The following is a 57671-nucleotide window of genomic DNA, read 5'->3' as shown; positions in this document are numbered from 1 at the left end:
AATACGGACGCTTTTGGGCGTGTTGAGCCGCGCGCCATCGGGGGCATCGTATTGCAGCTTCGCCTCCACCGGCAATGGCAGGCCATTTTCGGCCACGATGAGCAGCGGCGATGACTCAGATACGCGAGTATAAACATTGCCCGGCGGGATGAGGGAGACGGAATCGCGCAGATCCCGCAGCGTATTGGAGTGCATCTCCATGGTGCGGGAAAAGGACTGGCGCGCTGCGGCGTGGGTGCTCAAGCTATCGCGATTATTAAGCGATAAGGAATTGAGGAGATCGCGGCGCAGTGACAGCACGAATTCAGAGCGCGTCATGGTGATATCAGGGTCATCCACCACGATATTCATCAGCTCATCGGTATAGCGCGCCTGTTGCTCAACGCGGGCCAATTCGGGTTCCGAAAAGACGGCCGGATCGATAAAGGGGCTGCCGGTGGGAGCGTTCGGATCGCCCTGCTGCAATTCCACTGTGCTGATCCCGCGGGGACGGGAGTGGCCGGAGTCGAGCAGTTCTTCCGCGGCGTCGAGTGCATGCTCGGCCGCGCTTGGGTCTAAGTAGTTGGGAAGCTTGGCCACGGTATCTTCCCCACCCGCGAGGCTGAGGGCCGCCCCGCCCGTGATGGCGCGAGACAGAGCAGAATCTTTGGCGTAGTCATAGCGCAGCTCCGGGTTGGAATAGCCAACCGTCTGCGGCTTGGAGCCGGTTTGGGATAGCAGGGCGCCAAGGGAGGCATCGAAAGTCGCGGCCTCGCCGGACCAGTTCGAATTATCCGCAACCAGGGATGGCACCGGCAATTTTTGGTCAATATAACCGGAACCTACCGCCAGGATATTGCTGGCCGGTGCCTTGCCCAGGATGCGCTCAATGGTTTGATTGCCGCGCTGCAAACCCTCAAAGAGAAGGGCGGGATTATTGGCCCGTGCCACAGCAGAGGCATTCGCATTGGCCCAGGGCATGGCGATGAAACAATCCAGTTCGCGCAGGCGCTCCAGCCACCGCTCGGCATCATTTTTTGCCTCGCCCGGCTCTCCCTTGTCATCGTCATTGCCCCGCGACCAGGAATCGCGCAGGCGCTTGGGGCGATCGCCTTGCGCGGGGCGGGTGGAATTGACCGTATAGCCTTGCGACATGCGGTTGACGGTATCGAGCAGCGCGGGGTCGATGGCCACGCAGCCCGCTCCCTGCAGGTCATGATCCTCGTAGGTAGAAATCAACCTATCGAGGCGGCCGCCTTTGCGTAGCTCGTGGCCTAAATTATCGGAGGACAAGATGAGCTCTTCTCCCCCAAGCCCGCCGGGGACGATGTCCAGGTTCGCGCTGATGGGATAAACCACCGTGAGATCGTGCGGTTGGGAATCCTCGGCATCGTCGTGTTCTTCTTCTGGTGCCGCTTCTTCCGGTGCCGCGGCCGCAGCGGGATCTGTGGGGCCCTCTTCGGAGAACTGGGCCACGAAGCGCTCTTCTGCCAGGCTCACCGCATCGCCCTCGAGGGTGCCGGTCAGGGTAAAAAGCACCGGATAGGCGCCCGGTTCATTGATGGCCAAGGTGCGCTCGGCATCCAATCCACTGGGTACGGTAAAGCTTAATTCCCGGGTTTCACCTGGTTGCAACGGCGCGGTGGTCATGCCCGGGCCGTAATAGGGAAAATCACCGGTGGCCATTTCCGTCCGCGCTTCTGCCGCATTAGCCACGCTATCGCCGCGCCGGCTAGTTATCTGCAGATCTTCTAAGGGCTGATCGGTGGGGTTGTGCACGCGGAAGCGCAGCCGCAGGTCATTGCCTACGGTAAAGGGCTGGGCATCGATAAGGTCCAGATCGGCGCGCTCCGGGCCGCGCGCGCCCAGCCAAGCCTGGATATCCATCTGCTTGTCCGGAGCAGAGTCCATTTGGGCCGCCGCGTTTGGTAGGAACAATCCCCAACCGGCGAGTACCGCGCAACCGCCAGCCGCGGCGAGTGATTTCAGGCGCTGGTGCATTAGCGTGGGGTCGCTTTCCCTGCGTCGGCTTCCTTTCGTGCGAGATCGGGGAGGAGATCGTGCGCGATGCGCGCGAGCTTGCGTTCGTCCGCGTACGCCAAGTGCTCGATGAGTTCAGAAACGGGGATCCAGGACACCTCGGTCACCTCTGGATCCTCATCGTTCATGATGCCGTCCACAAAACGCAGGAGGTGGTGGTGCACCGTCTTGTGAATGCGCACGCCATCAGAGACGAACCAATAATCGATCACCCCGAGGTCAGCGAAAACCTCGCCGGAAATGCCGGTTTCTTCCCATACCTCGCGCTCCGCGGTGACCTCCTTGGCCTCGCCATTTTCCACATGCCCCTTGGGCATGGACCACAATAAACGCCCGCGACGGTCTAGGCGCCCGATAAGAGCCACGTAGACGCGGGACAGGTCCGCTTTACCGTTGCCGTCGACGCACTCGGCCAGCCCGGAGATTACGAGCCCGCCTGCAGAGGTCTCATCGCGGGTCTCCATTACGGTGGAGGTGCCATGATTATTGCCACCGCGTTGCTGCCTGCGCTGCTGGTTAGTGCGGCGCGTGCGGTTATCCGGCCGCCGCCGGCGCCGGCGCCGATTACGGCTACGGCCGCCTCCTTTGGAGGGGCCTTGCGCGGAGCCTTGTTCTTGGTTAGTCATCCCTGCCAATCGTAGTAGACTCTCACCCGTGAATTTTCAGGACACTCAGTTAATCGGCGTTCTTGCGCGCGCGGAGTCTACCGTGAACTCGCTCAGTGGCTTATTGAGCGGGGTGGTGGAGAAATTCAGCGCGCGCGGACATGCCCTCTACCTCGTGGGCGGCTCGGTGCGCGATGCGCTCCTCGGCCGCTTGGGCAATGATCTGGACTTCACCACCCCAGCGCGCCCGGAGGTGGTCAAGGAAATCCTGGATGAGTGGGCCGAAACGGTATGGGATACCGGCATTGCCTATGGCACCGTGTCCGCCGTGTACAAGGGCCAGCAGATTGAAATCACCACCTTCCGCTCCGATTCCTATGATGGGCAGTCCCGCAACCCCGAGGTCATCTACGGCGATAGCCTGGAGGGCGATCTGGTGCGGCGCGATTTCAAGGTCAACGCCATGGCCATTGAGCTGCTTGCCGATGCCACCTTTGAGTTCCACGATCCCCTCGGCGGCCTCCACGATGTGGCCAATAAGGTGCTCGATACCCCGGATAAACCGGAAATCTCCTTCCACGATGATCCGCTGCGGATGCTGCGCGCCGCGCGCTTTGCATCCCAATTGGAGTTTCACGTGGCAGACCGCGTGGTGGCAGCCATGCGCGATATGGCGGCAGAGATTCAGCGCATCACGGTAGAGCGCGTCCAAGTGGAGCTGGACAAGCTCATGTGCGGCAAAGCCCCGTGGGATGGCATCGACCTGCTGGTTAATACCGGGATTGCGGATTACATCTTCCCGGAGATCCCCGCCCTGCGGATGACCACGGACGAGCACGCCCAGCACAAGGATGTCTATGCGCACTCGCTGAAGGTGCTGCGCCAGGCCATGGATCAAGAAGAAGATGGCCCAGACCTGGTTTTGCGGTGGGCGGCGTTGCTGCATGACATCGGCAAGCCCGATACCTTCGATAACACCGACGGTAAGGTGTCCTTCCACCACCACGAGGTGGTGGGCGCCAAGCTGACGCGCAAGCGCCTGCGGAAGCTGAAATACCCCAAGGCCACGACGGAAGATATTGGCCAGTTGGTCTACCTGCACATGCGTTTCCACGGCTTTGGGGAAAATCAATGGACCGATTCTGCCGTGCGGCGCTACGTCAACGATGCCGGTGACCTCCTCCCCCGCCTGCACAAGCTGGTGCGCGCCGATTGCACTACCCGCAATGCCAAGAAGGCGCGGCGTTTGCAGCGCACCTATGACCAATTGGAGGAGCGAATCGCGGAGATTGGCCGCAAGGAAGACCTCGCGCGGGTGCGCCCGGATCTCGATGGCAACGAGATCATGGAGATCCTAGGCCTCTCCCCTGGCCCCGAAGTGGGACAGGCTTGGTCCTATTTGAAGGAAATGCGCCTGGAGTACGGCCCCCTCGAGCGGGAAGAAGCTATTGCGAAGTTGCGCCAGTGGTGGGAGTCTAAACAGTGATGTTTGCCGATAGATTATTTAATGCCCTCGAGCGCAACGATCCCGCCCCAGGGCAACTACTCGTGTCCGCCCCAGGGATGCTGTCCCCGGAATTCGCCCGCTCCGTTATCTTATTGGTTGAGCACAATGACATGATGACCTTTGGCGTGGACCTCACCAAGCGCTCAGAAGTGGCCATTTTTAACGTGCTTCCAGAGTGGATGTCCGTCGTTGCTAAACCGCAGGCGCTGTATATCGGTGGTCCGCTCAACCAGCAATCCGTCGTGGGCCTGGCGCAGACCAAGCAAGGCGTGGACCCAGATAAAGAAGAACAACTCAACCGCCTCGCACCGCGTCTAGCGCACGTGGATTTGCGCTCCAACCCGGAAGATATCGAGCCACTGGTCACCGGCATGCGCATGTTCGCCGGCTACGCCGAGTGGGGTCCCGGGCAGCTGGAGGAAGAAATCGAGGCCGGTGAATGGTTCGTAGCACCCGCCCTAGCACAGGATGTCGTGGCCCCAGGCCCGGCCGATCTTTGGGCCGATGTCATGAAACGCCAGCCAATGCCCCTGCCGCTGTATTCCACCTATCCCGTGAATGTGGATGATAATTAATTCCTAGCGGCCGGTATGTGATCGGTTACACTGACCCGTATGCGCGAGGAAATCCACAAGGGCATTAAAGACACGTGGGCGGCGGCTCTCGGGCTAATTCCATTGGGCTTGGCTTTTGGCCTCCTGATGGTGCAATCCGGCTTTAGCTGGTGGTGGACGCCCATATTTTCCATCGTTATCTACGCCGGTTCAATGGAGTTTCTCGCCATTTCCATGGTTACCGGTGGTGTCTCCGCGCTGTCCTCGCTCCTTACCGGGTTTATGGTGAATTTCCGCCATATCTTCTATGGGCTAACGTTCCCCCGCAAACGGATTAATTCCCCCGTGGGCAAGGCCTATTCCACCTATGCCCTCACGGATGAAACGTATGCCATCGTCTCGGCGCTCCCGCGCGAGGAGCGGCCTACCGGAACCCGCATTTTGAGCATACAAATCTTTTGCCAAATTCTGTGGGTAGGCGGCGGCATCGTTGGCGCGCTCGCCGGCCAGGTAATCCCCTCTTCCGTCGAGGGAATGGAATTTGCCCTCGTCGCCCTATTCGTCGTTCTAGCGATGGACTCCTTCCGCAATAATCAGGATCTGTCCCTCCCGCTATCGGCCGCGGCCTTGGGCATCCTCGCCGCATTCATTACCCCAGGGCAGCTGCTAATGGTCTCTCTGAGCGCCTATTTCTTATTGCTCATCATTCGTTATCTATCGCCTCGCGTGGATAACGCGCTTACCTGGCGGCTGCAGCCCCTTGCCTCCACTACCGTGAAGGAGGAGAACTAAATGCCAGCTGGAGTCAGTTTAGGCGCGATTGCTGCAGTGCTCATCCCTGTAGGCATCGTAACCGTCTTATTGCGGGAGCTTCCCTTCTCCGCAAAGAAGTGGATGAAGGACAGCGAGTTCTTTTCGTTGCTGGGCTTGATGATGCCCGTAGGCGTCATGACCATCTTGGTGGTCTATGCCGTTGCCGGACAGGCGGATGGCACTGGCGGCCTGTGGCCGGTGCTCCTGGGCGTGCTGGTCACCGCCGGGCTGCACAAGTGGAAGCGGGATTCCGGACTATCCATCTTCGGCGGAACCGCGTTCTACATGATCCTGGTGAACCTGGTGCTGTAGGCCGCGCCTAGCTAAGCCCAAACTTGGTGGTGGCTTCCGTCCACAGCGCTTCAAATTGTTCTTGGTCCATGTACTGGGCGCTAATATCCGGGAACTCATCGTAGGTATCGGGGTGCGGGACGACTTCTTGCGGCTTGTCCACGTTTCCCGTGGAACTATCCGGGGTTGCTACCCCGACGACCGAGTCCGCGGGATCCAGGGCGATCATGCGGTGCATGCGGCAGCGCTGGGCGTCGTGTTCTTCTAATTCTGCGAGGTGGACCGCTGAGCCCACTCCCGGGACGGTCAGTTCGGTGCGCACATAAAGGTAATTAGCCATGGGCACTTAGTGTAGTTGCTCCTCGTCCTCCTGCGCGTACCGGGAGGCCAACACAGAACAGATCATTAGCTGCACCTGGTGGTAAATCATGAGCGGGAGGATCAATAGCCCGAGCGATGTTGACCCTGAGGCAAAGATGACCGAGGCCATGGGAAGGCCAGTGGCCAAGGACTTCTTGGATCCGCAGAATTGGATAGCGATGATATCGGCGCGTGAGAATCCTAGTTTTCTGGAGATAAACCGCGTCAGCCACAACATGAAGATGACGAAGGCTGCGGCGAAAACCACGAGGAACACGATCTCCCAGACAGAGATGGAGGACCAAATTCCATCGACCACGCCCTTAGAAAAGGCCGAATAGACCACCATGGCAATGGAGCCGCGGTCCACCACCTTTGTGGCCTTGCTCTGAGCGAAGTTCGTAATCCAGCGCCGGGTTAATTGCCCCAATATGAATGGAGCGAGAAGCAAGAGGGAGATTTCCCCAAAGACCGAGGTATCGATATGAAGGCCGGAACCAGTACCCATGAGCAACATGACCAGGACGGGCGTGATGAAGACGCCGGCCAAGTTGGAGGTTGAGGCGGAGACGATTGCTCCAGATACGTTTCCCTTAGCAATGGAGGTAAACGCCACCGAGGACTGCACGGTAGACGGGACTAGCGTGAGGAATAGGATCCCCATGTACATATCGTCCGTAATGACTCCAGTCAGCGGCCGCAGGGCCAGGCCGATGAGGGGATAAATCACGAAGGTGAATGCGAGAATGGTGAGGTGGAGCCGCCAGTGCTTAAGGCCATTCAAGGCCTCTTGGGTGGATAAGCGCGCGCCGTAGAGGAAGAACAAGAGCGCGATCGCTACATTCGTCAGATTCCCAAATACGTCAGCAAAGGTGCCGCGGGCCGGTGCAATGATCGCGATTGCCACGGCCGCAAGGATGAGGACGATGAGGGGATCTGGCTTTTTGAGTCTGTGCAGCATGACCCAAAGTGTAAACCGTCGTGCGTGGTTCCACGAAAGGTAGTGGGGATATTTTTCGCCCCTGTGCTCTTCTTAAGCCGCATGGTTTCACGTGAAACCATGAGTATAGAGCGTGATATGCCGGCGTGTATCTATGCGGTGGAGACCTTTGAGCCTTCTTGGCTTACTTCGTACTCTTTGAGCGGGTCTCGGCCTGGGCCTTCGATGACTGAGCCATCCTGCAGGTTGTAGGACGTATGATGCGCCGGGCAGGTGGCAGTCATGCCGTCGATCTCCGTGATGGGATTTTGTTGGTGCGGGCAGGTTTGGGAGTAGGCTTTAAACTCCCCTTCTTTCGGCTGCGTGAAGATAACTCCGTCAACGATGATTCCGGAGCCTACTGGAATGTCCGTTGCCGCGATTTCCGCGGACGGTTCTGAGCCACAGGCCGCGAGGTATGCACCTGCGAAAGTCGTAGCGGATCCGAGCAAAAACATGCGACGCGAACAGATAGTCATAGCCTCTACTCTATCCTGAATGGTTCACGGCCGGAACATGATTTCGGCAACGGTTAATCATATGTCGGGGCAGCTAAAGTGAAATGGTTCTGTGTAGGTTTCACGTGAAACACGAAATTAGGACAGGTTGCCGTTCCAGGTTGCGACCGGCCCGGCCTCGGTGGGCGTGAGTTCATAGGTGCCGGAATCTAGACCTAAGTCATTAACGATGGGATGTGGCCCGTCCCCTCCTGCGGCGTGCGATTCAGGTTCGACGCGGTGGGAGTCGGTGACATAGGAACCAATGCTAAAAGTGGAGACGGCGATTGCGGCGAGGGCTGTGGTTTTCTTCATGCCTCCCATTGTCTACTCTTCCCCGCTCTAGGTGTAGTGGCGGAGCCGAGCTCTGCGGAACCTCTATGCGAGTTCTAGGAATTCCCACAGGAATCCCCGTAGGTTGTGGCACGCCACTATAGATGGAGTCCAACATAGGTAGGTTTCGTTAAATACCCCCTACTTAATTTAGCTGTGACGAAAAGTGTGCGACACCGTGGTTGGAGTAATAACGTCACAGTGTCATAAAAAATCTCCCTGCCCCGTACCTGTGTGACGCGATTGCCGGACAGGAACGGGAGGGAGAAAAACTCGAAAGCTAGTTATTTAATTATCAGAGTGGCGGGCGGCCTGGCGGAGGGCACCCAGATCAACCTCGGGTTGAGCGGCGGAGTCTGTGGCCGCCTCTTCCCCACCGCAGCCGCCGGAGCCACAGTTGCAGCTATCGCCACAACCGTCCTCATCGGCATGCGCTTGCTCATAAAGAAATGCCGCGCGGGAGCCAAGGTTTGAGCCGACGGAAAGCGCGAGGATGGCGATTACGAAAGTCGTGACCGGAATAAGCCACATCCAACCTTCGGCACGAAAAGCTACGACGCCGCCGAAAAGCAGCGAAACTCCGCCAAGGGCCCAGAAGGGCCCCGCAACGGCGTGAGCATTATCCCACGCTTCTCGTGACTTTCGGATCTCTTGTAAGCGCAAGCCGATGTATTTATTGCCGGGTAACCGCTTGGTGGCGGCGAGTGCGCCCACCACGATAAGGAATACGGCAAGGATTAAAAATATGATTCCCACTGCGACCATATCCATAGTCTAATCCTGCAGGGCGAGATTGGAAATTAAGCTACGGGGCTGGTGTCTTAAATATAAGGTGCCTCGGGTAATATTCATTTTGGATCGACCGATAGATATTCGCTCGATTTTGCACCTGCACCACGCTGTCTCTCCTTCCGCTGGACCGCACCCAAGTGAGTCCCCGGACTGGGAACACCTAACCTGATTGTGATTGCATGAACCTCAAGAAAATAGCGGACTCTCTCCTTTTCCGCATCGTTCTCGCCATCGTGCTTGGCATCGTTTTTAGCCTCTTTGCCCCGGAGTGGTTTGGTCGAGCATTTGCCACCTTCAACGGGCTCTTTGGTAACTTCCTCAACTTCTTCATTCCTGTGCTGATTTTCGCCCTTGTCGCCCCGGCGATCGCCGGTCTTGGCAGGGGCGCAGGAAAATGGTTGGGGGTTACGGCGGGCATTGCCTACGGTTCCACCATTCTCTCGGGGTTGATCGCCTATGGCCTGGCACAGTGGCTCTACCCCTCGATGTTGGCAGGCCAGACCCTAGTGACCAATGTTTCGGACGTGGATGAGGGCTCGCTGTCCCCTTATTTCGAAGTGGAGATGGCACCACCGTTTGAAGTGATGACGGCGCTCCTGCTTTCTTTCTGCATTGGCGTCGCCATGACGACGGTCAAGTCCGATACGCTCTATACCGTCACCAAGGAACTGGAAAATGTGGTGGTTAAGGTCATTTGGGGATTCGTTATCCCCATCTTGCCGTTCTACATCTTCGGCATGTTCCTTGGCCTGGGTATGAACGGCAATATTGGCGATGTCCTTTCTGCCTTCGCGAAGGTCCTGATCCTGGCCGTGGTCATGACGCTGGTGTACCTCGTACTCCAGTATGTGGTCGCCGGGGCCATTGCAGGTAAGAATCCGTTTAAGGCGCTGCGGAATATGCTGCCGGCATACTTCACTGCATTGGGTACGTCTTCTTCTGCTGCGACCATCCCGGTGTCCTTGGAATCCAGCTTGCGAAACGGCATCTCGAAGCCGGTTGCGAGCTTTGTGATCCCGCTGTGTGCGACGATTCACCTGTCCGGGTCGATGATGAAGCTGACGCTCTATGCCTTCGCCATCGTCTTCATGGCGAATATGGATATCAGCACTGGCACCGGTCTTGGCTTTATCTTCTTGCTGGGAATCATGATGATCGCCGCTCCAGGTGTTCCGGGTGGTGCCGTTATGGTGGCCGTTGGCCTCTTGGCGGACATGATGGGCTTCGATGACGGAATGGTCGCGCTGATGATCGCCGCTTATATTGCGATTGACTCCGTCGGCACCGCAGCGAACGTGACCGGCGATGGTGCCATTGCGATGGTCGTCGATAAATTCGCCCGCGACAAGGTCGATACCCTGAACGACGAAGAGGCAGAGACCGCAGCCTAGTTTCCCGTGAAACATTTGCGCCCCCTGGCTTCCCCACCCAACAAATGTGGGAGGAAGCCAGGGGGCTCTTTCGTGCGCTGCTACCTTTTAAAAGGCACTATTTCTTGGTCGCTTCCTTCATCGCGGAGATGAATTCGGTCAGCTCAGCGTGCAAGGCATCGGCATCCTCGATCGTCCCAGCGGCACCAGTTTCACGTGAAACATGGCGGTTGATGATCTTGGTGATCGCGGATCCAGTAATGGCGCCCGCGGCGTTTGCGGCGATGGCATCGGCGACGTGCTGCGGTGAGGAGATACCGAAACCGAGTAAGACCGGAGGTCCATCGAACCGCTGAATGCTGGCGACCACCTCGTCGAGGCCGGTGGTCTCGGATTCCTTCTCGGTTCCCGTCACGCCATCGCGGGAGATGGCGTAGATATATCCCTGTGAATGCTCGGCAACGCCGGCGAGCGTGCGTTCCGCGGCGCGCGCAGGGGCGATGAAGATCGGGTTGATACCGGCTTCCTTTGCCGCGGCGATGAATGGGGTGCCTTCGCGCACGGGGACATCGGGAAGCAGAATGCTATCGGCGCCAGCTTCCGCGAACTCAGCATAGAATTTCTCCACCCCACGGGCGAATGCAACGTTGCCATAGATCAACATGCCGATGGGCAAATCGGGGAACTCGGAACGAATCTTTCGGACCTGATCCAAAGCGCTATCCAGGCTCGCTCCCCCATCGAGGGCGCGGATGTGCGAGGCTTGGATGGTAGGACCATCCGCCACCGGGTCCGAGAAGGGGACGCCGAGCTCCAAGGCATCCGCCCCGGCGGCGACTGCGGTGCGGATGATATCCAGGCTCGCCTCAGGAGTTGGATCGCCCAGCATGATGAAAGGGACAAACGCGCCCTCATTCTTCTCACGCAACGCGGCAAAAAGTTTATCGTAACGGCTGCCCATGATTAGTTCTCCTTGAGTTGCAGTTCGGGGTGGGATTCCAGGGTGTGGCGGACATGGTCGATGTCCTTATCGCCGCGGCCGGAAAGTGAGACGAGGATGGTGATGTCTTCGGCCTTGCGCTTGAGGGCGTACGCCAGCGCGTGGGAGGATTCGAGGGCGGGAATGATGCCTTCCTTCTTGGACAAGAGTTGGAATGCCTCTAGGGCTTCGGCATCCGTGATTCCGACATATTTTGCGCGCCCGGTTGCGTGCAGGTGCGCGTGCTGTGGGCCCACGCCGGGGTAATCCAAGCCAGCGGAAATGGAATAGGATTCTTCCACTTGGCCGTCAGAATTGCGCATGAGGTAACTGCGCGCGCCGTGGAGGATGCCCACCGTGCCATTGTTAATGGTGGCGCCGTGTTCCCCGGAATCGAGGCCCGCACCGCCTGGCTCGGCGCCTACCAATTCCACCGCATCCTCATCGATGAAGTCAGCGAACATACCGATGGCGTTGGAACCGCCGCCCACACAGGCGACGACGAGATCGGGAAGGCCACCCGTCTTCTCGAGGAGCTGGGCCTTGGCCTCGGTGGAAATGACGCGGTGGAATTCCCGGACGATCGTGGGAAATGGGTGCGGCCCGGCCGCGGTACCGAGTAGGTAGTGCGATTCATGGAAGGTCGCGGTCCAATCGCGCAGTGCCTCGTTGACGGCATCCTTCAACGTCCCGGATCCGGTATCGACGGGGACGACCTTGGCGCCCATAAGCTCCATGCGGAAGACGTTGGGCTGCTGGCGCTGGACATCCTTGGCACCCATGTAGACCACACACTCGAGATCGAGCAGCGCACAGGCCAAGGCGGTTGCCGTGCCGTGCTGGCCCGCGCCGGTCTCGGCGATGATTCGCTTCTTGCCCATGCGCTTAGCCAAGAGGGCTTGCCCGAGCACCTGGTTGGTCTTATGCGCCCCGCCGTGGACGAGGTCCTCGCGCTTCAAGAAGATCCGCGCCTTTCCGCCGAGCTTCTTTACCTCGGTAACGGGGGTCGGACGACCCAGGTAGTCGCGCAGCAATCCTGAAAGCTCTTCGCGGAAGCTGGGATCATTCTGGGCATCGACAAACGCCTGCTCCAATTGATCCAATGCGGGGATGAGGGATTCTGGCACGTATTGGCCGCCGAATTCCCCGAAGTATGCGGGAAGGAGTGTTTCACGTGAAACGGGCATGGTTAATCTTTCTTGTCAGGTTGGTTGAATAATCGGATGGTGCGGAAGGATTGCGATATCAGGGCGACGTCTTTGCGTCCGGGGCACGTTTCTAATCCCGAATTCAGGTCGAGCCCCGCGGTTCCTACGCGGAGCGCGCCTTCCAGGTTGTCTAGATTGAGACCCCCGGCCAGGAGGCTGTGGGCTTTGATGTCTTCCGGGATCGCCGCCCAATCAAAGCTTTGGCCGGTGCCTCCCCTACCCGAGTCGAGCACGAGGCGGTCCACACTCGCGGCGAGTTCCGGCGCCATCTCTATCCACTGGGGGTTGGTCATGTCGATGGCCCGCCAGACAAACTCCGCGTCGGTGTCCGCGAGCAACGCGCGGGCGCGCTCGATCAGCGCCAGCTCGCCATCCAAGTTGCCCTGGAACGGGGCGTGCAACTGGATTCCGGATAGGCCACGGGTTGCCGCTATCTCCCGCAACTCGGCGGGGTCGTCGCTGCGGGTCACGGCTACGTAGTCCAAGCCGTGTTCGGCGGCGATGATTTTCTCGGCGGTTTCACGTGAAACATTGCGCGGAGAGTCTGGGACAAAGATGAGGCCTCCGTAGCGGGCACCGGCGGCACGAGCGGCTTGGGCCGTGGAGGCGGCGGTGAGCCCGCACACCTTATTCGCGCCGAAGAGCAGATCCCGGGCGGCGCGGTCGATATCCTCGTGGGAGGTCAGCTGGGAGCCGACGAGGAAGGCATTGGCGTGGGCGCTCAAGCGCCGGATGGTGTGGTTATTGCGGATGCCGGATTCGGAGACGACGACCTTATCGTCCGGCACGTACCCGGCGAGCTGCTCGGTGCGGGAGAGGTCGATGCTCAAGTCATGGAGATTGCGGTTATTAATGCCGATGATCTCCACCCCGAAGGACAGCGCGCGGTCCACCTCCTCCTTGGTGATGGCTTCAGTCAGAACATCGAGCCCCAACTCATCCGCCAGGGACTTCAGTTGCGCAAAGGTCTCATCGTCCACGATGGACATCATGAGCAAAATCGCATCCGCGCCGTAGTAGCGCGCGGCATAGACCTGAACCGGATCGACGATGAAGTCCTTGCACAATACCGGCAGGTGCGTGGACTGCGCCACGGTCTGCAGATGATCGTAATCCCCTCCGAATCGTTCTGGCTCGCACAGCACGGAAATGGCACCCGCGTAGCGGGAATAGATGCGCGCGATATCGCCGGGGCGGTAATCCTCGCGGATCATCCCGAGGGATGGCGACGCGGATTTGCACTCCATGATGAAGCGATTGGTGCCATTGAGCGCCGCAAAAAGCGAACGGCGGGACGGTTCAAGCTTGTCCACATTTACGTGGGCGATGCGCTCGCGAATGCCGGCAAGGTGGGTGCGGCGCTTCGCCACAATTCCCTCGAGCACCGTCGGCAGTTTGTGTTCTGTCATTTCTTTTCCCTCGTGTGGCCTTCCTAGTATTCCGCTTGCTCGTGGGTGCGCAGCCAGCGGTCCACTTCCCCGCTATCGACGAGCCCCTTGGCGTGGGCGACGCCCTCTGCAATCGAGGCCGTGGTGCCATCCAGATAAAACATCGCTCCAGCCGATGCCGCGACCGCATCATAGTGCGCCGGCTTGCCCGAACCATTGAAGATGGCGCGTACGTGCTCGGCGTTATCTTGCCCGTCGCCGCCGGCGAGCTCACTGAGCTCATGCTTGGCGATGCCCAACTCCTCCGGCGTAAACTCATAGTGCGAAATCTCGCCATCTTTCAGCTCCCAAACCTGCGTGGTGCCGTGGGTAGCGATCTCATCGGTACCGGCGCCGTGGACGACGAGCGCCCGCCTGCGCCCCAGCTCCCGGAAAACCTCCGCGATCATGGGGCCCTGGGCGGGGTTGGCGATGCCCATGATCTGTAGCTCGGGGCGGCCCGGGGAGAGCAAGGGTCCCAAGGTATTGAAGATGGTGGAGACCCCGAGCGCCTTGCGCACCGGTTGCACGTGGGCCACCGCTGGGTTGTAGGCCGGAGCGAAGAGGAAGGTGAAGTTGGAGGCCTCGAATTGGCGGACGGCGCGGTCCACGTCGAGGTCCAGTGGAATATTTAGTGCTTCGAGCACATCGGCGGAACCGGACTTGGAGGAAACGGACCGGTTGCCGTGCTTAACCATCCTTACTCCCCCAGCGGCGGCAACCAAGGAGGCCGCCGTAGTGATATTGATGGTATTCGCGCCATCGCCACCGGTCCCCGCGGAGTCCATGAGGCCCTCACCAGTAATGGGAAATGGGTGGCCCACTTTCAGGAATGCCTTGGCGGCACCCGTGATATCCGCGAGGGTTTCGCCGCGGGTGCGGATATGGGTCAGCAGCGCGGAGATCTGAATATCGTCATAATCGCCCACGGCGACTGGGGTGAAGACCTCGGTGGCCTCCTCCACGGTGGGCGCGGGATTATCCAAAAAGGCTTGCAGTGTTTTCAGCGGGTTCTGGTTCGTCATTAGTGTTTTAGCTCCGTAGTGGGATGAGTGGATAGTCGGTGGATGCAGCGGTCCAGCATGTCTGGGCCACGAGGCGAGAGGATCGACTCGGGGTGGAATTGCATGCCCAGCGCCATGCCATCGTCTGTCTCGGCGGCCATGGCGATGGTCCCAATCTCTGCCTCGATATCCGCGAGCACCCGCATGCCGGCTGGCACGTGGGTGCACCCCAAGGAGTGGTACCGGGCCACTGGGACTTGGGTGCCGGGAACGCCGGGTTGGGCGGGATCGGCATCGGTGGCTAGGCCGGCGAAGACTGGGTGGGCGGCGCCGGCATCGGTAAGCGTCATGGGCATGGACTTGCCGTGCACGGGGCCGCACGGCCCTACCCCGCCACCGTGGTAGTCCAGCAGCGCCTGGAAGCCCAAGCAGACGCCGAGGATGGGAATGGTGCCTAAGGTGGCATCGATAAGCTTCATCATGCAGCCAGCGTCGCGCGGGTGGCCGGGGCCCGGGGAAAGGACAATAATATCGGGCTCGGCCGCCAGCACCTCCGCGACGGAGACGCTGTTGCGGTAGACGGTGGTGCGGTAACCGGCGAGGGCATCGACGAGGTTATAGACAAAGGAATCGTGGTTATCGAGCAAGACCACGTGCGGTGAATTCATCGCTGTACCTCCAGGGTGGCGTTGTGCGCGAGGGCAATGGCGTGGAGAACGGCATAGGCCTTGTGCAGGGTTTCATCGGCTTCGGATTGGGGGACGGAATCGTGCACCACCCCGGCACCGGCTTGGACGGCGGCCGTACCGCGGTGCACGAAGGCGGAGCGAATGACAATGCAGGTATCCATGGCGCCGTCGCCGCGCAGGTACCCCACCGCGCCGCCGTAGGAGCCACGGCGTTTGTGTTCTGCCTGGCGGATGAGCTCGCTGGCGCGCAGCTTGGGCGCGCCGGTCAACGTACCCATGTTCATGCAGGCGCGGTAGGCATCGAGGGCATCGAAGTCCTCGTGCAACGTGGCGGTCACGCGGGAGACCAGGTGCATGACCCGGGAATAGCGATCCACTTGGAGCAGGTCCGCCACCCGCCGGGTGCCGGGCTCTGCCACGCGGGCGAGGTCATTGCGCGCGAGATCCACCAGCATGGTGTGCTCGGCTAGCTCCTTGGTATCCGTGCGCATTTCTAGCTCATTGCGGATATCCAACTCATCGTTGATCGTGCCATCCGGGTTGAGCCCGCGGGGCCTAGTTCCGGCAATGGGATAGAGCTCCACCTGCCGCGTCGCGGGGTCAAACTTCAGATTGGATTCCGGTGATGCACCGAAAAGCTCGTAATCTTCTCCCCGCAGATAGAACATATACGGCGAAGGATTGGTCTCCCGGAGCTGGCGGTAGGCCGCGAAGGCATCGGGGCAGTCCACCGTGAAGGTGCGGGCGGGGACGACTTGGTAAATATCGCCGGAGTCAATATTGCCCTTGAGCCGCGTTACCTGCTTGCAAAACGCGGCATCGTCAATATCCGCGGTCGCCGTCAGGGTCCCCGCGGTTTGGCCTGGCGCCGGATTCTCTATGGCGGTGATGGGCGTGGCGGCAAGCGCGTCGAGCTTGTCTTCCAAGCGGGCTTGGTCGATATCCCAGCCCTCTACGCGCGCCGTGTGCGTTAGGTGATCCACCGCGAGGACGGTCTGGGCCACGAGGAATTCATAATCGGGAAACTTATTGGGCCCCTCGCCTACCTCGGGCAGGTTTTCAAAGGTGGCCAAATAGTCATAGGCAAAGCCCCCCGCGACGAAGGGCAACAGGGGCGAGGAATAGGAATCATCGCGTTGCAGCGCGCGGAGGATATCGGCCGTCGATTCATCCAGCAGTCGCTGCCGTTCATCGGACTCGCTGGAGGGTGAGAACTCAAAGACAATCTCCGTGGTTTCACGTGAAACAATCCGGTCTGTGAAGCGCGATTGCAGCATGGTGATGAGCTGCTCCCCCGCCGGGCTGAATGCGAGTACGCGAACCCGCTGGCCGGTACAGGTCACTTTGGCCGCGGCATCGAGCACGGCGAGGCAGGTGAGGTTCTTCTTGGTTTCAATATCCGCGCTTTCCAATAATAAGGAATCGCTCGGTTGCGCCAAGCTATGAAATAGCGCGGAGGCATCCCGGCAATAGGCAATATCGCGGGTGGCGGTGTATGTCATTGCAGTGCCCTTTCGGGAGTAACTGAGGTACAGAGTGCGTGGGACCCGGAGTATCCGCGAGCAGAAGGGGCGGATTCTAGGGGTCGTTGCAACGATGACGGTTACTTTGGTTTGATACTACCGGTTTGTGTCAGGGCGTTGGTCATGACTTCGGCTGGGGTGCGCCAGTTGAGTGCTTTGCGTGGTTTGTGGTTGTGAATGTTGGCGATCATCTCCAGGTCCTCGGCGCTGTAGATGGACAGGTCACTGTTTTTGGGAAGGTTTCTCCTGAGCCTGCCGTTGGTGTTTTCGTTGCTGCCTCTCTCCCACGGCGATCCTGGATGGCAGAAGTAGATGGGAATGTCAGTGGCCATGGTAAAGGCTTTATGGCCAGCCATTTCACTTCCTTGGTCCCAGGTAATTGATGACCAGATAGCTTTATCGATTCCAGCAACAGCCTTGTGCAGGGCTGTGAATACTTCTTTGCTGGTATGCCTTCCTGGCAGGTGGCCAAGGACAACAAATCGGCTAACGCGTTCTACTAACGTGATCACCGCTGATTGGTTATTTTTACCAAGGATGAGGTCGCCTTCCCAGTGGCCTGGCAAAATACGTTCAGTAACCTCTTCTGGCCGGTCGTCGATGAGGATCATGTCGTCAACGAAGCGTTGCTGGGCCGGTGTGGTGGTGCGTGTTTGGCGTTTCTTGCGTTTCTTTCTGCCGGTAGGCAAGTCCAGGCCGAGGTCTTTGAGTCTTCCTTTGGACTGTAGATAAAAGGCGTCATAAATCGTTTCGTGACTAATGCGCATGTCCTTATCAGTGGGGTAGTCGATGGGCAGGCGATTGGAAATCTCCTCCGGTGACCATTGTGCCCGCAATTGTGTGCATACATAGTCCCATAACCTTTTGTTGGCTAGCAGTTTCGGTATTTTCGGCCGCAGCCTACGCGCACAAGCCTTTAACTGGGCGGTCTCCGCACGGTACGGGCCTTCAGCGCTGTGGTTTCTGCGTACTTCACGCTGAATTGACGAAGCACTTCGCCCTAAACGGCGCCCGATTTCCCGCAGCGGCACATGCTCACGAAGAAGGTCGGCGATAATAACGCGTTCTTCAAAGCAAATATAGCGATCACTGATGCGTTTATACGGATCCACACCGACAGGCAAGGCAGGGGGCCGAAGCCGTCCAGATTCGATGACGTCATGGCGTTGGCGCAGCGCTTTCATGAGTCTTTTATACGTGGTGGCATCCTCGCCGACAGGTATGAACTCTTTACGTGGCCCTCCGGATTTGATGAGACCTTTTTCGAAGTCTAAAGACAATCGACGATCAATTCCTACTGCAGTCCCAGCATCACAAACAGGCAAGCTCGCCAACCGAAGGCGTAAGTATTCCACCCTTAACTGTGTTTGGCGGACTTTCCGGGCATACCTCGTTAGCCGGATATGGCACCCAGCTTCTGTAGCAACGGCATACGCAGCGGTGGGATGCATCCCACATGTTTTGGCGGCTTGGTGTACCGAAAGTCCGTCTTTAACTAGTTCTACAAGCTGTAAAGCCTGGCTACCGCGACGATCAACTCGTTTGGCTTTATGTATGACTGGCAATCCATGAGCATGACAAAAATTCAAAGCATGCGCGTAATGACAGCCAAGCTCACCAGCAGCCGAACGAACACTACGCCCACTGCCAACCAAGGCGACCAAGCCACGACGATCCGACTCAGACAACGAATGAAACGGGCCAACAACTCCAGGCACAACAACACCCTCCTAAGGGAAAGTGTTGCAACGACCCTCTGAACTCAAGAGGCACTGAAAACGCCGAAAGGCCCGCAGAAAGCGAGCCTAAAAATGGGGTGCGAAGAAAGGCCCGCGAGTTACGCGCGCCACCACCAACGAGTAGTCATTTTCTTCATGCGCACTAGCCTAGCCTAAATTTCTATAGGGCGGAAGAAACAAATGAAAAATATTCAAACCGGTTCTTATGTGTCTTTTATGTGTCGCCCGAAAGCGACCTAAGGAGCTCGACTCTGAACCACGTCGATCCAAGCCGAAATCGGAGTAGTGTGGTGTAAGTCTATATTTTCAAGAAAGGTGATGGTTATGAGCATCAATATCGAAGAGGTAATTGCAAAGGTTCCTACCCAATTGCTCATCGGTGGTGAGTGGCGCGACTCCGCCTCCGGGGAGACCTTCGACGTAGAAAACCCGGCCACGGGTGAGAAGCTCGCGACGCTTGCTTCCGCGAACTCGGAGGATGCCACTGCCGCCCTCGATGCTGCTTGTGCCGTCCAGGATGAGTGGGCCCGCACCACGCCCCGCGAGCGCGCAGAGATCTTGCGCCGGGCCTTCGAGCTCGTGCAGGAGCGCGCGGATGACTTCGCCGCGCTGATGACCCTTGAGATGGGCAAGCCCTTCGCGGAGTCCAAGGGCGAGGTCACCTACGGCGGGGAGTTCCTCCGTTGGTTTAGCGAGGAAGCGGTGCGCGATTATGGCCGCACCGCGACGGTTCCCGAAGGTACGTTGCGGATGATCACCCGCCGCAAGCCGGTGGGCCCCTGCCTGTTGATTACCCCGTGGAACTTCCCGCTGGCGATGGCGACCCGCAAGGTGGCCCCCGCGGTGGCAGCGGGCTGCACGATGGTGCTCAAGCCGGCGAAGCTTACTCCCCTCACCGCGCAGTACTTCGCGCAGACCATGCTCGATGCGGGCCTGCCCAAGGGCGTGCTCAACGTCGTATCCGGCAAGTCCGCTTCCGCTATTTCGGAGCCGCTGCTTGCCGATGCCCGCCTGCGCAAGCTTTCCTTCACCGGTTCCACCCCAGTGGGCAGGACCCTGCTGAAGGGCGCGGCCGATAACGTTTTGCGCACCTCCATGGAGCTCGGCGGAAACGCGCCGTTCATCGTCTTCGAGGATGCAGACATCGATCAGGCGGTCAAGGGCGCGATGGGCGCCAAGATGCGCAATATCGGTGAGGCCTGCACGGCGGCCAACCGCTTCTTGGTCCACGAATCCGTGGCTGAAGAGTTCTCCGAAAAGCTCGTTGCGGAGTTTAAGAAGCTCAAGCTGGGCAACGGCATGGATGAGGGTGTGACCTGTGGCCCGCTCATCGAGCCTAAGGCCCTCGATAGCGTCTCCGGCCTCGTGGACGATGCCGCCGAGAAGGGCGCCACCATCCTTACCGGCGGCAAGCGCGCCGGTGGCGACGGCTACTTCTATGAGCCGACCGTCATTAGCAATGTTTCACGTGAAACACGCGTTTCTCAGGAAGAAATCTTCGGCCCAGTCGCCCCGATTATCACCTTCAGCACGGAGGAAGAAGCGCTCGAGATCGCCAACGACACCGAGTACGGCTTGGCGTCCTATGTCTTTACCGAAGACTCCGATCGCCTCTGGCGCGTCGCCGATGGCTTGGAGTTCGGCCTGATGGGCTTCAACGCCGGCGTTATCTCGAACGCCGCTGCCCCATTCGGTGGCGTCAAGCAGTCGGGTTTGGGCCGCGAGGGCGGCGCGGAAGGCATTGCGGAATACACCACCGTGCAGTACTTGGGTATCCGCGACCCTTATGCGAATGCCTAAGCCTGCTCAGCAATCACTGTTTAGAACGCTCTTATAACCGCGTTTGATTAAACAATTAAGTGCCCGCGGCGTATACTCACTCCCCGCATAATTGTGATTGCTTTCCTTCTCCCCGCACGCGGCCCTTCTGGGGTCGTGCGCGGTTGGGAGGATTTTTATTTTTTATTTGGAGTGAGTCTTGTCAATAACGAATTCAGCGGCAGCTCAGCCGCCATTGATTACACCCACGTTCCTTTTGGCGTGGGTGGCTAATTTTGGCCAGTTTCTTGTCTTTTACCTAACTGTGACGACCATGGCCCTCTATGCCGTCGAGAGCTTCGGGGCATCCGATACCGTCAGTGGTTTTGCCTCTAGCGCCTTCGTTTTGGGCGCGACATTCATGCGCATCGTCTCCGGCTGGTTGGTGGACCGCGTGGGGCAAAAGCGCGCCGCCCTGACCTCGCTGGCCTTCGTCAGCATCGTGACGGTGGGCTATTTCGTGGTGCATAACGTGGCCGTCCTGATCCTGGTGCGCCTGCTTCACGGCGCGGGCTATGCGCTCACCTCTACGGCGCTGATGGCCGTCGCCCAGTCCGTCATCCCCCAGCAGCGCCGCGCGGAAGGCACCGGCTACTTCGCCCTCGGCACGACCCTGGCTACCGCCTTCGGCCCAGCCGTGGGCTTGTTCTTGGCCAATAATATTGGCTATAACACCCTCTTTGCGGTCGCCCTGGGGTCCAGTATCGTCTCCCTCGTGCTGGCGCTCGTATTGCGCTACCCGGCGGAACTCGATGAGGAAAAGCCGGCCTTCAAGCTGCGCAACGCGGTGCACCCCAACGTGTTGCCGATCGGCTTTTTCATGCTCCTGGTGGGCATCGCCTACTCCGGCGTGGTCACCTATCTCAACGCCTATGCGCGCGAAGAGGATCTGGCCACCGGCGCCGGCCTCTTTTTCATCGGCTACGCCGTAGTCATGCTCATCATGCGCTTCTTCTTGGGCCGGATCCAGGACCACAAGGGCGATAACTCGGTCATGTACCTGGGCCTGGTCTCTTTCGCCATCGCCCTTATCATCATGGGTTTTCCCAGCAATGACGTCATGCTCGTGGTCGCGGGTGCGTTTACGGGCATGGGATACGGCACGCTAAGCCCCGCCTGCCAGGCCATCTCGGTGCGCTCTGTATCGGCCGCCCAAATAGGCGCGGGCATCTCCACGATGTTCCTCTTGATGGACTTCGGCATCGGCCTCGCACCCTTCGGGCTTGGCCCCATCGTGAGCGCCACCGGCTTCGATACGATGTACCTCATCCTCGCCGGCCTCATCGCCGTCGCGGCGGTGTATTACTACATGGTGCACGGCCGTTACCCCAAGGCGAAGGCGCCCGTCGTCAGCGCCGCAGAGGGCACGCAGCCGGCCTAAAGTGACACAGATTTTTGGCTCCGGGTTTATACCCGGAGCTTTTTTGCGTGCTGGGGCGGCAAGCACTCGGCATCGACCACGCGCCGGGCCATCGCCCGGTCCCCCATCTTGGCCGCAAACGCCATGCGCATGGTGATATCGTGCGCGGGCGCGGGGCCACAGGTTATGGCATCCCCGGCAGAAATGCGCCCGGGCGTAATGACGCGGAAGTACACGCCGCAATCACCGCGCGCGGTCCACCGCTTGAGCCAGCCCTTCTCCTGCACCCAGCCGGAAAAGGTCGCGCACGGCTGGCGGGGTACGGAGACCTCGAGAGTGGTCGTACCGATGTGGAGGCGTTGATTGATAAGCAGCGCGGACAGATCAATGCCGCGCGTGGTGAGGTTCTCCCCAAAAGACCCCGCAGCAAACGTGCGGCCCAGCGAATCCTCCCAATAATCCAGCTCCTCACGGGCATAGGCATAGACGGCCTTGTCACTTCCACCGTGGTGATCGCTATCGCCGATAGAATCGCCACGCACGCCAGAACCATCGCCGTAATTGGGGCTGGGAGCAGCAACATCGATGAAATCTTGCGGGCGCTTGTCGATGCCCGAAAACTCATGCCGCCCGCTCGGATCCGGCCTGCGTACGGCAACGTTGGTGGAAATAACCTGCATCTTAGTCATTGTAGTCGCGGGTAAGAGCCTCCGCAGTGAGAATATCCCGGTAAAACAGTTCTGGGGCCAGCGAGACCGCCTCCGCGAGCTGCGGGAGGGCGTTATCCAGCGCGGACGCCACGGCCGGATCGGTCAGTTTCCCATTGGCCACCCCACGTGCGGCAATGGCAAAAACATAGGAAATAAATGGCATCCAAGCGGAGCTACCGAGATCCGTGTTTCCATCCCCAAAGGCATCCAGGGCGAGCAGCGTGTGCAATACCGACTTATCAACGTCCAACTGCTGTAGCGTCACCCGCAATTGCAGGGCGGTAGTGCGCAGGTTGGACATGGTTCCTAGGCGGGTCAGCGCCAAGTCATTGGCAAAGCATTCCCGCAGCGCGGCGATGCGGTGGGCGTCATCGCATAGCTGCGCACTGTCCGTGGCGGGCGTTGGGGCCTCGCCGGTGGCGCTCATGAGCAGCATGGGGCGGGTGACATCGTCTACTCCCGTGGTGGCAGTCCGCCAGAGCGAGGGTGAACCGGACTGTTCCACGTGGGCCTGGTTGGCATCGGCAAGCGCAGCAAGCACGGAAGACGGATCCGCAGCCTCTCCCCCATCGCGGCTAAAGGAACGGGTAATCAGGCCCGTGCGCACCAATGCGCGCATGCGCTGGCCACGCTCGAAGTCCACCTGCATAAGCGCATCGAGGCTGGCGCGCGGATCGGCCTCAATGTCCTGGATAACACCCGCGAAGGTTTCCTTGGCCTTGGGAGCAAGGCGGCGCAGGGCGGCATAGGTCTCCCACGTGCCGGCGGTATTCTCGCTCTCGCCATCGTGGAAGATGATGAGCGAGCTTGCCGGCGGGTACTGCGGGGCGGCGAGATCGCTGGCCGGTTCATCCTCGCGGAAGTCCACGATGAGATCGCCCGCTTCGTGCAATTCCTCCGGTAGCTCGAAGCCCTCCTCTACCGGCTCCAAAGGCAGCGGCTCGCTGGCGGGGTTGCCAAGCGGCCATGCCCACGCCAAAAGCTCCACCTCTTCCTCGTGGGTTTGCTCGGGCATAAGAATGCCGTCTTCGATGGTGGCGCGGGCCACCAGTGGCGCCTTGCGCACCGTGGCGATGGCGGCATAGATCAGGTCACTTGCCGCGGTTGCCTCGTATTCCATCACGCGGCGGTCCATGCTGCGCTTGAGGTGCGCCGCGCGCTCCTTATCCGGCAGGCCCTCCAGGTACTCCTCATAAGACAGCGTGGACCACAGGAGGTAGAGCTCCAGCGAGGACTTCTTGGTCAGCGCGGCCTTGAGGGCGCGATTGGGCACGGAGAGGGCCGTCGTCGCCTCCGTTGAGCCATTGGCGGTGACGAGATCCCGGATCTTCTGGTTCTTATCAATGACCACGAATTTCGCCAGCGGCAGCGGCTCCGGCGAGTGCACCGTAAAGAGCGCATCCGCATCCAGCTGATCCGCCAGGATGACCTGCTTATCCATATAATCCACGGGCTCGGCCGCGGTGCGCTTCACGCGCGTGCGGATGGTCGCCGGGATGACATCAAAGGTCAGCTCGTAGCCGGCTTCGCTGCTGATGGTCTCCTCGCGCACCGATTCGTCTTCCCCAAATACGCGCTGGCCCTTTTCCATGTGAATGGGCTTATCGGGGGACGAGGCCAAAGCATAGCTAAACGGTGACAGGTTCCCCAGCGCATCGATGAAGCGGAAGTTGGTTCCGCGGGGCCCCTCGTTCTTGGAGCGCATGTGGAGGGTTTCGGCAAAGTTGAGATAGTGGACATCGACAAGCTCTTCGCCCTTAAACAGGCTAAAGCGGTACCGGCCCACCCAGGGGTCCTCGAAGACGTCGCCGGGTAGAACCTCATGGATTCCCTCCGGCAGCTCATCTTCTAAGATTTCTTCCTCTTCCCCACCGATGGGGACATAGGTCAGCTGCAGGTGCAGTGGGGTATTGACCAAGAGGCGTGGGGATTTCGTGTACACCAGCTCGCCGTCCAACCCGCGCGCGTTGGGCAGGGACTTGACCGCCATATCCCAGGAAAAATCCGCGCCCTCCGCAACGGTGATGGTGGCCTTGTCCTGGCGCGGCACAGCGATGGAGAAGGAATCTTGTGCCGCTACTTCAAAGATGGACCAGCCTTCCCACGCGCCATGCGGGCGCGGCTGGCTATCCGGGGCGGGAGTTAGCTGCGTGCCGGTCGGTGCGATGAAGGTGTACGCGCCCTGCGGGATGGGCTGCGTGCTATCGACGGGCCGGTGCGCGGAATCGAGCAGCAGGCCACCATTGGCAATACCCGCAAACTCCAGCGTCTGCTCCGCAAACGTTACGGCAAGGTGGGTAAAGGGCTGCGGCATGGAAACCCACAAGCCAGGTTCTTCACCGGCGACGTAATAAAACTTGCGGGTGACCTCCGTGCCATCCAATAGCTGCGTGGTCACGGTCCATTGCGGGTCTTCTGGTTCATAGGCCGCGCTTACGGCTGGCAGGTAAAGCTCTAAAGTATCGGTATCCGGCGCGAGGCGAAGATGCGGGACCCCCTGAAAAACCGCCGCGTCTAGAAAAGATGATAGCTGGCTACGAAACTTCTCCTGGCTCATTTACACCAGCCTAGATCATTTTTGAAAAGATGTGGATTCTGCAGGCAGAGGGCAAAAAGAAGGCTTTCACCACCGAGGGTAATGAAAGCCTTTGCGCGCAATTGATCGCGTGGATTAGTGGAAGAAGTTCCGCCACGCATTCGGGTTGATGGTGATGATGCCCAGCTTTTGCGCCAAGAAGGCAATGGCCCCGATGGTCAGCGAGGCGATACCGGCACCGGCGATGCCGGCGAAGAGCCCGCTCTTGGAGGAACCGTCACCGCCGTTGTCATTGTCGCCGGGCTGATCGGATGCCGGATCGTCTGCTTGGTCGTTGCCGCCCTGGTCATCGTGCTTTACCCACCATTCATTCAAGGTGAGCTTGGCCAAGGTGGTGTTATCGATGTAGTCACCGCGCACGGGGTCGGTGTGGGTGGCCTTCGCGCGAAGGGCCTCGGAGCCAGCGCCCTTGAAGAAGAAGGGGACCACCTGATTGGTGTGCTGCGTGGAGTACCACTGGTGGCCAGTGGGCAGGGTATTGCCACCGCCACCGTTCATGGAGTTGAACTTGCCCTCAGAGCGCTCATTGGCGCCGGAGAGGTATCCCGTTTCGTGGTCAGCGGTAACGACCAGCAGGGTCTCGTCCCAGGAGGAGTTTTCTTCTACCCAGTCGATGGCGGCATCGACGGACTTATTGAAGTCCTGTACCTCTTCGATATCGCGGGCGGATTCGTTGCCGTGGCCGCTCCAGTCAATGGCACCGCCTTCAATCATGACGTGGAAGCCCTCGTCATTTTGGCCCAGCGCGTTGAGGGCGCCGGTGGTCATGGTGGGAAGATCCACGACATCGTTAAACGGAATGTCATAAGGCACTGTGGACTCGCCGGAGCGCCCCTGCTGCAAGGTAGAGGCTACAGGCGCCAGGCCGAAGTACTTCTCCCCCGCCGCGACATCGCCTTGGGCCAAGGCCTCAAATTGCTCCTTGGTTTCGGCGTAGTTCCAGTCGGACTCGCCGGAAGACAGCTTGTTGTAGACCTCTTCAGATAGGTACTTGTACTTGGCCTCATCCTTCTTCTTATTGTCATCGTCGTAGAACGGGTGGCCGGCACCCATGATGACATCGAGATCAGAGTTGAACATCTCATCCGCAATCTCCAGGTAGTTATTGCGGGAAATGTTGTGCGCCGCCCAGGAAGCCGGGGTGGCGTGGCTAAACGGCACGGAGGAGACCACACCGGCGGACTTTCCGGCCTTCTTGGCGCGCTCGGAGGTGTTTTCCTGCTCGTGGCCGTAATCGTTCACGCCCAGCTTGCCGTTATCGGTCTTCACGCCGGTGGACATGGCGGTGCCGGCGGCAGAGGAATCGGTGTATCCCTTATCCACGTACTCATGGCTAGCCCACGCCTTTTGTGGGTCATAGGAAGAGTTATTTGGGTAAGTGGTCATGGACAGGCGGTTGAAGTCTTCGAAGCGCTGCACGGATTTGCCGTCGAGTTCTTCTGGTCCTTCGGTGCTAAATGCGCCATCGACCAGGTACTTGGATTGGCCGGTTTCGTAGAGGTTATTAAATGCCACGTGGCCGTAGCCCATGCCATCACCAATCATGTAGATGATGTTCTTTGGGCCCTGGGATTCGGCGGCGGTGGCTGGGGCAATTGCGCCAGCGGTAGCCACGGTTGCGGCTACGGCAGCGGCGCCAATGCGGAGAGAAGTGCGCATGAATTGTCCTTTGTGGAAGTGAGAGACGAAGAGATGGCGGCCTTGCGAGCAAGAGAGAAACGACCCAGACATGGCTGGGCGCAAAGCCTTGAGTTGAAGATAAAGACGCGATTTAACCACGAAAGGAACTGCGCGTTAATAGCTCCTAAACACCGCCGGAACATTCCGTGGCGGGCCTTAGTCCTTGCCCCAGGCCCCCTCCGCCACCGCCGGAGTGCCAGCCCGGTGCCGGATTAGTGAAGCAAAACCCACCTCTGCCTACCCCGCGCCGGGCTGGGGCTATTACACTGTGTGTTTATGACTAAACCGAGCGATTCCACGTCGTACCGCTACACCCCTGAGCTGGCGAACCAGATCGAAAAGACTTGGCAGCAGTATTGGAAGGACCATGAGACCTTTAACGCGCCGAACCCGGTCGGTTCGCTAGCCACGGGTGCGGGCGAGCTGCCCAAGGAAAAGCTCAACGTGCAGGACATGTTCCCCTACCCTTCCGGTGCGGGCCTGCACGTGGGGCACCCGTTTGGTTATATCGCCACCGATACCTATGCCCGCTATAACCGCATGCTGGGCAAGAATGTGCTGCACACCATGGGCTACGATGCCTTCGGTTTGCCGGCCGAGCAGTACGCCATCCAGACCGGTACGCACCCGCGGACCACCACGATGGCCAATATCGACAACATGCGCCGCCAGCTGGGCATGTTGGGCTTGGGCCACGATCCGCGCCGCTCGGTGGAATCCACGGATCCAGAGTTCTTTAAGTGGACCCAGTGGATCTTCTTGCAGATTTATAATTCCTGGTTCGATGAAGAGCAGCAAAAGGCCCGCCCCATTGCTGAGCTCATCAAGGAATTGGAGGCCAATAAGCGCACCACCAAGGATGGGCGCTACTACGAGGACTTGTCCGCGCAGGAGAAGGCCCAGGCCGTCGATGAGTTCCGCCTGGTGTACCTGTCCAACTCCACGGTGAACTGGTGCCCGGGCTTGGGTACCGTCTTGGCCAACGAGGAGGTCACCGCGGAAGGCAAGTCTGAGCGCGGCAACTTCCCGGTATTCCGCAAAAATCTGTCCCAGTGGATGATGCGCATTACCGCGTATTCGGATCGCCTGCTCGATGATCTGGAGCTGCTGGATTGGCCGGAGAAGGTCAAGTCCATGCAGCGCAACTGGATCGGTCGCTCCCGCGGTGCGGAGGTAACCTTCCCTGCGGAAGGCTACGGCATCGACGTGTTTACCACGCGCCCAGATACGCTCTTTGGCGCGGAATACGTGGTCTTGGCACCGGAGCATGAGCTTGTCGATGCCCTCTTGTCCCCCATTCCTTACGACGATGACGTGGATGAGCGCTGGACCTACGGCAACGATGACCCGAAGGAAGCCGTCGAGTCCTACCGCGCGGATATCGCAGCGAAGTCGGACCTGGAGCGCCAGGAAAACAAGGAAAAGACCGGCGTATTCTTGGGCACCTATGCCACCAACCCGGTCTCCGGCAAGCGCATCCCGATCTTCATCGCGGACTACGTGCTGACCGGTTACGGTACCGGCGCCATCATGGCGGTACCCGCGCACGATACGCGCGACTATGAGTTTGCCCAGGCCTTTGGCCTGCCAATTACGGAGGTCGTCTCCGGCGGCAATATCGAGGAAGAAGCCTGGACCGAGGACGGCGCGTTGGTAAACTCCGCCAACGATAAGGGCCTGGACCTCAATGGCCTGAATAAAGCGGAGGCCATCGCCCAGGCCATCGAATGGTTGGAAAAGGACGGCTCCGGCCGCGGCAAGATTCAGTACAAGCTGCGCGACTGGCTCTTCGCCCGCCAGCGCTACTGGGGCGAGCCCTTCCCCATCGTCTACGACAAGGACGGCATGGCCCACCCGCTGCCAGAGTCGATGCTGCCGGTGGAGCTGCCCGAGGTGGAAGACTACAAGCCGGCCTCCTTCGATCCAGAAGATAAGGACTCGGAGCCGCAGCCGCCGCTGGCCAAGGTCCGCGACTGGGTAGAGGTAGAGCTGGACTTGGGCGATGGCCCGCAGACCTACTACCGCGATACCAACGTTATGCCCCAGTGGGCGGGTTCTTCCTGGTACCAGCTGCGCTATATCGATCCCCGCAATAGCGAGGCCTTCTGCGACATCGAAAACGAGCGCTACTGGACCGGCCCGCGCCCAGATGAGCACGGTGAAAACGATCCGGGTGGTGTGGATCTGTACGTCGGCGGCGTCGAGCACGCCGTGCTGCACTTGCTCTACGCCCGCTTCTGGCACAAGGTGCTCTTTGACCTGGGCTTTGTCAGCTCGCAGGAGCCGTATCGCCGCCTGTACAACCAGGGCTATATTCAGGCCTACGCCTATACCGATTCCCGCGGCGTATATGTCCCTGCGGCCGAGGTAGAGGAAAAGGACGGCAAGTTCTACTACAACGGCGAAGAGGTCAACCAGGAATACGGCAAGATGGGCAAGTCCCTGAAAAACGCCGTGGCCCCGGACGATATCTGCCGCGACTTCGGCGCCGATACCCTGCGCGTGTACGAGATGTCCATGGGCCCGCTGGATACCTCCCGCCCGTGGGCGACCAAGGACGTCGTCGGTTCGCAGCGCTTCCTGCAGCGCCTGTGGCGCCTGGCCATCAATGAGGACACCGGTGAAGTGGCTACTACCGATGCCGAGCTCACCCAGGATGATCTGAAGCAGCTGCACCGCACCATCGCGGGCGTGCGCGATGATTATGAGAACCTGCGCCTGAATACGGTGGTGGCCAAGCTCATCGAATACGTCAACTACCTGACCAAGACCTACCGCACCGAGGCTCCGCGCGCGGCGGTGGAGCCCATCGCCCAGCTGGTCTCCCCCATCGCCCCGCACATTGCGGAGGAACTGTGGCAGCGCTTTGGCCACGATGAGACCATCACCTACGAGCCACTCCCCTCTTTTGAGGAGAAATACCTGTTAGATGATGAGATCCAGGTGCCAGTGCAGATCAACGGCAAGGTTAAATCCCGCATCAACGTTGCGGCCGATGCTGACCAAGACACCGTATTCGAGGCCGCTTTTGCCGATGCCAAGGTGGCTGACCTTACCTCCGGCAAGAACGTGGTGAAGAAGATCTACGTTCCCGGCCGGATGGTGAACCTGGTGGTTAAATAACCAATGAGCGTGGACGTCTCGGGCCTCTCGCCGTCCAATCAGGACTACCTCAAGGCCCTGTTTAAGCTGGGCGAATGGCACGACGATCCCGTAACGGTAAAGATGCTCGCCCAGCACATAGGCGTTCGGCTCTCCAGCGCGTCGGATGCGGTGCGGCGGCTAGAGAAAAAGGGTCTCGTCACCCATACGCCGTATGGTGCCATCGGGCTGAGCACCGAGGGGCGTGCCTTTGCCCTCGCCATGGTGCGGCGGCACCGCCTTATTGAAACTTTCCTGGTGGAATCCCTGCACTACCGCTGGGACCAGGTCCACGCGGAGGCTGAGCAATTGGAGCACTGCGTCTCCGATTTCTTTCTGGAGCGCATAGACGCTGAACTGGGTTTTCCGAGCCGCGATCCGCATGGAGACCCCATTCCCAGCGCCGCGGGTGACTACCCCGCAGACTACGCCGCGCCCCCCGCGTCCGAGCCAGGAGATCTGCGCAAACTCAGCGATTTAGAGCCCGGCGAGGGCGGTGTAGTCGACCGCATCAGTGATGCGGATGCCGATCTGCTGCGCTTTTTCAGCGAGAATAACCTGACCATCGGCGCTGCCGTGAGCGTGCGCGAAAGCCAGCCCTATTCCGGCGGGATGGCCGTGCGCGTAGAGGGTAACCAAAACGAGAATGCCCAGAATGAACATTCCGCGGCGTTTTCTTTGAGCTCCCATGCAGCCCGCGCCGTGTGGGTGCGCATGTAACTTTCCTGCCCCTCTCCCCTTCTTTTCTGAAAGAAGGGGAGTATTTGCGCATGTCAACGGTGGTTAGTTGCGGCGTAGTTAAAAGTACGTTAGATCTGTAGTTGAAGCAGAAAGTGCGCTTCGGCGCAGCCACTAAGGAGCGAGATGACTACAGCCTCGACGCCACCCTGCGGCACTAAGACCGCCGCTAATCTTGTGTATTTTTCCTCGGTCAGTGAAAATACCCACCGTTTTGTCCACAAGCTGGGCTTTCCAGCGGCACGCATTCCTTTGCGGCCGAAGCGTGAAGGAATGCTCTATGTCACCGAGCCCTTTGTGCTCATCGTCCCGACCTACGGCGGCGGCAATATCAAGGCGGCGATTCCGGTGCAGGTGCGCCAATTCCTCAACGTTCCGGAAAATCGCGCACTCCTGCGCGGCGTCATCACCTCTGGAAATACCAATTTTGGTGAAGCGTATTGCTGCGCCGGGCCACAGATAGCCCGAAAGTGCGGCGTGCCTGAGCTCTACCGTTTTGAGCTGCTCGGTACCGACCGCGATGTTGCCCGCGTACGGGAGGGGTTGCAGGACTTCTTTGCGCACCACCTCTACCCCACCGCCCACGCGTCCATTGCCTGACGGCTAGGGCCTCGAAGACAAAGAAAAGAGAAAGTACCGATGAAATATCAAGAGCTCATTGAGCGATCCCAAACCCCGCCGCATTTTCGCCACGATGCCTCCACCCCGTTGCGCCCAGTGAACTGGAATCGCATCTGGGATGATAAGGATTTAGAGGTGTGGAACCGCCTGACCTCGAATTTCTGGTTGCCGGAGAAGGTCCCGCTTTCCAATGACCGCAACGATTGGTCGCGCATGGATCCAGCCGAGCGCGATCTCACCATTCGCGTCTTTACCGGCCTGACGCTACTGGATACCGTGCAGGCCACCGTGGGCGAAATCAGCCAGATTCAAGATGCCCGGACGGAACATGAGGAGGCCGTTTATACCAATATAGCCTTCATGCAGGCCGTGCATGCGCGGAGCTATTCCTCCATCTTTTCCACCCTGGCCAGCACCGAAGAGATCGAAAAATCCTATGCGTGGGCCGTGGATAACCCAGTGCTGCAGCAGCGCGCGACCAGTGTGATGGTGCATTACTACGGCGACGACCCACTAAAGCGCAAGGTTGCCTCTACCCTCTTGTCCTCCTTGCTGCTGTACGCCGGCTTCTATCTACCACTGCATTTTAGCGTGCACGGGAAGCTGACCAATACCGCTGACATGATCAGGCTCATCCTGCGGGATAAGGCGGTCCACGGCTACTACTCCGGATACAAGTTCCAGCGGGGACTCGACCACGCCACGGACGCTCGCCGCGAAGAAATGCGCGAATTCACCTTTGACCTGGTGCGCAAGCTCTATGACCTGGAGATGCGCTATTCCGGCGAGCTCTATGAACCATACGGGCTTATGGATGATGTCGCTACATTCGTGCGCTACAACGCTAATAAAGCCCTGATGAATCTGGGCTATCCCAACCTCTTCCCGTACGAGGAGTGCCAGGTCAACCCGAAGATCCTCGCGGCACTCACGCCAGGATCGGATGAAAACCACGACTTCTTTTCGGGGTCGGGGTCCTCTTATATCATCGGCAAAGCCGTAGAGACCTCCGATGCCGACTGGGATTTCTAAAAACCAACAAGTCTCCACACGAAAGGACACCCATCATGAAACTTCTTGTACTCGTTGGCAGCCTGCGGCGGGAAAGCATTGCGAAGAAGATCGCCAACCATGCCATTGAACTCGTTCCCGAGCACGTAGAGTGCCAGCGCTATGACCTGCGCACACTCCCGCTTTATGATTTCGACTACGACGATTCTGGCGTGGAGGATAAACCCACGCCGGGAGAGTACACCGATTTCCGCAACGCAATTAAGGAAGCGGATGCCATTTTGTTCGTCACCAGCGAGAATAACCGGACGATCCCGGCGTGTTTAAAGAATGCCATCGATATTGGGTCCAAGCCCAATTCCGATGTCGCCTGGAAGAATAAGCCAGCTGGCATCATCAGCCACTCCGTCGGCCGCATGGGTGGCTATTCTTCCCACAAGAATGTGCGCCTAGCCTTGTCCTACTTTGACATGCCGATGCCCGGTCAGCCCGAGGTATTCTTGGGCAATTCTCCCCAGCTCATCGGCGAGGATGGAAAGATCGAGCCGCCCAGCACCATCGATTTCGTGCGGGACTACCTCGAGCGCCTTGTAGACCTGGTACCTGCGGCTCCGCAACAGTAGGAGCTACCTCCTCCTAGCAGCGAGGCGGTTAATCCCAGTACTCCGTGGCGCAGAGCGCGATGCCGTGCGCCCGGATTCCCTGGCCCGCCTCAACTGGGGCATCAACGATGAGCGGGAGCCCGTCGATTTCGCATACCCAGAACTCCCCTCCCCCAAATTCATTGGTCTTTTTCTCGACGTTATTCACGGTGCCAGCTAGCTCGACCTGCGGGTTGAGCAGGCTGGGCTTGTAGTTTTGATAAAACCGTTCCGTGGCTGGGGATCGCAGCGAAAACTCCGCCGGTTCCGTTAATTCATAGTCCAGCGCAACGACTGCGGGTCGCACGCGGCCGAGCAGTTTTTCACCGCCTACGGGGTTGCCGGTAGGTAGCGTGAAGGGGGCATCGCTAAGCACTGCCCACCGCAGATCTTCCATTTCTAAGATGCCAATAAATGGCATGGCGCGATATAGCGTTGCCTCTACGTCTTCCCCGCCCCGGAACGACGGCAATACGGTCCACTCGCCCTCGTACTCCATCGCCGTGACGGCGATGCCGGAGGGATCCGCATAGTAGAGCACTTGATCAAAAGCAGGCGCATCCCACAGGGTCCGCTCTGCGGGAAGCTCCGCGATGAGTTCTTCCGTGTCCAGGAAGTCGAATCCGCAGGCGCTAAAAAGTTTATCCATGGCCGCCATCATAGACAGGCGTCTACCCGACGGGGGTCGCAGCCGGCTCGAAATCCGGCCGATAGGTACTTATTAAGTCCTAATGATAGATAGTATCCAGAAAACGTCAGGACCAATAAATAGCTTACGAAAAGCAAAGTATATGTGTTTAAATTGGCAAAAATATGGCACTTATGAATGATTGGAAGTCCAAATCCCGCGCCTTAATAAATGGTGGGGGTTGATGGAACAACCGCTCCGCTCAATTGTCGGTTGAGTAATCAACTGCGCATTATATAATGCTATTTAAGTCAAAGCCTAAGGGGGAATCCTGTGCGCCCAGAAGAAAGTGCAGCGTGGGCGGACTTCGTAGCGATGCAGCGGGCGCTGCATAAGGAGTTGGCCAACGCGCTGCAGGCAACTGCGAATGTGAGCGAGGCCGATTATGCGGTGTTGGCCGTCCTGCAGCGCCGCCGTGGGCAGAGCACCCGGCCGCATGAGTTGGCCGCGGAACTGGGGTGGGAAAAGTCGCGGTTGCACCGACAACTGGTCCGGATGGAGGGGCGCAAGTTGGTGACAAGGCGGCACGCGGAGGAACTAGGACCCCGAGCTATTGAAGTCACAGTGACGAAAATAGGTGAGGGAGCATTCGCCGCAGCATTGGGCAGTCATACCGCGAAGGTGGATGACAAGGTGGTCTCCGTCTTGACGGGAGAGGAATTGCAGCAGTTGGGTTTCATCTCCAGAAAAATCATGCGCAGCTTAACGGGCGATACCTAGAACCCAAGGAGTCGATCGCACAAGAAAGGCACCCCGTCACTGACGGGGTGCCTGCCTATTTGTAGGTCCTAAAGACTAAGGCCTTAGGAAATCTTCAGCACCGTGCGGCCATGGTGGCTGCCGTTGATGAGCGATTGCGCTTCCTTTACCGCATCTTCCAGGGGAAGGGTATTGGTCAAGGACTCCAGGATGGACAGGTCCAGGGTGCGGGCGAGGAGCTGCCAAGCATTCTGGCGGTAGTGCAGCGGGGCATCGACGGAGTTCACGCCGGCTAGGTGCACGTTGCGCAGGATGAAGGGCATGACTGTGGCGGGCAGGTCGGGGCCGCTGGCCATACCGGTGGCGGCAACGGTGCCGCCCCACTTAGTGCGGGCCAGGACATTGGCCAGCTCCTGGGAACCGGAGGTGTCCACGGCGCCAGCGTAGATGGCCTTTTGTAGAGGCTTGCCCGGCTCGGTGAATTCGGAGCGGTCAATGATCTCATGTGCGCCGAGCTCGTGGAGGTAGTTGGCGTAATCGTCCGGGCGGCCGGTCATGGCGTGGACCTCGTAGCCGGCATTGCGCAGGAGGTTGACGGCAATGGAGCCGACGCCGCCGGTGGCGCCGGTGACGAGAACAGGGCCCTCGGGAAGCCCGCGCAGCGAGTTAACGCACAGCGCCGCGGTGTAGCCGGCGGTACCGACGGCAGCGGCCTGCTCCGCGGTGAAATCCGCGGGAAGGGCAACGGTGGCGCGGGAATTGACGCGCTGCTTCGGGGTGTAGCCGCCGTGTCGGAATTCGCCGAGGCCATCGCCAAAGGAGGCAACCAAGGTGCCCACCGGCAGGCGCTGCACATTGGACTCGGATACGGTACCGACCACGTCGATGCCGGGCACCAGTGGGTTGGTGCGGACGACGCCGGGATCGCCGGTGATTGCCATCGCGTCCTTGTAGTTCAGCGAGGAATAAGAGACGTCAACGGTCAGGTCACCCTCGCCGAGGAATTCCCCTTCCTCAAAGGAGGTGGTGACGGATTTGTCTTCGTTACGGGTAACAAGTAGCGTGCTCATGCTCACCATGATACGTGAATTGTGATGCAACCATTTTTGGGCAGCTAAAGGTCGGGGGAGCAGAGCTTGGCGATGTCCCCCGCGGTCTGCTTGGCAAAGGGGCTCACCCCGGTAATGGTTGCAGAACCGGGGCCCGTCCAGGTTCCGTAGCCGACGAGGAAGAGGCCCTCGACGGTGGGGGTGCGGCCATCGAGAAGCGTGCGGAAAGGCCCCAGCGCGGGGCGGAACCCGGTGCACCAGATGAGGTGGTCTGCCTCCACCTCATCGAGGCTGGAGAACATGGGGGAGGCCTTAAGCAGGCCCTCATCGCGGGCGCGCTTGACGGGAGGAACGACGACGATATCGCCCAAGTTGGTATCCGCGCCGGGATCGGGCTCGCCGCGCATCATGGCATTAAGGCGGGCGCGGTTGCGCTGGAAAAGAACGCGGCCATCGACGTCATCGGGCATCCACCGTGGCGGCTTCGCCGTGAACCACGTGGTGTCTACGCCGGAGAGCACGAGCTCTGCGGCTATCTGGGCCCCGGAATTGCCGGCCCCAACAACGGTGACGGACTCGCCGCGGAAGGGATCGGGCCCGGGGTAGACCGCCGAGTGCCATTGCCGCCCGGCAAAGAAACCGGGGTAGTAGGGGATAAACGGCGAGGACCACGTGCCGGTAGCCGCGACCACGGTGCGCGCGGTAAGAAGCTCATCATCGGTGGTGACGTGAAAGCGCTCGCCATCATGGGTGACTTCCTGGACCCGCACCGGCCGGCGTACGGGCAGGTCATAGCGTTGCTCGTAGCGGGTGAAGTAATCGATGACGTGGCTGGCGGGTGGAAATCCGTCGTGGTGGGGCATCGGCAAGCCGGGCAGGTTGGAAGACGCGCTATTGCTAAAGAGCGTGAGCGACGGCCACGCGTGACGCCAGGCCGCGCCGGGGGAGGGCTCGGCATCAAGGATCTGGAAGTCGAGGCCCTTCTTGCGCAGGTAATAACTGGTGGCCAGGCCGGCTTGCCCGCCGCCGATAACGATGCAGTCCAGCATTAAATCAGTTTCCTTTCGCGGGCCACAGTTACCGCGGCAGTGCGGGTGTCTACGCCCAGCTTTTGATAGATGTGAATGAGGTGTGTTTTCACGGTGGCCTCAGAAATGAAGAGTTGATTGGCCAGCTCCTTATTGGAGGAGCCGGTCGCAAGGGCGCGGAGGATCTCCAGCTCGCGCGTGGAGAGGGACTGCTCCGGCTGGCCCACGCGCTGGGCCAAGAGGTTGACCACCTCAGGGGCGAGGGTGCGCCGGCGTGCGGCGGTATTGAGCACCGCTTCGTGTAGCTCTTCCTCGGGCGAATCCTTGAGCAGGTAGCCCATCGCGCCAGCCTCGACCGCGGCCAAGATATCGGCTTGGGTGTCATAGGTGGTGAGTATGAGCACGGGCGGGCCGCCGGCCTCGGACAGCTTCTTGGTGGCGGTGATGCCATCGACGCCCGGCATCTGAATATCGCAGACCACGACGTCGACCTCGGGGGCGTCATCGGTAAAGAGCTTGTCCACGTCCGCGCCGTTATCGCCTTCCATGACCACGCGGACATCGGCAAAGGTATTCAGTATCGCGCGCAGCCCGGCGCGGACGACGGGGTGGTCATCGATAAGCATGACATTAACCATGGGGCTGCTCCTTGAGGGGGATTCTGATGGCAAGGGCGGTGCCGTCGCCGGATTCGAGGCTCAGGGAGCCACCGACGCTCTCCACGCGCTGGGACAATCCTTGCAAGCCAAAGCCGCTATCGCCGCCGTGGCGCGGGGGCTCAATTACACCGTGCCCATTATCCACGACGTCCAGGGTGACCGCATCCTCAAACAGGCCAAGGGTGACCACTGCGCGGGAGGCGTGCGCGTGCTTGATCACGTTATTAAGGCCCTCCTGCGCGGCGCGCACGACCACTTGCTTGATATCGCTGGGCACGCTTCCGCTGCCGGAAACCACAAGGTCAAAGGTGGTGTCCTCGCCCAAAGCCTCCGTGCGTCGGCGCATCTGGGACAGGATGGAATCCAGCTGGGTCTCCAGGCGCTCATCGGGCCCGGCGAGTTCGCGGACGAAGCGACGGGCCTCCGCCAGGTTCTCGCCGGCAGTGTCCTCGATGACGGCGAGCTGTTCGTTCTTGGTCGCTAGGTCATCGGTATTCCGAGCGGCGCGGGATACCAGCAGGATGGAGCTCAACCCTTGGGCCACGGTGTCATGGATATCCCGGGACAGGCGTTCGCGCTCTTCTAGGCGCCCGGCCTGGTGCTCGCTGGCGGCCAGCTCGGCCTGGGTTTCTTGCAGCTGCTTGGCGATGTCCCTGTGGTGCGCCGCCTCCGCCTGCAACCGGCGCTGGATATAAAACACGCCCGCGGCAAAGGTCGTGCCGATAAGCGGGCCGATGGCCGCGGCGATGGACCATCCGTCCGGGTGCAGCCAGGCGGGGATAAAGGCGGCCGCCGCCCATAGCGCCGTGATGGAGATAAGCCCTGGCCACTTGGGCAAGGCACGCAGGAAAACGAAGATAAGCGGGAACTCGAGCCACATGAAATCCTGCGCGTGGACCATGAGCCCCAACCAGAGCAGGCACAGCCCGGTGAGCCAGAGCCAGGTGGGAATCCAGCGCGCGGCCGCGTACACCGCGGCTAGGCCGATGGCCAAAAGGATGGCGCGGGCGTCCAAGCGGTCATCGATATAGGCGCGGGCCACGCCGAAAAGCAGCAGGAACGTGAACATGGCGTGTAAGCCCCAGAGCCATAATTTCTGTCCAGAAAACACAATTTCCTACAGTATCTGCCGGAGGGTGGATGAGGGATCAACCAGTTGGTTGACTGGAGGTTCAACTAGGCCGCCGATTACTTCTGAACTGCGCAAAGGGACTATAGAAGTATGTTCTTAGCTATTCGTGAAATCACCGCCGCGCGCGGCCGCTTCGGGCTCATCGGCGGCACCGTAGCGCTTATCACCCTTCTTTTGGTTATGCTCTCCGGCCTGACGGAGGGCCTATCCAAGCAAAATACCTCGGCGCTTGAGGCCGTGGCGCAGGAGCACCCCTACGTCAGTTTTTCTACCGAAGAGCCCGCCTATAACGAGTCCGAGATCCACGAGAAGGATCTCTCCGGCGATGCGATTGCCTTGGGCACCGCGTAAACCAAGCTGGAGGGCGAGGGCGCGGTAGGCGTGATGGGCCTGCCGGCCGGTACGACCATCCCCAATACCAACGCCACCATCCCGGAAGATGGCGCCGTCCTCTCTGACACGATTGAGGCCTCCGGCACCGTGAATATCGGTGGGGTAGACCTCTCCGTAGAGGGCACCGTTGCCGAAACGCAGTTCTCCCACTCGCCGGTGGTATGGGTATCTACAGAGACCTGGCAGAAGGTAAGCCACGCCCCAGAGGACGTAGTCGGTACGGTTGCCCTGCACTCTGAGGAGGTGCCCGGTTCGGTCGAGATGTCTGATTCCTTCTCCGGCCTGCCCGCGTATCAGTCAGAACGCGGTTCGCTGTTGACCATGCAGGGCTTCCTCTACGGCATCTCTGCCCTGGTTACCGTGGCCTTCCTGACGGTATGGACCCTGCAGCGCACCCGCGATCTCTCCATCCTGCGCGCCCTGGGCGCCTCGGTGCGCTACCTGCTGCGCGATGCCCTGGCCCAAGCCGCGCTGATTTTGGCCGCCGGCACCATCCTCGGCGCTTTCGTCGGCTGGCTGCTTGGCCTGCTGGCCTCCGGCACCGTCCCCTTCGACGTATCCGTGCGCACCATCATCGTTCCCGCGGTCGGCATCTGGATCCTGGGCATGGCCGGTGCCCTGGTCTCTACCCGCCGCGTAGCCAAAGCCAACCCCCTCGATGCATTGGGAGGAAATGCCTAAATGTCCACCATCCTTGATATTCGCAACGCCACCGTCACCTTCCAGGACGGTACGACGACTACTACGGCGCTTGATGATGCCACCTTTAGCGCCGACTCCGATACCCTCACCGCAATCGTGGGCGAGTCCGGTTCCGGTAAGTCCACGATGCTCTCCGTCGGCGCCGGGCTCATCACTCCGGACTCCGGCACCGTAAAGGTCAACGGCACGAATTCCATCATCTTCCAGCAGTCGAACCTGTTGTCCTCGCTCAAGGTGCGCGATCAGCTGCTCATCATGGACCACATGGTCGGGCGCAAGCTGCGCAAGGATCGCGCCGATGAGCTGCTAGAATTCGTTGGCCTTAAGGGCATGGGCAATCGTCGCATCGGCCAGCTTTCCGGCGGCCAGGCCCAGCGCGTCAATATCGCGCGCGCCTTGATGGATGAGCCGAACCTGCTGCTTGCCGATGAACCCACTTCCGCCCTCGACTCCCACCTTTCCCAGGAAATCATCCGCCTGCTGCGCGATATTACCCAGGAGATGCACACCGCCACCGTGCTGGTCACGCACGATCGCTCCTTGCTCACCTTCGCCGACCACGTGGTGGAGGTTAAAGACGGCCGCGTGAGTAAGCGGGACGCTATCGGTGCATAACGAGCAATCGCGCGATGGACTGGGGCATCGCCGCGGCAATCTGGGAAGCGGAACAAATGCCAAAACCATCGGGGGTATGCGCCGCAATGGCTGCGGCGTGCTGGTGTAGGGCGGCGGCGTGGAGGATCTCCATGATGATGTACTCCGCATCGGCTTTTTCGTGGTCTACCTGCGCGATAGTGGCGCCGAGGATGCCGGATAAAACATCGCCGGAGCCTGCGGTGGCCGCATAAGAGTGGCCGGCATTCATCCCGTAGATGGCCTGGCCGGGCGCGGTCACCGTGGTGATGCGGCCCTTGTGCAGGATAAAACAGTCCAAGTCCTCGGCCAGCTCGCGCTGGCGCGGGCCCACGCCCTCGCTGAGATCGAGCTCGCGGCCGAGGGTGGCCTCGTAGAGGCGGCGGAACTCGCCGGCGTGCGGGGTAAGGATGACCCGCGGGTGGGAGCGGACGCGATCGCGCAGATCGGCGCTTTGGGCGAGCAGCGTCAGGGCATCGGCATCCAGGATCGTGGGCAACCCGCGGTCTAGAACGGCGTGGAGCTCGCGGGCTGCTGCTTCATCGGTGCCGCGGCCAGGGCCTACCACCCACGCCTGGGCATGCACCTTATCCTCGGCGCTCGGGTGGGGAACGACTTCGGGCAGGTGGGGGACCACGGCATCATTATCTATGACCCGCACCATGGACGGCGTGGCGCGCACCGCGCCGGTAGCCGCTAGGATGCCCGCGCCGGGATACGCGCTGCTGCCAGCGCAGATGGCGGTGACGCCGCCGGTGTATTTCGTGCTTGAGGCGTGGGGAGTGGGGTCCACGATGGGGCCTGTGCAGCCCACGGGCTTGGGGGCGGTGACGTGGCCGAGGTGGGCATCGGCAAGCACGGGCTCCCCGGGCCACTGGAAGGGGAGATCGATGGTGGGCTCGTTGGCGATATAGCCCGCCGGCTCTGCGGTAGCCGTTAGTTCCTCCGTAAAGGAGCGCGGCGCGTTGGGCAGCTGCAGATCGCAGAGCACCACCGTGCCGCATTCCGGGGCGAAGATATGGCCGGCGCGCGCCCAACCGAAGCTCACGGTAATCGTTGCCTCGACGGCATTCTCCGCGGCCACGCCCGTATCCGCGTTGATGCCAGAGGGGATATCCACCGAAAGCACCGGGATATCGTGCTGCTTGGCCGCGCGGTACGCGGCAAGGCCCGCACCGCTAAGCCCGCGGGTGGAGTTGAGACCGGCGACGGCATCAATGAGTAGGCCGGTAGCCTCCGCGTGCGGTTGATCTGTAATGGTCCCGCCGGCAGCGGTAAAAGCTTGCAGCGCTGGGTCGTGCGCAGCATCGGCGACGAGTATCGCTTCCACGCCATAGCCCTCCTCGGCGAGGAAAGCGCCTGCATAAAGGCCATCGCCGCCATTGCCGCCAGGCCCGGCCAGGATGGTGATGCGGCGAGGCGCAGGGCCCGTCAGCATGGATTTCGCCGTGGCGGCAACGCCCCGGGCGGCCAGGCGCATGAGTTCATCATCGTGGCTCTGCTGCGCGAGGAGCGCGGATTCGGCGGAACGAACGGTGGATACACTATAGGCAGGTCGCATGCCCGCCACTATAGGCCTTAAGCAGCGGATTGGCAGGTGGGGCACCAGAAGAGGTTTCGGCCCTCCATTACTTGCTCCGCAATCGGCGTGCCGCAGACATAGCAGGGCAGGCCGGCGCGCCGGTAGACGTAGACTTCGCCGCCGTGATCATCCTGGCGCGGCTCACGCCCCATGGCCTCGGGGGAGTGCTCGGCGCGCACGGTATCGATGCGGCCGTGCTCTACGCCGTAGTTCATGAGCTCTACCAGGTCTTTCCAGATGGCGAAGAATGTTTCACGGGAAACATCCTTGCCAGGGGTGAAGGGGGAGAGGCCGGCGCGGAAGAGGGCCTCCGCACGGTAGATATTGCCCACACCGGCATACAGGTGCTGGTCCATCATGAGGGAGCCTATGCTGCGGCGGGATTTGCTCACCTTGGCCCACAGGGCTTCGGGATCGGCATCGACGCGGAGCGGATCCTGGCCTACCTTGGTCAGCCGCGCCTGGTAGTCCTCCTCCGTGAGCAGCAGGCAGAATTGGGGCCCGCGCAGCTGCGCGGCTTGCACCCCATTGTCTATGCGTATGCGGATCTGCCCGCGGTTTTCCTCGCGGGGTTCGAAGCTGAGCTTGCCGATGAGCCCCAGGTGAATATAGAGGATATGCGCTGGGTTGGCGGCGGTGAAGTGCACGAAGAGGTGCTTGCCAAAGGCCTCTGCGTGGTCGATTTCTGTACCGTCCAGGATGGCCGCCTCGGTGGCAAACCGGCCTTGCGGGCTGGTCACGCTGAGCGGCATCCCGCGATAGTCAGCGTTGAGTGTGAGGGCTAGGCGGTGGATCACGTGACCTTCAGGCATAGCTTCAGTGTAGTGACATCATTGGTCGCCCCCAACTAGGGCGCGTGGCGCCGGGGGATGAAAAAGAGTAAACTCGAAGCGCGGATTGATTTTATTTCTATTGAAGGGTCGATAAATCATGACGCATAAAATCGGTTTTGACCGAGAAAAATACATTGAGCTGCAGTCAAAGCACATTCAGGCCCGCCGCGAAGAAATCGGCGGAAAGCTCTATCTGGAAATGGGCGGCAAGCTTTTCGATGATATGCACGCCTCCCGCGTGCTGCCGGGCTTTACCCCGGATAACAAGATCGCCATGCTGGAGCGCATCAAAGAGGAAATTGAAATCCTCCCGTGCATCAACGCCAAAGACATTGCCCGCCACAAGGTACGCGCTGATTTAGACATCCTGTATGAAGACGACCTCCTGCGCTTGGTAGACGTATTCCGCAGCCGCGGCTTTTTGGTTGAAAACATCGTCATGACCCAGGTGGAAGACGGAAATGCGCAGGCAGAAGCGTTCATCGAAAAGCTCGAGCGCCTCGGCCTCAAGGTCGCCCGCCACCGCGTTATCCCAGGCTATCCCACAAATACGGACCTCATTGTGTCTGAGGATGGCTTTGGCAAGAACGAGTTCGCGGAAACCTCCCGGGACTTGGTCGTCGTGACCGCTCCAGGGCCTGGCTCCGGCAAGCTTGCCACCGCACTATCGCAGGTCTACCACGAGCACCAGCGCGGCAATAACGCTGGTTACGCCAAGTTTGAGACCTTCCCCATCTGGAATCTTCCCCTCGAGCACCCGGTTAACCTCGCTTACGAGGCCGCCACCGTGGACTTGAACGATTCCAATATTATTGACCACTTCCACTTGAGCGCCCACGGCGAATCCACGGTGAACTACAACCGCGACGTTGAGGCCTTCCCGCTGCTGCGGACCCTGCTGGAAAAGCTCACCGGCACCACGCCGTACGAATCGCCCACGGACATGGGCGTGAATATGGCCGGCTACTGCATTACCGATGATGCGGTCTGCCGCGCCGCCGCCCAACAGGAAATCATCCGCCGCTACTTCAAGGCCAAGGTAGAAGAAGCCCGCGCCGGGCTGGGCGATGAGCAGTCTGAGCGCGCCGCCGTCGTCATGGCGAAGGCCGGCATCAAGGTCGATGACCGCCCAGTAGTGGGCCCGGCCCGCAAGCGCGCGGAGGAAACCGATGGACCCGCCTCCGCGATGCAGCTTCACGATGGCACTATCATCACCGGCCGCACCTCCCCGCTGCTGGGCTGCTCCGCGGCGATGCTGCTCAATGCCCTCAAGTACCTAGCCGGCATCGATGACGATACCCACCTGCTCTCGCCGGAATCGATAGAGCCAATCCAAACGCTGAAGACGAAGCACCTGGGCTCTTCCAACCCCCGCCTGCACACCGATGAGGTGCTCATCGCGCTATCCGTATCCGCCGCCAAGGACGAGGATGCCCGCAAGGCGCTGGAACAGATCAAGGAACTCGCCGGCTGCGACGTCCACACCACCACCATCTTGGGCTCGGTGGATGAGGGAATCTTCCGCAACCTTGGCGTGCTCGTGACCTCTGATCCGGTCTTTGCCCGCAAGAAGGCGCTGTACCAAAAGCGCTAAGGAATTGGGGATCTTGCCGGTAGCGGGCCTAAGATTATGGGCGTGACTATCGGCAAAGTTCTCCTGTATTACTGCTTTACCCCCATCGAGGATCCCACCGCCGTCATGCTGTGGCAGCGCACCCTGTGCGAGTCCTTGGGCTTGAAGGGGCGCATCCTCATTTCGGAACACGGCATCAATGGCACCGTCGGTGGCGACATGGATGCTTGCAAGCGCTACGTGCGCCAAACCCGTGAATACCCGGGCTTTAAGCGCATGCAGTTCAAGTGGTCCGATGGCGGCGCCGAGGACTTCCCGCGCCTATCGGTCAAGGTGCGCGATGAAATCGTGGCCTTTGGCGCGCCGGGCGAGCTGAAGGTGGATGAGAACGGCGTCGTTGGCGGCGGCACGCACCTCAAGCCGGAAGAGGTCAACAAGCTGGTAGAAGAGCGCGGCGATGAGGTAGTCTTCTTCGATGGCCGCAATGCCATGGAAGCAGAGATTGGCAAGTTCAAAAATGCCGTCGTGCCGGATGTGCGCACCACCCATGATTTCATTGAGGAACTGGAATCCGGCAAATATGACTGGATGAAGGACAAGCCGGTCGTCTCCTATTGCACCGGCGGCATCCGGTGCGAGGTCCTTTCCTCTTTGATGAAGAACCGTGGCTTCAACGAGATCTACCAAATCGATGGCGGCATCGTGCGCTACGGCGAAAAGTACGGCAATGATGGGCTGTGGGAAGGCTCCATGTACGTCTTTGACAAGCGCATGCACCAGGAGTTTGGTCAAGGACTAGAGGACCCAGGCTTTATCCAATTGGGCCACTGCGTGCACTGCGGCAAGGGTACTAATACCTTCCACAACTGCATTAATGAGGACACGTGCCGCCAGCAGGTGCTCATCTGTGATGACTGCATCCAAAATGTGGAAACCCAACACTGCGGGAGGCCGAATTGTAAGGAAGTGGCCCTTAGCCTTGCCAGCTAAGGTGCGGGGTTAGCGCACCAAAAGCAGCTGAATATCGCTAATGGCCCAGATCATAAAGTTAAAGGCCACAACCCAAAAGATCGCCATCCAGCTGCGCCAGCGCAGGTAGCGGCGCAGTTTGCGCACCATGATGATCGCGCAGCCGATCATGCCCAGCAGTGGGATGATCATGGTGGAAATGGCAAAGAAGTTTCTTTGGCCCTCGGTACACAGCCAGCTTGCGGTGCCGTCCTCGCACAGGGGGCCGCCGGTAAGGCGCGAAAAGAGCGCGACGCCGAAGCCATATAGCGCGGAGATGACCAGCACGGACACCATGTACCAGATGGCTTGGCGGGTAGAGCGCCGGTTCGCGGCGGCTACCTCGACGGGATCGGGCTCATCTGCCAAATCATCGAAGCTTTGCGGCTCAGGCCGACGCAGGTTGGCATAATCGGCGTCGGTCGTCAGGTCGTTTTCGGGGTGCTCTGGGCGCGAGCTCATACATTAAGCCTAGTCGGTCGCGGGGTGAATGAGTACCGGTACGCGAATATGAGGGAGCAACTCGGTTGCGGTAGAACCCAAAAAGACCCGCGCGATGGGGCCTTGTGGGGCAGAGGCCATCAACATCAGATCGCCCTTTTTCCACTTGAGCGAATCAACGGCACCGGACCACCCGGCGCCAGAGCCGATCTCGGAGGTGACCTCGACCTCCGGGTAGGCATCTTGGATGTGGTCGCGGGCCCGGTCGAGCATCGCTAACGAATCCTCGTGCCACTCCGCGGTGAGCTTGAGCGCAATATCGCTTTTATCCTTCGACGGGGAATGCAGCAGGTCATCCGCCGAGAAGGCCAAGATGCGCAGAGGCAAATCCCAGCGATCCGCCAGCGCAGCCGCGCCCAATAACTCCCTATCTGCGCGCTCACCGCGCTCCGTAATGACAAAATTAAAACGGGTCACGCCGTGTTTCGATAATTTGGCCTTGCGCGGGATAAGCCCTAAGGATAGTGGCGAGTAGTGCAGGAGAGTATCCGCGGTGGAACCGGGGAAAAAGCGGCCCTTGGGTGCGGCCTGGTTGGGGCCTAACAGGATGATATCGGCCTGAAAATCCTGGGCCATCTCAGTAAGGAGCTGGGGGCGGGAGGGGCCATCGACAAGCACGGAGGGCGTATCGTCCCAGTACTTTTCCGGGATACCTGCCTCCGTCAGGGCCGCAGCGGTGGCTGCCGCGCATGCTTGCTTCTGCTCTTTAAACCACTTCTTGTATTTCCCGCCCAGCTTGGACAAAGACGTCGTGGTCCAAGGCTGGAAAACCGTGGAAATAACGCGCACCTCAATCACCGCGGTGCGCGATAGCCAGGCGGCGAATTCGAGGGGTTCGGTGCCGGAAGAGGAAGGACTCCAAGAAATGAGGATGCGCAGCGGCTCTTCGGCCGAGCCCTTGTGCAGGGTCGGCAGCAGCGGTTGGTGAGATTTTTTGCCCATAGAAAGAATATGTATGCGAAAGCTTAGTGAGTACTAAAGCTCATTATCGTCTGTTACGGCCGCAAAACTAAAATTGCATGTGGCCGCAAGCGCGCTACTCGCTATCCATAGTGGGGCGGTAGACATCCGCAAGCTTGGAAATGACCGCGCCCATCTCGCGCGCGGTGGCCAAGTCCTCGGGCTCGAGCCACCGCATAATCTCTGCAAGGGCCGCGGCGCGTTGCCCGGAAACTATGGCCAATTCGGACTCGCCCAGTTGGGTGAGCGCGACGAGCACGCCGCGGCGATCTTCTTCATCGCGGTGGCGTTCCACGAACCCGCGGCGCTCTAGTTGGTAGAGCGCGTTGGATGCGGTGGGCATGCGGATAAGCTCCGCCTGGGCAATGGTGGATACGCGGGAAGGCCCGCGCAAGCGCAACTGATTCATGATGGAGACCTGCGAGGTAGTCAGCGATGAACCCTCTGCGGTGCGCTGGAAAATAAGAATTAACTTATTGAGCGCCGGTTGGATATCCCGGGCTACCTCTACCGCGTCCTCGTAGTCGGACGGGGACTTCGTTGGGTCCGTCTCATCATGGTGTTGCGTCATAAAACTAAATTCTATCGTGCACTACCGCCTGGCGGTAGTATCGCGACGAAAAAATTAGCTTCCCTTAATAAAATCTTCCAGCTCGTTGCGCGCGACATCGTCGGCCTTCTGTACTGGAGGGGACTTCATTAGGTAGGAAGAAGCGGAAAGTACCGGTCCGGCGACCTTGCGGTCCAAGGCGATCTTGGCGGCGCGGACGGCATCGATAATAATGCCGGCGGAGTTAGGGGAGTCCCAGACCTCGAGCTTGTACTCCAGGTTCAGTGGGACCTCGCCGAATGCGGAACCCTCCAAGCGGACATAGGCCCACTTGCGGTCATCCAGCCACTCCACGTAGTCCGAGGGACCGATGTGGACGTTGCGGTCTGCGCGCTTGCCAGCGATAGGGGAATTGTGCACGTTGGAGGTCACGGACTGGGTCTTAGAAATCTTCTTAGACTCCAGGCGCTCGCGCTCCAGCATGTTCTTAAAGTCCATGTTGCCGCCCACGTTGAGCTGCATCGTGCGGTCCAAGCGCACGCCGCGGTCTTCAAAAAGCTTTGCCATAACGCGGTGGGTAATGGTGGCACCAACCTGGGACTTGATGTCATCGCCCACGATGGGCAGGCCTGCGTCCTCAAATTTCTTGGCCCACTCTGGGTCAGAAGCAATGAAGACCGGCAGGGCATTCACGAACGCGCAACCAGCGTCGATGGCGGCCTGGGCGTAGAACTTATCTGCTTCTTCGGAACCAACCGGCAGGTAGGAAACAACAACCTCGGCACCGGCCTCGCGGAGGGCAGCTGCGACATCGGCAGGAGCTTCGTCCGATTCCGTGATGGACTCCTGGTAGTAGCGGCCCAGGCCATCCATGGTGGGGCCGCGCTGAACGGTGACGCCTAGGTCTGGGACGTCTGCGATGGTGATGGTGCAGTTGCGGGAGCTGCGGGTAGCCTCCGCAAGATCCTTGCCCACCTTGTCCCCATCGACATCGAAGGCCGCGACGAATTCAATATCGCCGACGTGGTAAGGCCCGAACTGGGTGTGCATCAGGCCAGGAATATTTTCCTCCGCTGCGGCGTTGCGATAAAACTCCACGCCTTGAATAAGGGACGTGGCGCAATTGCCGACGCCGACGATGGCGACCTTTACTTTGTCAGACACACTATGCTCCTTTATTAATTCGTTGCTGTGTGGTGCCTGCGCAACGTTAGGCCAGAAATTATGCCTGGTGGTAGCACGACGGCATATGGATCGATCAAGAAGAGGAAATTAAGACAATGCGGGTGAATTCCGTTGCCTTCAAGCACGAACTTTCCCACGAGTGGGAACGCACCCAACACGTCCGCGAATACCGCGCCGGGCACCTGAGGCGCGACGAGGTCTGCGATGCGGACTTCCTCCTCCGGGCCGCCGCTGAGCACCACGGCCGCACCATGGATAAGCCCTGCCCGGTCTGCGGGGAGGACCTGCGCCTGACCCGGTGGGTGTACGGCGAGAGCCTGGGCCGGCGCGCCGGGAGCGCCCGCAGCGAGAAAGAAATAGCGGAATTTGTCGGCGAAGGCCTGGAATTTACCGTGCATGAGGTGGAGGTCTGCCGGCACTGCCGCTGGAATCATTTATTGCGTTCTGCAACGGCTTTTAACGCGTGTTAGTTTTCGGCGCACCGCCTTAGGCAGTAAGCTGCAATTATTTAGTTTGTTACCAGGGATGAATGAGGACACGAATCAGTGACCGAGAAGGAATCTACTGGCGAGTCCACTAAGGTGGACCGCCGCAAAGAAGGCGAAGAACCCCAAAAGCGCCGCATCTGGCCGTGGGTCGTTGTGGCCCTCCTATTGGTTTTTGTGGCACTGCCTGCAGGCCTTTTTGCGTATGCCTATTCGCAGTACACCGTTCCGGAGCCCAAAGAGCTGGCCAATAACCAGGTCTCTACCATCTATGCCTCCGATAACGACACCCAGTTGGCGCGTTTGGTTCCGCCGGAAGGCAACCGTACGCACGTGACCTTGGATGAGGTCCCCGTCTTTGTGCAGGACTCCGTGCTCGCCGCAGAGGACCGCGACTTCTGGGATAACTCCGGCTTTTCCTTCACCGGTTTGGGCCGCGCGGTACTGGGTAAGGTCACCGGCAATGACACCGCCGGTGGTGGTTCCACGATTACCCAGCAGTACGTGAAAAACACCCTGGTGGGCAACGAATACTCTTACGTGCGCAAGGCGCGCGAGCTCATCTACTCCATCAAGATGACCAACGAGTGGGAAAAAGAGGACATCCTCAACGCCTACCTGAATACGGTCTACTTCGGCCGCAATGCCTACGGCATCCAGGCCGCATCCAACGCCTACTTTGATAAGGACGCCAAGGACCTCACCCCCGAGGAAGGCGCCATGCTCGCCGGCCTCATTCAGTCCCCGTCTGGCCTAGACCCCCGCGTGAACCAGGAGGGTTCCGAAAGCCGCTGGAACTACGTGCTTGACGGCCTCGTGGACATGGGCGATCTCAGCAAGGAAGAGCGCGATGGAATGGTCTTCCCAGAGACCCGCGATCCCGCTGAGTACTCGGCATACACGGAAGCCCCAGGCGCGAATGGCCACATTAAGGATCAGGTCATCCGCGAGCTCGAGGACGTAGGAATTACGGAAAACCAGGTCTCCACCGGCGGCCTGCGCATTACCACCACCATCGATATGAACGTGCAAAACAACACGATTCAGGCAGTCGATGACCAGCTGGCGCCGCTGCAAGAAGACGCGCGCGCGGCCTCTGTGACCATCGACCCGAAGACGGGTGCGGTGCGCGGTTACTTTGGCGGGCATGATTCCAACGGTTGGGACTACGCCAACTCCCCGCTGCAGACCGGTTCGACCTTCAAGATTATGGCGCTCGCCGCTGCGCTGCAGCAGGGCATTAGCTTGGATACCAACTACTCCTCGGCGCCGTACCAGCTGCCGGGCTCCGATCTGGTTACCAACGTGGGCGGCGGCTGTGGCGTCTGTGACCTGCGCGAGGCCACCAAGCAGTCCCTGAACACCTCTTACCTGCGCCTGCAGAGCGATCTGAAAAATGGCACCCAGGACACCGCGGATATGGCCCACGCCTTGGGTGTTGCCCGCTCGTTGCCGGGCATCGAAGAGACGCTGACTGAAAACGGCAAGCAGCCTTTTGAAGGCGTGGTCTTGGGTCAGTACCAGTCCCGTCCGCTGGACATGGCAACCGCGATGTCCACCCTCGCGAACCAGGGCGTCTGGCACAACCCGCACTTTGTGCAGCGCGTAGAAAATGCCGCCGGGGAAGTTCTGTATGAACACCCAACCGATGAGGGCGAGCGCCGCGTTTCCGCGAATGTGGCCAATAACGTCCTTGAGGCCATGGCGCCGGTAGCGGCATGGTCCAATGGCTCGCTGGCTGGCGGCCGCACTTCGGCTTCCAAGACCGGTACGACCCAGCTGGGCGATTCCGGAACCAACAAGGACACCTGGATGGTTGGTGCCACCCCGCAGCTTGCTACCTCCGTGTGGGTCGGTACCGCGGACAACACCTCGGCCATCTTCGACCAGTACGGCGGAATCATGTATGGCGCCGGCGCGCCGACCAAGATCTGGAAGTCCGTATTGGATAACTCCTTGGCGGATCAGGAATTCCAGCAATTCCCCTCGGCTTACCCCGTTCGCTTCGGCACGGTATCTGCCGGCGGTGGTGCCCCGGCCTATAACCCAGGCGGCGGTTCCGGTGGGCAGGGTGCACAGAACTACACTGGCCCAGCCCAGGACGGCGCCCCAGAAGAAGAGGCCAGCCCAGCACCTGCCGAGACCCCGGATGCGGGCCACGATGCCCCGCCGCAGCCGCCCGAGAACCAGGGTGGCAATAATGGAAACGGCGGCAACCGCGGCAATGGCGGCGGTAATAATGAGCCGGCCCGGCCTGAGGCCCCGTCTTTAGATGACTTCTTCGGCCGCGAAGGCGGCCTGGCTGACCTCTTAGGCTAAGCAAGGAGCGGTACGCGTGAGCCACGATCAGCGCATGTCCGCCGCAGACGAACCGATGGCGCGCGGCGTCATCGAGTTCCTGGGCGGGCCAAGGGGGCGCTTTGCCCGGGATGGCCACACACAGTGGTGGACCCCTTTGCGCGCGCTGATCGCAGTAGCCTGGGTTTTCTTGGCCGGCGGGTTCTTATCCAAGGCGAATTGCGCTGGTGGCACCCGCGGCGAAGACGGCACCATCAACCTGGATTGGTCCGCAAACCGCCAGTACACCTCCTTTTGCTATAACGACATCGTCCCGCTGTATGAAGGCCGCGGCCTCGATCGACCGGGCTTTCCCTACGCCTTTTCCTGGCAGGAAGATGGCCTGACCCGCTATATGGAATACCCGGTATTGGCGGGCATGTTCCAGGGCCTGATGGGCTGGATTTCGCGCCATACCTATGGCCTCGTGGAGTGGGCCGGTGTGCCTGCCGCTGGCTGGTACTTTGGGCTCACCGCCTTGGTCATGGCTTGCATCTGGGTCGGCGTCATCTACATGGTCTACCTCTTGGTGGGAAACCGCACGTGGGACACCATCCTGGTGGCCGCCAGCCCGTTGATTATCATCCATGCCTTTAGCAATTGGGATATACCTGCCATCGCCTTCGCCGTCGGTGCGCTGCTGGCCATTAGCCGCCACCGCCCCTGGCTCGCCGGCATCCTCATTGGCCTTGGAACCGCCTTCAAATTATGGCCGATATTTTTGATGGGCGCGTTTTTCGTCCTTGCCTGGCGCAATCGCCGTTGGGACGCTTTTGCAAAGGTTACCGTCGCTACGGCCGCCGCGTGGCTTGCGGTCAACCTTCCCATCGCCCTGAAATACCCGGCCGCTTGGGCGGAATTTTTCCGTTTGAACCAAGAACGCGGTGCGGAATGGACCACCCTCTATGCCCTGATTAGCCGAAATCTGGGTATTTCTTTCAGCCAGGACTTTTTAAATACCTTCTCCCTCGTGGCGTTCATCCTTTTATGCGCCGGTATCGCCCTGGCCGGCTGGCGCAGCCCGCTTACCCCGCGGGTAGCGGAGTTGGTCTTCCTCATCGTCGCGGCGTTTCTGCTGGTCAATAAGGTATGGTCCCCGCAGTATTCGCTCTGGCTGGTGGTTCCGGCGGCCTTGGCCGTGCCGCGTTGGCGGTTGGTTCTGGGCTGGGCGCTTGCCGATGCCCTCGTATGGCCCCTGCTCATGTGGCACATGCTGGGCATTGATAATAAGGGCATTCCACACGAGCTCTTGGACATGGCGATCCTCGTGCGCGATGGGTTCATCATTGCGATGGCGGTTATTGTGCTGCGGCAAATGTGGAATAAAACGGAAGATAAAGTGCGTGCGGCGCATATGGGCCGCGACCCAGTGGCGGGAGTATTTCAATGATTGTGACTTTAATCGGCATGGTGTCGATCTTGTTGGGCTTTATCTGCGTTATGGCGGCCTTTTGGCTGTTTCACAACAGGGAAGATAAGCGCGGGCCCATCATCTTGGGCATCCTTGCCATCGTTTTCCTCACCATCATCCCCGCGACGGGCGCTATCTTTTTCGCCGCCACCACGACGGGATAGATTTCTTTTCGCCGGTCATATGCGGTACTGTGGTGGGGTTGCTTGACGCAACGTACCCTCCTGCTGCATCCGCAAAGGTGATGCAGCCGAAAACGACTAGACCATAGGAGGTGATGAGGTCCGTGCGTCACTACGAAGTCATGATCATTCTGGATCCTAATCAGGATGAGCGCACCGTAACCCCGTCCCTAGATAAGTACCTCGACATCGTCCGCAAGGACGGCGGCAAGGTTGAGAACCTCGATGTATGGGGCAAGCGTCGCCTTGCATACCCCATCGAGAAGAAGGAAGAGGGCATTTACGCCGTCGTTAACCTGGAGTGCGAGCACCCTTCGGTTTCCGAGCTCGACCGTCGCCTGAACCTGAACGACACCATCCTGCGTACCAAGGTTCTGCGCACCGACAGCAAGTAGCGGATACTGGGATCAGGCACAATCCACGTAACCGATAAGGAGTAAAGACATGGCACAGGGAGATACCAATATTACGGTGGTGGGCAACATAGTTGCTGACCCCGAGCTTCGCTTCACCCCGGCGGGTGCGGCGGTAGCTAACTTCCGCGTCGCCTCCACGCCTCGTCGCTATAATTCGCAGACGAACCAGTGGGAAGACGGCGAAGCTATGTTCCTGACCTGCAACGTATGGCGCCAGGCGGCGGAGAACGTCGCCGAGACCCTGAGCAAGGGCATGCGCATCATCGTTACCGGCCGCTTGAAGCAGCGTTCCTTCCAGACCCGCGAGGGTGAAAACCGCACCGTGTTTGAGATCGACGTCGATGAGGTCGGTCCGTCGCTCCGCTACGCCACCGCACAGGTAAACCGCAATCCCCGTGAGGGTGGCGGCAACTATGGCGGCGGCCAGCAGCAGCGCTCGAATAACAATAATCAGGGCGGCTTTGGAGGACAGCAACAGCAGCAGTCGCAGCAGCAGAACCAGGCTCCTGCAGAGGATCCGTGGAACTCCGCACCGCCAGCTGGTGGTTTCGGAGGCGCTGATTCTGAACCCCCGTTCTAAGTCTGTCACCCGCAACTATTCAACTAACTCAATTGAAAGGCAGGGATCATGAAGCTGATCCTCACCGCTGCCGTTGAGAACCTCGGCGCCGCTGGCGAAATTGTTGAGGTTAAGGACGGCTACGGACGTAACTACCTGCTTCCCCGCGGCTTGGCCATCGTGGCTTCCCGCGGCGCTGAGAAGCAGATTGAGGGCATCAAGCGCGCCCAGGAAGCTCGCGAAATTCGCGACCTGGACCACGCACGCGAGGTCCGCAACCAGCTTGAGCAGCTGACGAACGTTGAGGTCAAGGTTAAGACCTCCACTTCCGGCAAGCTCTTCGGTTCCGTTAACGCAGAAGACATTGTCAAGGCCGTCTCCAAGGCCGGTGGCCCTAACTTGGATAAGCGTATCGTTGATATGCCCAAGGGCCTGGTCAAGAAGACCGGCAACTACCAGGTCGAGCTGAAGCTGCACGCTGACGTGCTCGGCAAGGTGAACTTCTCGGTCGTCGCTGCCTAAGCAGCGCACGACGGTCCACAGACCCAAAGACAACAGCATGGCTTAAGGCCCCACGAATTCTCTATGTGAGGTGGAGAATTCCTGGGGCCTTTTGCCTACCCAACTGGCCTGTGGATAACTGTGAAAATCTGTGGATGAATGTGGAATTCGGCGTTCTTTCCCACCAAGATTTTTGCTTGCCTTACCCGCTGGTCACAGGCCATATTCCACTATCATGTGGTAATTTTCACACCTGCAAATAGCTCCCTGACCAGCAGTTATTATCGCCGCAGGTCAGAAAGGTGGCAAGTTATCCACAGTCGTGACCTCGGTAAATGGAAAGCGATGATTGGACTACCTGGTAATTCCACAATCCCCTGTGGATAACTGTGGAAGTTATACCCAGGCGGGTAGTGTCTGGGCGCTGGTCTAAACTTGGACAGCGTTACACAAGGTCGCTTCACGGACACCAAGGGGGACACATGACCAACGCGAGCTTTGATGATGAACAGCTTCCACCGGAACCGCCTGCGCCGGATAACGCCGTAGCGCGCCGGCCGCGGTACCAACAGGACCAACCGCAGCGATACGAGGAGTATCGCCAGCCGCCGTCGGACCGGGAAGCCGAGCAAGGCGTATTGGGTGCAATGCTGCTTAGCCCCAATACGGTCATGGAAGTTATTGAAGAGCTCGAACCCGATGACTTTTATTATCCGGCTCACGCCTTAATTTATGGCGCGATGCTGGACCTTTACGCGGCGGGCCAAGACATTGACCCGCTTATCCTTTCCTCGCGGTTGGATAGGTTCAATAACCTCGAGCGCGTTGGCGGCGCACCCTATTTGCACACGCTTTTGGCTACGGTTCCTACCGCTGCCAATGCCCGCTATTACGCGGAAATCGTGGCGGAAAAGGCCGTCCTGCGCCGGTTAGTGGATGCCGGTACGCGCGTGGTCCAACTGGGCTTTTCGGGCACGGAGGATGCTGAGATCGAATCGGTGATCGACCGGGCCCAGCAGGAAGTCTTTGCCATCGCCCAGCGTAAAACCGCCGAGGACTACCGCGTGCTGGGGGACCTGATTGACCCCACCATTGATGATTTGGCGGCGCTGCAGCAGGCCGGCGGCGTTGAATTGGGTGTGCCCACAGGGTTTATTGACCTGGATAAGCTCACCAATGGCTTGCACGCGGGACAGATGATCATCGTGGCGGCGCGACCCGGTGTGGGTAAGTCCACGCTAGCGATGGACTTCATTCGCTCGTGCTCGCTGCAGCACGGCAAGTCTTCCGTCATCTTTTCCTTGGAAATGTCCGCCTCAGAGATCGTGATGCGCCTGCTCTCCGCGGAATCCGAGGTGAAGCTCACCGATATGCGCAGTGGTGGGGTGTCCACTGAAGACTGGGCGAAGATCGATGACACGCTTAACCGCATCCAAGATGCGCCGCTATTCATTGATGATTCCCCGAACCTCACGATGATGGAGATTCGCTCGAAGGCACGCCGGCTCAAGCAGCAGCATGGGCTCGACCTCATTGTTTTGGACTATCTGCAACTGATGTCCTCGGGCAAAAAGGTGGAGTCGCGCCAGCAAGAGGTTTCGGAGTTCTCGCGTCAGCTCAAGCTCTTGGCCAAGGAGCTTGAGGTGCCGGTGATTGCCATCTCGCAGCTGAACCGTGGACCTGAAGCTCGAAACGATAAGAAGCCACAATTGGCTGACCTGCGTGAGTCCGGTTCCTTGGAGCAGGACGCCGATATGGTGATGCTGCTGTACCGCCCAGACTCGCAGGACCGCGATAACGAGCGCGCCGGTGAAGCGGATATTATCTTGGCTAAGCACCGCGGCGGGCCCATTGATACGGTGCAGGTGGCCCACCAGCTGCACTACTCCAAGTTCGTCAACATGGCGCACGGATAAAGGGCTTATAGGTCCACGACGGCGGCGGGGTCTCCTAATCGGGGACCCAGAATCACCAACACGATAAAGACCGCGGCCGCGGCCAGGGAAAGCCACCGCCAAACCGGGAAGAAGCGTTGGCCGCACCAGTAGGCGATTGCTGCACCGATGAGCGCGCCGAGGGTATTAAACAGCAGATCGTCGATATCCGTGCGGCCTAAGGCGAAGGCATATTGGGCCGTCTCCAGGGTTAAACTCAGCGCGAATCCCCAGGCCGTCGATACCTTCACGGAACGGCATAGCGTGAATACCAAGAGCCCGAAGGGGATGAAGAAGGCGGTATTACCAGCGTATTCAAAAAGCGGGGCAAACCAACTATTGCCGGAGAATTCATCGAGGGGAACTAAATGGAGCTCGCGGACGCGCTGATTTTCGGGCTTCCACAGGTAACCAATCTGGAAGAAAGCCTTCAGGGTGGTCAGCGCTACCATGACGCCGATCCAGGCGCTAAGGGCTAATTTATCGAGCAAGGGTCTCACCTTTCAGCTCAGGCAGAGTAAATGCCGCTACGGCGGCGATGGCGAATGCGGCCGCAAAGAGCACGAAGAGGAATCCAGCGCCGGTTGCCGCGATCAATGGCGGCACAATAAGCGGTGCCACGATGGAGGCGATGCGGCCAAACCCCGCCGCGGCGCCCGCACCGCGCCCGCGCAGCGCGGTGGGGTAGAGCTCCGGACCAATGGCATACAGGGCACCCCAGGCGCCGAGGTTGAAGAAGGACAACAGGCACCCGGCGATGATGATGAATACCTCGGAACTTGCGGTTCCATAGAGCCCGGCGGAGACGGCGGAGCCGACCAAGAACACGGCGAGGGTAATCCGCCGGCCCCAGACCTCAATGAGCCAGGCGGCAGTGGCATAGCCCGGCAATTGCGCCAAGGTAATGATGAGGGTGAAGCTAAAGGATTTTACGAGCGAGAAACCATCGGCAACCAGCAGGGACGGAATCCAGATGAAGGCGCCGTAATAGGAGAAGTTGACGCAAAACCATATGGTCCACAGCGCCGCCGTGCGGCGGCGCAGGCCCGGACCCCAAATGGAGGTCTCGGTGGAGGCGGTGGGTTCCGGGTGGGCATCGTCAAGCGGCTGGCCCGCGGCGGCCTTTTCGAAGGATGCCACAATCTCTTCGGCCTCCTCGTGGCGGCCCTTGGACTCGAGGAAGCGCACCGATTCCGGTAAGCCCAGACGCACGTAGACCGAATAAGCAGCGGGGATGAGCCCCACGGCAAAGCCCCAGCGCCAGCCGTTTTCGCCGGCGCCGACGATGAAGGTGCCGATGAGCGCGGCGAGGATCCAGCCGAGCGCCCAGAAGGCCTCAAGGAGGACCACCATGCGTCCGCGGATGCGGCGCGGCGAGAATTCGGAGATTAGCGTGGAGGCGACCGGCAGCTCCGCGCCCAAGCCCAGCCCGACGATGAAACGGAAGATGATAAGCATGGTCAGCCCGCCGGCCAGGGCGGAGGCACCGGTGGCCAGGCCGTAAACCAAGAGGGTAAGGGAGAAGACGTGGCGGCGGCCGTATTTATCCGCAAGGAGCCCGCCGAATGTCGCGCCCAGAGCCATGCCGAGGAAGCCAACAGAGGCGAGCCAGGAGGTTTGGGTGCTGCTCAAATCCCAATGCACGGCCAGGGCGGCCATGATGAAG

The 57671-nt window shown here is 59.9% G+C and carries 53 protein-coding genes and 2 pseudogenes (2 of these 55 cut by a window edge); 25 read left to right on the top strand and 30 right to left on the bottom strand.

Annotated elements, in window-relative coordinates:
* On the bottom strand, positions 1–1980 hold the 5' portion of the coding sequence (locus tag ACP8IT_RS11585) for a hypothetical protein (RefSeq protein ID WP_490290139.1). 252 nt of this gene lie to the left of the window's left edge; only the first 1980 of its 2232 coding nucleotides appear in the window; it begins with the start codon at positions 1978–1980; its stop codon lies beyond the left edge, outside the window.
* Positions 1980–2642: pseudogene (locus ACP8IT_RS11580) on the bottom strand (NUDIX hydrolase); the annotation flags it as partial. The gene ACP8IT_RS11585 and the pseudogene ACP8IT_RS11580, both read right to left, overlap by 1 nt.
* Before the next feature lie 31 nt (positions 2643–2673).
* Here ACP8IT_RS11580 and ACP8IT_RS11575 point away from each other — a divergent pair.
* The 4 genes from ACP8IT_RS11575 to ACP8IT_RS11560 are packed head-to-tail and all read left to right on the top strand — an operon-like array spanning position 2674 to position 5810.
* Positions 2674–4110 carry a CCA tRNA nucleotidyltransferase gene (locus ACP8IT_RS11575; protein ID WP_490290138.1) on the top strand — a complete coding sequence of 479 codons (1437 nt, stop codon included), beginning with the start codon at positions 2674–2676 and terminating at the stop codon, positions 4108–4110.
* Positions 4110–4706: a YqgE/AlgH family protein gene (locus ACP8IT_RS11570; RefSeq protein WP_005280446.1), complete on the top strand. Its 597-nt coding sequence runs from the start codon at positions 4110–4112 to the stop codon at positions 4704–4706. Before ACP8IT_RS11575 ends, ACP8IT_RS11570 begins: the two co-directional genes overlap by 1 nt.
* A 39-nt stretch (positions 4707–4745) precedes the next feature.
* Positions 4746–5477, top strand: coding sequence for an AzlC family ABC transporter permease (locus ACP8IT_RS11565; RefSeq protein ID WP_005280445.1), 732 nt, complete (start codon positions 4746–4748; stop codon positions 5475–5477).
* Complete coding sequence (locus ACP8IT_RS11560; RefSeq protein WP_284629368.1) at positions 5478–5810, top strand: branched-chain amino acid transporter permease; 333 nt, start codon at positions 5478–5480, stop codon at positions 5808–5810.
* A gap of 7 nt (positions 5811–5817) precedes the next feature.
* Here ACP8IT_RS11560 and ACP8IT_RS11555 read toward each other — a convergent pair whose 3' ends face one another.
* The 5 genes from ACP8IT_RS11555 to ACP8IT_RS11535 all read right to left on the bottom strand — a co-directional run bounded on the left by ACP8IT_RS11555 (position 5818) and on the right by ACP8IT_RS11535 (position 8729).
* Positions 5818–6129 (bottom strand): hypothetical protein, encoded by a 312-nt coding sequence (locus ACP8IT_RS11555; RefSeq protein ID WP_237799807.1) that lies wholly within the window; start codon positions 6127–6129, stop codon positions 5818–5820.
* A gap of 6 nt (positions 6130–6135) precedes the next feature.
* Complete coding sequence (locus tag ACP8IT_RS11550; RefSeq protein WP_023028017.1) at positions 6136–7110, bottom strand: bile acid:sodium symporter family protein; 975 nt, start codon at positions 7108–7110, stop codon at positions 6136–6138.
* A 131-nt stretch (positions 7111–7241) separates the two neighbouring features.
* Positions 7242–7607 carry a Rieske (2Fe-2S) protein gene (locus ACP8IT_RS11545; RefSeq protein ID WP_023028016.1) on the bottom strand — a complete coding sequence of 122 codons (366 nt, stop codon included), beginning with the start codon at positions 7605–7607 and terminating at the stop codon, positions 7242–7244.
* Positions 7608–7724: 117 nt separating this feature from the next.
* Positions 7725–7940: a catechol 1,2-dioxygenase gene (locus ACP8IT_RS11540; RefSeq protein WP_232018313.1), complete on the bottom strand. Its 216-nt coding sequence runs from the start codon at positions 7938–7940 to the stop codon at positions 7725–7727.
* A gap of 306 nt (positions 7941–8246) precedes the next feature.
* Positions 8247–8729, bottom strand: coding sequence for an SdpI family protein (locus ACP8IT_RS11535; protein WP_023028014.1), 483 nt, complete (start codon positions 8727–8729; stop codon positions 8247–8249).
* Between the two features lie 200 nt (positions 8730–8929).
* On the opposite strand from ACP8IT_RS11535, the gene ACP8IT_RS11530 reads away from it, so the two are divergent.
* Entirely contained in the window at positions 8930–10141 is a 1212-nt protein-coding gene (locus ACP8IT_RS11530; RefSeq protein ID WP_237792221.1) for a dicarboxylate/amino acid:cation symporter, read from the top strand.
* A gap of 97 nt (positions 10142–10238) precedes the next feature.
* Here the strand turns inward: ACP8IT_RS11530 and trpA are convergent, their stop codons facing one another.
* From trpA to ACP8IT_RS11495, 7 genes are all read right to left on the bottom strand, one after another.
* A complete protein-coding gene (gene trpA / locus ACP8IT_RS11525) occupies positions 10239–11081 on the bottom strand; it encodes a tryptophan synthase subunit alpha (RefSeq protein ID WP_023028012.1) in 843 nt (280 codons plus the stop codon).
* A 2-nt stretch (positions 11082–11083) separates the two neighbouring features.
* Positions 11084–12286: a tryptophan synthase subunit beta gene (trpB, locus tag ACP8IT_RS11520; RefSeq protein ID WP_005275894.1), complete on the bottom strand. Its 1203-nt coding sequence runs from the start codon at positions 12284–12286 to the stop codon at positions 11084–11086.
* A gap of 2 nt (positions 12287–12288) precedes the next feature.
* Positions 12289–13716, bottom strand: coding sequence for a bifunctional indole-3-glycerol-phosphate synthase TrpC/phosphoribosylanthranilate isomerase TrpF (gene trpCF, locus ACP8IT_RS11515; RefSeq protein ID WP_490290137.1), 1428 nt, complete (start codon positions 13714–13716; stop codon positions 12289–12291).
* A gap of 23 nt (positions 13717–13739) precedes the next feature.
* The gene (gene trpD, locus ACP8IT_RS11510) at positions 13740–14759 is read right to left on the bottom strand and encodes an anthranilate phosphoribosyltransferase (protein WP_490290136.1); all 1020 of its coding nucleotides are present in this window, start codon (positions 14757–14759) and stop codon (positions 13740–13742) included.
* Positions 14759–15406: an anthranilate synthase component II gene (locus ACP8IT_RS11505; RefSeq protein ID WP_490290135.1), complete on the bottom strand. Its 648-nt coding sequence runs from the start codon at positions 15404–15406 to the stop codon at positions 14759–14761. Before ACP8IT_RS11505 ends, trpD begins: the two co-directional genes overlap by 1 nt.
* Positions 15403–16929 carry an anthranilate synthase component 1 gene (locus ACP8IT_RS11500; protein WP_490290134.1) on the bottom strand — a complete coding sequence of 509 codons (1527 nt, stop codon included), beginning with the start codon at positions 16927–16929 and terminating at the stop codon, positions 15403–15405. The genes ACP8IT_RS11505 and ACP8IT_RS11500 overlap by 4 nt, the downstream gene beginning before the upstream one ends.
* Before the next feature lie 101 nt (positions 16930–17030).
* A complete protein-coding gene (locus ACP8IT_RS11495) occupies positions 17031–18230 on the bottom strand; it encodes an IS30 family transposase (RefSeq protein ID WP_490289838.1) in 1200 nt (399 codons plus the stop codon).
* A gap of 783 nt (positions 18231–19013) precedes the next feature.
* Between ACP8IT_RS11495 and ACP8IT_RS11490 the strand changes: the two genes are divergently transcribed.
* Together ACP8IT_RS11490 and ACP8IT_RS11485 are read left to right on the top strand one after the other, a co-directional pair.
* A complete protein-coding gene (locus ACP8IT_RS11490) occupies positions 19014–20489 on the top strand; it encodes an NAD-dependent succinate-semialdehyde dehydrogenase (protein ID WP_126319982.1) in 1476 nt (491 codons plus the stop codon).
* A gap of 214 nt (positions 20490–20703) precedes the next feature.
* Positions 20704–21888, top strand: coding sequence for an MFS transporter (locus ACP8IT_RS11485; RefSeq protein WP_490290613.1), 1185 nt, complete (start codon positions 20704–20706; stop codon positions 21886–21888).
* A 26-nt stretch (positions 21889–21914) separates the two neighbouring features.
* Here the strand turns inward: ACP8IT_RS11485 and ACP8IT_RS11480 are convergent, their stop codons facing one another.
* The 3 genes from ACP8IT_RS11480 to ACP8IT_RS11470 form a co-directional block, all read right to left on the bottom strand.
* Positions 21915–22547, bottom strand: a complete 633-nt coding sequence (locus tag ACP8IT_RS11480) for an MOSC domain-containing protein (protein WP_490290133.1) — start codon at positions 22545–22547, stop codon at positions 21915–21917.
* 1 nt (position 22548) lies between these two features.
* A complete protein-coding gene (locus ACP8IT_RS11475; RefSeq protein WP_490290132.1) occupies positions 22549–25134 on the bottom strand; it encodes a hypothetical protein in 2586 nt (861 codons plus the stop codon).
* A gap of 114 nt (positions 25135–25248) precedes the next feature.
* Entirely contained in the window at positions 25249–26832 is a 1584-nt protein-coding gene (locus ACP8IT_RS11470; RefSeq protein WP_490290131.1) for an alkaline phosphatase, read from the bottom strand.
* A 297-nt stretch (positions 26833–27129) separates the two neighbouring features.
* Here ACP8IT_RS11470 and leuS point away from each other — a divergent pair, with 297 nt between their 5' ends.
* The 5 genes from leuS to ACP8IT_RS11445 all read left to right on the top strand — a co-directional run bounded on the left by leuS (position 27130) and on the right by ACP8IT_RS11445 (position 32987).
* Positions 27130–29976, top strand: a complete 2847-nt coding sequence (leuS, locus tag ACP8IT_RS11465; protein ID WP_490290130.1) for a leucine--tRNA ligase — start codon at positions 27130–27132, stop codon at positions 29974–29976.
* 3 nt (positions 29977–29979) lie between these two features.
* Positions 29980–30714 (top strand): metal-dependent transcriptional regulator, encoded by a 735-nt coding sequence (locus tag ACP8IT_RS11460; RefSeq protein ID WP_490290129.1) that lies wholly within the window; start codon positions 29980–29982, stop codon positions 30712–30714.
* A 144-nt stretch (positions 30715–30858) separates the two neighbouring features.
* Entirely contained in the window at positions 30859–31332 is a 474-nt protein-coding gene (gene nrdI, locus ACP8IT_RS11455; RefSeq protein ID WP_023016373.1) for a class Ib ribonucleoside-diphosphate reductase assembly flavoprotein NrdI, read from the top strand.
* A gap of 39 nt (positions 31333–31371) precedes the next feature.
* On the top strand, positions 31372–32385 hold the full coding sequence (gene nrdF / locus ACP8IT_RS11450; RefSeq protein WP_023016372.1) for a class 1b ribonucleoside-diphosphate reductase subunit beta: 1014 nt from the start codon (positions 31372–31374) through the stop codon (positions 32383–32385).
* 35 nt (positions 32386–32420) lie between these two features.
* Entirely contained in the window at positions 32421–32987 is a 567-nt protein-coding gene (locus ACP8IT_RS11445; protein ID WP_005275857.1) for an NADPH-dependent FMN reductase, read from the top strand.
* Positions 32988–33015: 28 nt separating this feature from the next.
* Here ACP8IT_RS11445 and ACP8IT_RS11440 read toward each other — a convergent pair whose 3' ends face one another.
* Positions 33016–33654, bottom strand: a complete 639-nt coding sequence (locus ACP8IT_RS11440) for a hypothetical protein (RefSeq protein ID WP_490290128.1) — start codon at positions 33652–33654, stop codon at positions 33016–33018.
* A 312-nt stretch (positions 33655–33966) separates the two neighbouring features.
* On the opposite strand from ACP8IT_RS11440, the gene ACP8IT_RS11435 reads away from it, so the two are divergent.
* Positions 33967–34413, top strand: a complete 447-nt coding sequence (locus ACP8IT_RS11435) for a MarR family winged helix-turn-helix transcriptional regulator (RefSeq protein WP_490290127.1) — start codon at positions 33967–33969, stop codon at positions 34411–34413.
* Positions 34414–34496: 83 nt separating this feature from the next.
* Here the strand turns inward: ACP8IT_RS11435 and ACP8IT_RS11430 are convergent, their stop codons facing one another.
* From ACP8IT_RS11430 to ACP8IT_RS11415, 4 genes are read right to left on the bottom strand one after another with little or no spacing between them, the layout of a single operon-like run.
* Entirely contained in the window at positions 34497–35471 is a 975-nt protein-coding gene (locus ACP8IT_RS11430; protein WP_023027996.1) for an MDR family oxidoreductase, read from the bottom strand.
* Positions 35472–35506: 35 nt separating this feature from the next.
* A complete protein-coding gene (locus ACP8IT_RS11425) occupies positions 35507–36490 on the bottom strand; it encodes an NAD(P)-binding domain-containing protein (protein ID WP_490290126.1) in 984 nt (327 codons plus the stop codon).
* Positions 36490–37107, bottom strand: a complete 618-nt coding sequence (locus ACP8IT_RS11420; RefSeq protein WP_023016367.1) for a response regulator — start codon at positions 37105–37107, stop codon at positions 36490–36492. Before ACP8IT_RS11420 ends, ACP8IT_RS11425 begins: the two co-directional genes overlap by 1 nt.
* On the bottom strand, positions 37100–38197 hold the full coding sequence (locus tag ACP8IT_RS11415) for a sensor histidine kinase (RefSeq protein WP_490290125.1): 1098 nt from the start codon (positions 38195–38197) through the stop codon (positions 37100–37102). Before ACP8IT_RS11415 ends, ACP8IT_RS11420 begins: the two co-directional genes overlap by 8 nt.
* A 153-nt stretch (positions 38198–38350) precedes the next feature.
* Here ACP8IT_RS11415 and ACP8IT_RS11410 point away from each other — a divergent pair.
* Positions 38351–39334 (top strand): annotated as a pseudogene (locus tag ACP8IT_RS11410) (ABC transporter permease).
* Positions 39335–39970 (top strand): ABC transporter ATP-binding protein, encoded by a 636-nt coding sequence (locus ACP8IT_RS11405; protein ID WP_023027992.1) that lies wholly within the window; start codon positions 39335–39337, stop codon positions 39968–39970. It begins immediately after the preceding pseudogene.
* On the opposite strand, the gene ACP8IT_RS11400 is transcribed toward ACP8IT_RS11405, so the two are convergent.
* Together ACP8IT_RS11400 and ACP8IT_RS11395 are read right to left on the bottom strand one after the other, a co-directional pair.
* Positions 39957–41549: a bifunctional ADP-dependent NAD(P)H-hydrate dehydratase/NAD(P)H-hydrate epimerase gene (locus ACP8IT_RS11400; protein ID WP_490290124.1), complete on the bottom strand. Its 1593-nt coding sequence runs from the start codon at positions 41547–41549 to the stop codon at positions 39957–39959. The genes ACP8IT_RS11405 and ACP8IT_RS11400 overlap by 14 nt on opposite strands.
* 17 nt (positions 41550–41566) lie before the next feature.
* Positions 41567–42382: an Fpg/Nei family DNA glycosylase gene (locus ACP8IT_RS11395; protein ID WP_490290123.1), complete on the bottom strand. Its 816-nt coding sequence runs from the start codon at positions 42380–42382 to the stop codon at positions 41567–41569.
* A gap of 118 nt (positions 42383–42500) precedes the next feature.
* Between ACP8IT_RS11395 and ACP8IT_RS11390 the strand changes: the two genes are divergently transcribed.
* Together ACP8IT_RS11390 and trhO are read left to right on the top strand one after the other, a co-directional pair.
* Positions 42501–43997 carry a DUF1846 domain-containing protein gene (locus ACP8IT_RS11390; RefSeq protein WP_005275828.1) on the top strand — a complete coding sequence of 499 codons (1497 nt, stop codon included), beginning with the start codon at positions 42501–42503 and terminating at the stop codon, positions 43995–43997.
* Positions 43998–44039: 42 nt separating this feature from the next.
* On the top strand, positions 44040–44966 hold the full coding sequence (trhO, locus tag ACP8IT_RS11385; RefSeq protein WP_034653699.1) for an oxygen-dependent tRNA uridine(34) hydroxylase TrhO: 927 nt from the start codon (positions 44040–44042) through the stop codon (positions 44964–44966).
* A 9-nt stretch (positions 44967–44975) separates the two neighbouring features.
* On the opposite strand, the gene ACP8IT_RS11380 is transcribed toward trhO, so the two are convergent.
* From ACP8IT_RS11380 to ACP8IT_RS11365, 4 genes are all read right to left on the bottom strand, one after another.
* Entirely contained in the window at positions 44976–45446 is a 471-nt protein-coding gene (locus ACP8IT_RS11380) for a hypothetical protein (protein ID WP_023016359.1), read from the bottom strand.
* Between the two features lie 9 nt (positions 45447–45455).
* Complete coding sequence (locus tag ACP8IT_RS11375; RefSeq protein WP_284638461.1) at positions 45456–46427, bottom strand: universal stress protein; 972 nt, start codon at positions 46425–46427, stop codon at positions 45456–45458.
* 94 nt (positions 46428–46521) lie between these two features.
* A complete protein-coding gene (locus ACP8IT_RS11370) occupies positions 46522–47016 on the bottom strand; it encodes a MarR family winged helix-turn-helix transcriptional regulator (protein WP_023016357.1) in 495 nt (164 codons plus the stop codon).
* A 54-nt stretch (positions 47017–47070) separates the two neighbouring features.
* A complete protein-coding gene (locus tag ACP8IT_RS11365) occupies positions 47071–48159 on the bottom strand; it encodes an inositol-3-phosphate synthase (RefSeq protein ID WP_023016356.1) in 1089 nt (362 codons plus the stop codon).
* Between the two features lie 116 nt (positions 48160–48275).
* On the opposite strand from ACP8IT_RS11365, the gene ACP8IT_RS11360 reads away from it, so the two are divergent.
* The 8 genes from ACP8IT_RS11360 to dnaB all read left to right on the top strand — a co-directional run bounded on the left by ACP8IT_RS11360 (position 48276) and on the right by dnaB (position 55987).
* Entirely contained in the window at positions 48276–48650 is a 375-nt protein-coding gene (locus ACP8IT_RS11360) for a DUF5318 family protein (protein WP_005275810.1), read from the top strand.
* Positions 48651–48725: 75 nt separating this feature from the next.
* The gene (locus ACP8IT_RS11355) at positions 48726–50984 is read left to right on the top strand and encodes a transglycosylase domain-containing protein (RefSeq protein ID WP_023029727.1); all 2259 of its coding nucleotides are present in this window, start codon (positions 48726–48728) and stop codon (positions 50982–50984) included.
* 16 nt (positions 50985–51000) lie between these two features.
* Positions 51001–52392 carry a glycosyltransferase family 87 protein gene (locus tag ACP8IT_RS11350; protein WP_490290122.1) on the top strand — a complete coding sequence of 464 codons (1392 nt, stop codon included), beginning with the start codon at positions 51001–51003 and terminating at the stop codon, positions 52390–52392.
* Positions 52389–52577: a hypothetical protein gene (locus ACP8IT_RS11345; RefSeq protein WP_005275803.1), complete on the top strand. Its 189-nt coding sequence runs from the start codon at positions 52389–52391 to the stop codon at positions 52575–52577. Before ACP8IT_RS11350 ends, ACP8IT_RS11345 begins: the two co-directional genes overlap by 4 nt.
* 122 nt (positions 52578–52699) lie before the next feature.
* Positions 52700–52990, top strand: a complete 291-nt coding sequence (gene rpsF, locus ACP8IT_RS11340; RefSeq protein WP_023016353.1) for a 30S ribosomal protein S6 — start codon at positions 52700–52702, stop codon at positions 52988–52990.
* A 49-nt stretch (positions 52991–53039) separates the two neighbouring features.
* A complete protein-coding gene (locus ACP8IT_RS11335; RefSeq protein ID WP_005275799.1) occupies positions 53040–53591 on the top strand; it encodes a single-stranded DNA-binding protein in 552 nt (183 codons plus the stop codon).
* A gap of 48 nt (positions 53592–53639) precedes the next feature.
* A complete protein-coding gene (gene rplI, locus ACP8IT_RS11330; protein WP_005275797.1) occupies positions 53640–54092 on the top strand; it encodes a 50S ribosomal protein L9 in 453 nt (150 codons plus the stop codon).
* A gap of 461 nt (positions 54093–54553) precedes the next feature.
* A complete protein-coding gene (gene dnaB, locus ACP8IT_RS11325) occupies positions 54554–55987 on the top strand; it encodes a replicative DNA helicase (RefSeq protein WP_490290121.1) in 1434 nt (477 codons plus the stop codon).
* A 5-nt stretch (positions 55988–55992) separates the two neighbouring features.
* On the opposite strand, the gene ACP8IT_RS11320 is transcribed toward dnaB, so the two are convergent.
* Positions 55993–56457 (bottom strand): VanZ family protein, encoded by a 465-nt coding sequence (locus tag ACP8IT_RS11320; protein ID WP_284630582.1) that lies wholly within the window; start codon positions 56455–56457, stop codon positions 55993–55995.
* A gap of 28 nt (positions 56458–56485) precedes the next feature.
* Positions 56486–57671 carry the 3' portion of an MFS transporter gene (locus tag ACP8IT_RS11315; RefSeq protein ID WP_490290120.1) on the bottom strand. It continues 116 nt past the right edge of the window, so the window shows 1186 of its 1302 coding nt (coding positions 117–1302); its start codon lies beyond the right edge, outside the window — the gene reads right to left on this strand; its stop codon occupies positions 56486–56488.

The sequence above is a fragment of the Corynebacterium sp. LaCa_23 genome (genome assembly GCF_058182375.1).
The sequence above is the reverse complement of the archived record's forward strand: the minus strand, read 5'-3'. Positions and strand labels throughout refer to the sequence as shown.

Coding starts and splice junctions, on each gene's coding strand:
- ACP8IT_RS11345 (WP_005275803.1), top strand. CDS start 52,389: ATGATTGTGACTTTAATCGGCATGGTGTCGATCTTGTTGGGCTTTATC.
- ACP8IT_RS11500 (WP_490290134.1), bottom strand. CDS start 16,929: ATGACATACACCGCCACCCGCGATATTGCCTATTGCCGGGATGCCTCC.
- ACP8IT_RS11565 (WP_005280445.1), top strand. CDS start 4,746: ATGCGCGAGGAAATCCACAAGGGCATTAAAGACACGTGGGCGGCGGCT.
- ACP8IT_RS11380 (WP_023016359.1), bottom strand. CDS start 45,446: ATGAGCTCGCGCCCAGAGCACCCCGAAAACGACCTGACGACCGACGCC.
- ACP8IT_RS11470 (WP_490290131.1), bottom strand. CDS start 26,832: ATGCGCACTTCTCTCCGCATTGGCGCCGCTGCCGTAGCCGCAACCGTG.
- ACP8IT_RS11530 (WP_237792221.1), top strand. CDS start 8,930: ATGAACCTCAAGAAAATAGCGGACTCTCTCCTTTTCCGCATCGTTCTC.
- ACP8IT_RS11475 (WP_490290132.1), bottom strand. CDS start 25,134: ATGAGCCAGGAGAAGTTTCGTAGCCAGCTATCATCTTTTCTAGACGCG.
- trpB (WP_005275894.1), bottom strand. CDS start 12,286: ATGCCCGTTTCACGTGAAACACTCCTTCCCGCATACTTCGGGGAATTC.
- nrdI (WP_023016373.1), top strand. CDS start 30,859: ATGACTACAGCCTCGACGCCACCCTGCGGCACTAAGACCGCCGCTAAT.
- ACP8IT_RS11555 (WP_237799807.1), bottom strand. CDS start 6,129: ATGGCTAATTACCTTTATGTGCGCACCGAACTGACCGTCCCGGGAGTG.
- ACP8IT_RS11505 (WP_490290135.1), bottom strand. CDS start 15,406: ATGAATTCACCGCACGTGGTCTTGCTCGATAACCACGATTCCTTTGTC.
- ACP8IT_RS11560 (WP_284629368.1), top strand. CDS start 5,478: ATGCCAGCTGGAGTCAGTTTAGGCGCGATTGCTGCAGTGCTCATCCCT.
- trpA (WP_023028012.1), bottom strand. CDS start 11,081: ATGGGCAGCCGTTACGATAAACTTTTTGCCGCGTTGCGTGAGAAGAAT.
- rplI (WP_005275797.1), top strand. CDS start 53,640: ATGAAGCTGATCCTCACCGCTGCCGTTGAGAACCTCGGCGCCGCTGGC.
- ACP8IT_RS11535 (WP_023028014.1), bottom strand. CDS start 8,729: ATGGATATGGTCGCAGTGGGAATCATATTTTTAATCCTTGCCGTATTC.
- ACP8IT_RS11480 (WP_490290133.1), bottom strand. CDS start 22,547: ATGCAGGTTATTTCCACCAACGTTGCCGTACGCAGGCCGGATCCGAGC.
- ACP8IT_RS11440 (WP_490290128.1), bottom strand. CDS start 33,654: ATGGATAAACTTTTTAGCGCCTGCGGATTCGACTTCCTGGACACGGAA.
- ACP8IT_RS11490 (WP_126319982.1), top strand. CDS start 19,014: ATGAGCATCAATATCGAAGAGGTAATTGCAAAGGTTCCTACCCAATTG.
- dnaB (WP_490290121.1), top strand. CDS start 54,554: ATGACCAACGCGAGCTTTGATGATGAACAGCTTCCACCGGAACCGCCT.
- ACP8IT_RS11445 (WP_005275857.1), top strand. CDS start 32,421: ATGAAACTTCTTGTACTCGTTGGCAGCCTGCGGCGGGAAAGCATTGCG.
- ACP8IT_RS11540 (WP_232018313.1), bottom strand. CDS start 7,940: ATGAAGAAAACCACAGCCCTCGCCGCAATCGCCGTCTCCACTTTTAGC.
- ACP8IT_RS11550 (WP_023028017.1), bottom strand. CDS start 7,110: ATGCTGCACAGACTCAAAAAGCCAGATCCCCTCATCGTCCTCATCCTT.
- ACP8IT_RS11405 (WP_023027992.1), top strand. CDS start 39,335: ATGTCCACCATCCTTGATATTCGCAACGCCACCGTCACCTTCCAGGAC.
- ACP8IT_RS11375 (WP_284638461.1), bottom strand. CDS start 46,427: ATGGGCAAAAAATCTCACCAACCGCTGCTGCCGACCCTGCACAAGGGC.
- ACP8IT_RS11460 (WP_490290129.1), top strand. CDS start 29,980: ATGAGCGTGGACGTCTCGGGCCTCTCGCCGTCCAATCAGGACTACCTC.
- ACP8IT_RS11395 (WP_490290123.1), bottom strand. CDS start 42,382: ATGCCTGAAGGTCACGTGATCCACCGCCTAGCCCTCACACTCAACGCT.
- trpCF (WP_490290137.1), bottom strand. CDS start 13,716: ATGACAGAACACAAACTGCCGACGGTGCTCGAGGGAATTGTGGCGAAG.
- ACP8IT_RS11335 (WP_005275799.1), top strand. CDS start 53,040: ATGGCACAGGGAGATACCAATATTACGGTGGTGGGCAACATAGTTGCT.
- ACP8IT_RS11430 (WP_023027996.1), bottom strand. CDS start 35,471: ATGGTGAGCATGAGCACGCTACTTGTTACCCGTAACGAAGACAAATCC.
- leuS (WP_490290130.1), top strand. CDS start 27,130: ATGACTAAACCGAGCGATTCCACGTCGTACCGCTACACCCCTGAGCTG.
- ACP8IT_RS11360 (WP_005275810.1), top strand. CDS start 48,276: ATGCGGGTGAATTCCGTTGCCTTCAAGCACGAACTTTCCCACGAGTGG.
- ACP8IT_RS11415 (WP_490290125.1), bottom strand. CDS start 38,197: ATGTTCACGTTCCTGCTGCTTTTCGGCGTGGCCCGCGCCTATATCGAT.
- ACP8IT_RS11545 (WP_023028016.1), bottom strand. CDS start 7,607: ATGACTATCTGTTCGCGTCGCATGTTTTTGCTCGGATCCGCTACGACT.
- ACP8IT_RS11320 (WP_284630582.1), bottom strand. CDS start 56,457: ATGGTAGCGCTGACCACCCTGAAGGCTTTCTTCCAGATTGGTTACCTG.
- ACP8IT_RS11420 (WP_023016367.1), bottom strand. CDS start 37,107: ATGGTTAATGTCATGCTTATCGATGACCACCCCGTCGTCCGCGCCGGG.
- trpD (WP_490290136.1), bottom strand. CDS start 14,759: ATGACGAACCAGAACCCGCTGAAAACACTGCAAGCCTTTTTGGATAAT.
- nrdF (WP_023016372.1), top strand. CDS start 31,372: ATGAAATATCAAGAGCTCATTGAGCGATCCCAAACCCCGCCGCATTTT.
- ACP8IT_RS11390 (WP_005275828.1), top strand. CDS start 42,501: ATGACGCATAAAATCGGTTTTGACCGAGAAAAATACATTGAGCTGCAG.
- ACP8IT_RS11400 (WP_490290124.1), bottom strand. CDS start 41,549: ATGCGACCTGCCTATAGTGTATCCACCGTTCGTTCCGCCGAATCCGCG.
- ACP8IT_RS11370 (WP_023016357.1), bottom strand. CDS start 47,016: ATGACGCAACACCATGATGAGACGGACCCAACGAAGTCCCCGTCCGAC.
- ACP8IT_RS11570 (WP_005280446.1), top strand. CDS start 4,110: ATGTTTGCCGATAGATTATTTAATGCCCTCGAGCGCAACGATCCCGCC.
- ACP8IT_RS11425 (WP_490290126.1), bottom strand. CDS start 36,490: ATGCTGGACTGCATCGTTATCGGCGGCGGGCAAGCCGGCCTGGCCACC.